This window comes from Pseudomonas sp. UMAB-40 (assembly GCF_900095275.1).
GTDB lineage: Bacteria > Pseudomonadota > Gammaproteobacteria > Pseudomonadales > Pseudomonadaceae > Aquipseudomonas > Aquipseudomonas mandelii_B.
Genome location: NZ_LT607554.1, coordinates 51,788 through 108,189, shown reverse-complemented (window position 1 = coordinate 108,189; position 56,402 = coordinate 51,788). Strand labels below are relative to the sequence as shown.

The 56,402-nt window shown below is 59.5% G+C and carries 54 protein-coding genes and 1 pseudogene; 33 read left to right on the top strand and 22 right to left on the bottom strand.

What is annotated here, in order from left to right:
• Positions 1-42 precede the first annotated feature (42 nt).
• Together ubiA and K0F88_RS06975 are read right to left on the bottom strand one after the other, a co-directional pair.
• Positions 43-933 carry a 4-hydroxybenzoate octaprenyltransferase gene (ubiA, locus tag K0F88_RS06980; protein ID WP_219094659.1) on the bottom strand — a complete coding sequence of 297 codons (891 nt, stop codon included), beginning with the start codon at positions 931-933 and terminating at the stop codon, positions 43-45.
• A complete protein-coding gene (locus K0F88_RS06975; protein WP_219094658.1) occupies positions 933-1,484 on the bottom strand; it encodes a chorismate lyase in 552 nt (183 codons plus the stop codon). The genes ubiA and K0F88_RS06975 overlap by 1 nt, the downstream gene beginning before the upstream one ends.
• A gap of 202 nt (positions 1,485-1,686) precedes the next feature.
• On the opposite strand from K0F88_RS06975, the gene K0F88_RS06970 reads away from it, so the two are divergent.
• The 28 genes from K0F88_RS06970 to K0F88_RS06835 all read left to right on the top strand — a co-directional run bounded on the left by K0F88_RS06970 (position 1,687) and on the right by K0F88_RS06835 (position 33,780).
• Positions 1,687-1,854 carry a rubredoxin gene (locus tag K0F88_RS06970; protein ID WP_007954349.1) on the top strand — a complete coding sequence of 56 codons (168 nt, stop codon included), beginning with the start codon at positions 1,687-1,689 and terminating at the stop codon, positions 1,852-1,854.
• Positions 1,855-1,876: 22 nt separating this feature from the next.
• On the top strand, positions 1,877-3,025 hold the full coding sequence (locus K0F88_RS06965) for an NAD(P)/FAD-dependent oxidoreductase (RefSeq protein ID WP_219094657.1): 1,149 nt from the start codon (positions 1,877-1,879) through the stop codon (positions 3,023-3,025).
• A 192-nt stretch (positions 3,026-3,217) separates the two neighbouring features.
• On the top strand, positions 3,218-3,493 hold the full coding sequence (locus K0F88_RS06960) for an HU family DNA-binding protein (protein WP_003213368.1): 276 nt from the start codon (positions 3,218-3,220) through the stop codon (positions 3,491-3,493).
• A gap of 651 nt (positions 3,494-4,144) precedes the next feature.
• On the top strand, positions 4,145-5,701 hold the full coding sequence (gene tssA, locus K0F88_RS06955) for a type VI secretion system protein TssA (protein ID WP_094469954.1): 1,557 nt from the start codon (positions 4,145-4,147) through the stop codon (positions 5,699-5,701).
• 32 nt (positions 5,702-5,733) lie between these two features.
• On the top strand, positions 5,734-6,237 hold the full coding sequence (gene tssB / locus K0F88_RS06950; protein WP_019650069.1) for a type VI secretion system contractile sheath small subunit: 504 nt from the start codon (positions 5,734-5,736) through the stop codon (positions 6,235-6,237).
• A 28-nt stretch (positions 6,238-6,265) separates the two neighbouring features.
• A complete protein-coding gene (tssC, locus tag K0F88_RS06945; protein WP_094469955.1) occupies positions 6,266-7,741 on the top strand; it encodes a type VI secretion system contractile sheath large subunit in 1,476 nt (491 codons plus the stop codon).
• A 14-nt stretch (positions 7,742-7,755) separates the two neighbouring features.
• The gene (gene tssE, locus K0F88_RS06940; RefSeq protein WP_008150080.1) at positions 7,756-8,163 is read left to right on the top strand and encodes a type VI secretion system baseplate subunit TssE; all 408 of its coding nucleotides are present in this window, start codon (positions 7,756-7,758) and stop codon (positions 8,161-8,163) included.
• A gap of 10 nt (positions 8,164-8,173) precedes the next feature.
• Entirely contained in the window at positions 8,174-8,677 is a 504-nt protein-coding gene (locus K0F88_RS06935) for a PAAR domain-containing protein (protein ID WP_219094656.1), read from the top strand.
• Positions 8,678-8,682: 5 nt separating this feature from the next.
• Complete coding sequence (locus tag K0F88_RS06930; protein ID WP_219094655.1) at positions 8,683-9,546, top strand: hypothetical protein; 864 nt, start codon at positions 8,683-8,685, stop codon at positions 9,544-9,546.
• A 63-nt stretch (positions 9,547-9,609) separates the two neighbouring features.
• Positions 9,610-9,936, top strand: coding sequence for a hypothetical protein (locus K0F88_RS06925; protein ID WP_257605197.1), 327 nt, complete (start codon positions 9,610-9,612; stop codon positions 9,934-9,936).
• Between the two features lie 50 nt (positions 9,937-9,986).
• A complete protein-coding gene (locus tag K0F88_RS06920; protein WP_241824468.1) occupies positions 9,987-10,439 on the top strand; it encodes a hypothetical protein in 453 nt (150 codons plus the stop codon).
• 15 nt (positions 10,440-10,454) lie between these two features.
• Positions 10,455-12,242: a type VI secretion system baseplate subunit TssF gene (tssF, locus tag K0F88_RS06915; protein ID WP_094469957.1), complete on the top strand. Its 1,788-nt coding sequence runs from the start codon at positions 10,455-10,457 to the stop codon at positions 12,240-12,242.
• On the top strand, positions 12,206-13,213 hold the full coding sequence (tssG, locus tag K0F88_RS06910; RefSeq protein WP_010465275.1) for a type VI secretion system baseplate subunit TssG: 1,008 nt from the start codon (positions 12,206-12,208) through the stop codon (positions 13,211-13,213). The genes tssF and tssG overlap by 37 nt, the downstream gene beginning before the upstream one ends.
• A gap of 13 nt (positions 13,214-13,226) precedes the next feature.
• On the top strand, positions 13,227-15,875 hold the full coding sequence (gene tssH, locus K0F88_RS06905; protein WP_094469958.1) for a type VI secretion system ATPase TssH: 2,649 nt from the start codon (positions 13,227-13,229) through the stop codon (positions 15,873-15,875).
• 10 nt (positions 15,876-15,885) lie between these two features.
• Positions 15,886-17,403, top strand: coding sequence for a sigma-54-dependent Fis family transcriptional regulator (locus K0F88_RS06900; RefSeq protein ID WP_094469959.1), 1,518 nt, complete (start codon positions 15,886-15,888; stop codon positions 17,401-17,403).
• Between the two features lie 93 nt (positions 17,404-17,496).
• Positions 17,497-17,637 (top strand): hypothetical protein, encoded by a 141-nt coding sequence (locus tag K0F88_RS06895; RefSeq protein WP_007894589.1) that lies wholly within the window; start codon positions 17,497-17,499, stop codon positions 17,635-17,637.
• A gap of 17 nt (positions 17,638-17,654) precedes the next feature.
• Positions 17,655-18,851, top strand: coding sequence for a type VI secretion system-associated FHA domain protein TagH (gene tagH / locus K0F88_RS06890; protein WP_094469960.1), 1,197 nt, complete (start codon positions 17,655-17,657; stop codon positions 18,849-18,851).
• A gap of 5 nt (positions 18,852-18,856) precedes the next feature.
• On the top strand, positions 18,857-19,357 hold the full coding sequence (gene tssJ / locus K0F88_RS06885; protein ID WP_094469961.1) for a type VI secretion system lipoprotein TssJ: 501 nt from the start codon (positions 18,857-18,859) through the stop codon (positions 19,355-19,357).
• Between the two features lie 2 nt (positions 19,358-19,359).
• The gene (gene tssK, locus K0F88_RS06880) at positions 19,360-20,691 is read left to right on the top strand and encodes a type VI secretion system baseplate subunit TssK (protein ID WP_094469962.1); all 1,332 of its coding nucleotides are present in this window, start codon (positions 19,360-19,362) and stop codon (positions 20,689-20,691) included.
• A 5-nt stretch (positions 20,692-20,696) separates the two neighbouring features.
• The gene (gene icmH / locus K0F88_RS06875) at positions 20,697-21,572 is read left to right on the top strand and encodes a type IVB secretion system protein IcmH/DotU (RefSeq protein WP_010465262.1); all 876 of its coding nucleotides are present in this window, start codon (positions 20,697-20,699) and stop codon (positions 21,570-21,572) included.
• A gap of 13 nt (positions 21,573-21,585) precedes the next feature.
• A complete protein-coding gene (tssM, locus tag K0F88_RS06870) occupies positions 21,586-25,125 on the top strand; it encodes a type VI secretion system membrane subunit TssM (RefSeq protein WP_094469963.1) in 3,540 nt (1,179 codons plus the stop codon).
• Positions 25,125-25,853, top strand: coding sequence for a PP2C family serine/threonine-protein phosphatase (locus K0F88_RS06865; protein ID WP_094469964.1), 729 nt, complete (start codon positions 25,125-25,127; stop codon positions 25,851-25,853). The genes tssM and K0F88_RS06865 overlap by 1 nt, the downstream gene beginning before the upstream one ends.
• Positions 25,850-26,851: a serine/threonine-protein kinase gene (locus tag K0F88_RS06860; protein WP_219094654.1), complete on the top strand. Its 1,002-nt coding sequence runs from the start codon at positions 25,850-25,852 to the stop codon at positions 26,849-26,851. The genes K0F88_RS06865 and K0F88_RS06860 overlap by 4 nt, the downstream gene beginning before the upstream one ends.
• A gap of 28 nt (positions 26,852-26,879) precedes the next feature.
• Entirely contained in the window at positions 26,880-28,946 is a 2,067-nt protein-coding gene (gene tssI, locus K0F88_RS06855) for a type VI secretion system tip protein TssI/VgrG (RefSeq protein ID WP_219094653.1), read from the top strand.
• Positions 28,947-28,957: 11 nt separating this feature from the next.
• Positions 28,958-29,764, top strand: coding sequence for a DUF4123 domain-containing protein (locus K0F88_RS06850; RefSeq protein ID WP_219094652.1), 807 nt, complete (start codon positions 28,958-28,960; stop codon positions 29,762-29,764).
• Positions 29,765-29,841: 77 nt separating this feature from the next.
• Positions 29,842-30,315 (top strand): DUF3304 domain-containing protein, encoded by a 474-nt coding sequence (locus tag K0F88_RS06845; RefSeq protein WP_374039711.1) that lies wholly within the window; start codon positions 29,842-29,844, stop codon positions 30,313-30,315.
• A gap of 226 nt (positions 30,316-30,541) precedes the next feature.
• Positions 30,542-31,171: a DUF3304 domain-containing protein gene (locus K0F88_RS06840; RefSeq protein WP_219094650.1), complete on the top strand. Its 630-nt coding sequence runs from the start codon at positions 30,542-30,544 to the stop codon at positions 31,169-31,171.
• Entirely contained in the window at positions 31,156-33,780 is a 2,625-nt protein-coding gene (locus tag K0F88_RS06835; protein ID WP_219094649.1) for a DUF2235 domain-containing protein, read from the top strand. The genes K0F88_RS06840 and K0F88_RS06835 overlap by 16 nt, the downstream gene beginning before the upstream one ends.
• 50 nt (positions 33,781-33,830) lie before the next feature.
• Here the strand turns inward: K0F88_RS06835 and K0F88_RS06830 are convergent, their stop codons facing one another.
• Positions 33,831-34,214, bottom strand: coding sequence for a DUF6124 family protein (locus K0F88_RS06830; protein ID WP_094469966.1), 384 nt, complete (start codon positions 34,212-34,214; stop codon positions 33,831-33,833).
• A 482-nt stretch (positions 34,215-34,696) separates the two neighbouring features.
• On the opposite strand from K0F88_RS06830, the gene K0F88_RS06825 reads away from it, so the two are divergent.
• Positions 34,697-35,086, top strand: a complete 390-nt coding sequence (locus tag K0F88_RS06825) for a hypothetical protein (RefSeq protein ID WP_008030620.1) — start codon at positions 34,697-34,699, stop codon at positions 35,084-35,086.
• 159 nt (positions 35,087-35,245) lie between these two features.
• Here K0F88_RS06825 and K0F88_RS06820 read toward each other — a convergent pair whose 3' ends face one another.
• From K0F88_RS06820 to exbB, 6 genes are all read right to left on the bottom strand, one after another.
• Positions 35,246-36,646 (bottom strand): aminoacyl-tRNA deacylase and HDOD domain-containing protein, encoded by a 1,401-nt coding sequence (locus K0F88_RS06820; protein ID WP_219094648.1) that lies wholly within the window; start codon positions 36,644-36,646, stop codon positions 35,246-35,248.
• A gap of 78 nt (positions 36,647-36,724) precedes the next feature.
• Positions 36,725-38,800, bottom strand: a complete 2,076-nt coding sequence (gene recG, locus K0F88_RS06815) for an ATP-dependent DNA helicase RecG (protein WP_219094647.1) — start codon at positions 38,798-38,800, stop codon at positions 36,725-36,727.
• A 9-nt stretch (positions 38,801-38,809) separates the two neighbouring features.
• Positions 38,810-39,739: a hydrogen peroxide-inducible genes activator gene (locus K0F88_RS06810; RefSeq protein WP_219094646.1), complete on the bottom strand. Its 930-nt coding sequence runs from the start codon at positions 39,737-39,739 to the stop codon at positions 38,810-38,812.
• 280 nt (positions 39,740-40,019) lie between these two features.
• Positions 40,020-40,769, bottom strand: a complete 750-nt coding sequence (locus tag K0F88_RS06805) for an energy transducer TonB (RefSeq protein ID WP_094469971.1) — start codon at positions 40,767-40,769, stop codon at positions 40,020-40,022.
• Positions 40,766-41,194 carry a TonB system transport protein ExbD gene (exbD, locus tag K0F88_RS06800; RefSeq protein WP_109626740.1) on the bottom strand — a complete coding sequence of 143 codons (429 nt, stop codon included), beginning with the start codon at positions 41,192-41,194 and terminating at the stop codon, positions 40,766-40,768. Before exbD ends, K0F88_RS06805 begins: the two co-directional genes overlap by 4 nt.
• Before the next feature lie 6 nt (positions 41,195-41,200).
• On the bottom strand, positions 41,201-42,175 hold the full coding sequence (gene exbB / locus K0F88_RS06795) for a tonB-system energizer ExbB (RefSeq protein ID WP_219094645.1): 975 nt from the start codon (positions 42,173-42,175) through the stop codon (positions 41,201-41,203).
• 189 nt (positions 42,176-42,364) lie between these two features.
• On the opposite strand from exbB, the gene K0F88_RS06790 reads away from it, so the two are divergent.
• Positions 42,365-43,222, top strand: a complete 858-nt coding sequence (locus K0F88_RS06790) for an SDR family oxidoreductase (RefSeq protein WP_219094644.1) — start codon at positions 42,365-42,367, stop codon at positions 43,220-43,222.
• Between the two features lie 139 nt (positions 43,223-43,361).
• On the opposite strand, the gene K0F88_RS06785 is transcribed toward K0F88_RS06790, so the two are convergent.
• The 6 genes from K0F88_RS06785 to K0F88_RS06760 form a co-directional block, all read right to left on the bottom strand.
• Positions 43,362-44,102, bottom strand: a complete 741-nt coding sequence (locus tag K0F88_RS06785) for a hypothetical protein (protein WP_094469976.1) — start codon at positions 44,100-44,102, stop codon at positions 43,362-43,364.
• Between the two features lie 57 nt (positions 44,103-44,159).
• The gene (locus K0F88_RS06780) at positions 44,160-44,540 is read right to left on the bottom strand and encodes a RidA family protein (protein ID WP_003229509.1); all 381 of its coding nucleotides are present in this window, start codon (positions 44,538-44,540) and stop codon (positions 44,160-44,162) included.
• A 24-nt stretch (positions 44,541-44,564) separates the two neighbouring features.
• Positions 44,565-46,670 (bottom strand): bifunctional GTP diphosphokinase/guanosine-3',5'-bis pyrophosphate 3'-pyrophosphohydrolase, encoded by a 2,106-nt coding sequence (gene spoT, locus K0F88_RS06775; RefSeq protein WP_219094643.1) that lies wholly within the window; start codon positions 46,668-46,670, stop codon positions 44,565-44,567.
• 57 nt (positions 46,671-46,727) lie between these two features.
• The gene (gene rpoZ, locus K0F88_RS06770; protein ID WP_007894670.1) at positions 46,728-46,991 is read right to left on the bottom strand and encodes a DNA-directed RNA polymerase subunit omega; all 264 of its coding nucleotides are present in this window, start codon (positions 46,989-46,991) and stop codon (positions 46,728-46,730) included.
• A gap of 167 nt (positions 46,992-47,158) precedes the next feature.
• Positions 47,159-47,779 (bottom strand): guanylate kinase, encoded by a 621-nt coding sequence (gene gmk, locus K0F88_RS06765; protein ID WP_219094642.1) that lies wholly within the window; start codon positions 47,777-47,779, stop codon positions 47,159-47,161.
• Positions 47,780-47,791: 12 nt separating this feature from the next.
• Complete coding sequence (locus tag K0F88_RS06760; RefSeq protein ID WP_033059347.1) at positions 47,792-48,655, bottom strand: YicC/YloC family endoribonuclease; 864 nt, start codon at positions 48,653-48,655, stop codon at positions 47,792-47,794.
• Positions 48,656-48,935: 280 nt separating this feature from the next.
• Here K0F88_RS06760 and rph point away from each other — a divergent pair, with 280 nt between their 5' ends.
• Together rph and K0F88_RS06750 are read left to right on the top strand one after the other, a co-directional pair.
• Positions 48,936-49,658, top strand: a complete 723-nt coding sequence (gene rph / locus K0F88_RS06755) for a ribonuclease PH (RefSeq protein WP_010465211.1) — start codon at positions 48,936-48,938, stop codon at positions 49,656-49,658.
• Positions 49,659-49,685: 27 nt separating this feature from the next.
• Positions 49,686-50,054 carry a DUF4870 domain-containing protein gene (locus K0F88_RS06750; protein WP_094469980.1) on the top strand — a complete coding sequence of 123 codons (369 nt, stop codon included), beginning with the start codon at positions 49,686-49,688 and terminating at the stop codon, positions 50,052-50,054.
• Between the two features lie 172 nt (positions 50,055-50,226).
• Here the strand turns inward: K0F88_RS06750 and K0F88_RS06745 are convergent, their stop codons facing one another.
• A complete protein-coding gene (locus tag K0F88_RS06745) occupies positions 50,227-51,006 on the bottom strand; it encodes an exodeoxyribonuclease III (protein ID WP_007934608.1) in 780 nt (259 codons plus the stop codon).
• Positions 51,007-51,088: 82 nt separating this feature from the next.
• On the opposite strand from K0F88_RS06745, the gene pyrE reads away from it, so the two are divergent.
• Positions 51,089-51,733, top strand: a complete 645-nt coding sequence (gene pyrE, locus K0F88_RS06740; protein WP_219094641.1) for an orotate phosphoribosyltransferase — start codon at positions 51,089-51,091, stop codon at positions 51,731-51,733.
• A gap of 55 nt (positions 51,734-51,788) precedes the next feature.
• On the opposite strand, the gene K0F88_RS06735 is transcribed toward pyrE, so the two are convergent.
• From K0F88_RS06735 to coaBC, 6 genes and pseudogenes are all read right to left on the bottom strand, one after another.
• Positions 51,789-51,992, bottom strand: coding sequence for a zinc ribbon-containing protein (locus K0F88_RS06735; RefSeq protein ID WP_219094640.1), 204 nt, complete (start codon positions 51,990-51,992; stop codon positions 51,789-51,791).
• A 190-nt stretch (positions 51,993-52,182) separates the two neighbouring features.
• Positions 52,183-53,088, bottom strand: coding sequence for an acetylglutamate kinase (gene argB, locus K0F88_RS06730; RefSeq protein WP_010465204.1), 906 nt, complete (start codon positions 53,086-53,088; stop codon positions 52,183-52,185).
• A 25-nt stretch (positions 53,089-53,113) separates the two neighbouring features.
• Positions 53,114-54,517: pseudogene (locus K0F88_RS06725) on the bottom strand (phosphomannomutase/phosphoglucomutase); the annotation flags it as partial.
• Positions 54,511-54,708 (bottom strand): hypothetical protein, encoded by a 198-nt coding sequence (locus K0F88_RS06720; RefSeq protein WP_094469983.1) that lies wholly within the window; start codon positions 54,706-54,708, stop codon positions 54,511-54,513. The gene K0F88_RS06720 and the pseudogene K0F88_RS06725, both read right to left, overlap by 7 nt.
• Before the next feature lie 111 nt (positions 54,709-54,819).
• Complete coding sequence (gene dut, locus K0F88_RS06715) at positions 54,820-55,275, bottom strand: dUTP diphosphatase (protein WP_059403885.1); 456 nt, start codon at positions 55,273-55,275, stop codon at positions 54,820-54,822.
• 5 nt (positions 55,276-55,280) lie between these two features.
• A partial coding sequence (gene coaBC, locus K0F88_RS06710; protein ID WP_374039709.1) for a bifunctional phosphopantothenoylcysteine decarboxylase/phosphopantothenate--cysteine ligase CoaBC occupies positions 55,281-56,402 on the bottom strand: 1,122 nt, incomplete at its 5' end.

Sequence of the window (56,402 nt, the reverse complement as noted above, 5' to 3'; positions counted from 1 at the left end):
AGCAAAATAGAAGCTGCCGCTGGCTGCGATTCTTCCAATTTATCAGCGCAGCGCGTAATCCAGCACGATCCCGACAAAAATCGCCAACCCGGCCCAGTGGTTGTGCAAAAACGCCTTGAAGCAACGCATCCGGTCCTTGCCGCGGGTGTACCAGAACTCCCACGCGAAACAGCCCGCCGCCGCCAGCAGTCCCAAGTGGAACCAGCCCCCGAGTTCGAATTTCGACCCGGCCAGCAATAGGCAGCCCAGCGCCAGCGCCTGTAAGGTCAGGATGATCGCCCGATCCGCGTCGCCAAAAAGAATCGCCGTGGATTTCACGCCGATCTTCAAGTCGTCGTCACGGTCGGTCATCGCGTAATACGTGTCATAACCCACGGTCCACAGCAGGTTGGCGATCCACAGCAACCATGCCGCTGCCGGCAGTTCACCGGTTTCGGCGGTGAACGCCATCGGCATCCCCCAAGAAAACGCAGCACCCAGCACCACCTGCGGGTAATAGGTGTAGCGCTTCATGAACGGGTAGCTGAAGGCCAGTGCCAAACCGCCGAAGGACAACCAGATCGTGGACGCATTGGTGCACAGCACCAGCAGAAAACTCACGCCCATCAGCAATGCGAAGAACACCAGGGCTTCTTTGGAACTGATCTTGCCGCTGACCAAAGGGCGCTGTTCGGTGCGTTTCACGTGGCCGTCGACCTTGCGATCCGCCCAGTCGTTGATCACGCAGCCACCGGCGCGGGTCAGCACCACACCAAGGACGAAAATCACGATGTTGGCCAGGGAGGGCGACCCTTTGCCGGCAATCCACAGCGCCCACAGCGTCGGCCACAGCAGCAGATAAATGCCGATCGGCTTGTCCATGCGCGTCAGCTGAATGAAGTCCCAGGCCCGAGGGTTCAAGCGGTTCAGGGACTTGAGCAGGCTCTGGTACATCAGCAGTTCTCCGGGTGGGCGCGGGTGGCGAGCCACAAGGTCGGCAGGAAGATCTCGGCCACCAGCACGCTCAGGGCGCCACGGTCGAAACGCGAACGACGGCCCCACAGTTCGGGTGCCCGGCACTCCATCGGCAACCATGTTTGAGGGTAGTGACAAACCTCAATCGCACGACGCTGGAACGCGTGATCGCAAAACAGCAATTCGCCCAGGGAGCGGCTGCCCAATTCGTCCATGTGCAATCCGTCGCCCTGCAAGGCGCTGCGCGCCGCCACGCTGCGGGCAAACACCCACGCTTCGCCATAGCCACGCAAATACACCTCGCGCACCCAGCCTTCACTGCCTTCGTCCAGATCCAATGCAGCACATTCGTCGGCGCGCAGCGGTTGCCAGCCTTCGAACAGCGGCGTGACGCTGAAACCGTCATTCGACAAACGGATCAGGCGTCGGGTCAGGGAGCCTTCGTCGAACAGCCAGTCGAGGGTTGAGGCGTCGGGGAGGGGAGTGAGTTGGCTTTGGGTGAGCCACAGCGGGGATTTTGAGTGCGGCACAGTGAGTCATTATTGGCAGCAAATGAGGCGGCGAGCTTACCATGTCAGCCAGCGATTTTGATTGATCCGGGCCGCCGTTGCGCCGAACACGCTTGCATCTGCCGGGCCCGATCAGTACAAAACGGCCCTGAGCCCGACGGCAGCGCTCCAACCATCGACCGTTCGCGCCGGCAATAAGCCTGAATCCTGAGGAAGTACCTGAATGAAAAAGTGGCAATGTGTGGTCTGCGGCCTGATCTATAACGAAGCCGACGGCTGGCCGGACGATGGCATTGCGCCGGGCACGCTGTGGCAAGACGTACCGGAAGACTGGCTGTGCCCGGACTGCGGCGTCGGCAAGATGGATTTCGAAATGATCGAAATCAACTAACAAAACACCAGAGGAGTAAGGAATGAACGCACCTGTCGTGATCGTCGGCACCGGGCTGGCTGGCTACAACCTGGCCCGGGAGTTTCGCAAGCTCGATGGCGAAACCCCGTTGCTGCTGATTACCGCCGATGACGGACGCTCCTACTCCAAGCCGATGCTCTCCACCGGTTTCGGCAAGAACAAGGACGCCGATGGCCTGAGCATGGCCGAGCCGGGCGCCATGGCCGAGCAATTGAAGGCCGAAGTGCGTACGCATACGCGTATCAGCGGCATCGATCCGGGCCACAAACGCCTGTGGATTGGTGAGGAGACGGTGATTTATCGCGACCTGATCCTGGCCTGGGGGGCGGAAACCGTGCGGGTGCCCATCGAAGGCGACGCAGCGGACGCGGTTTACCCGATCAACGACCTGGAAGATTACGCACGCTTTCGTGCCGCAGCCGCTGGCAAGCGCCGGGTGTTGCTGCTCGGTGCCGGCCTGATCGGTTGCGAGTTCGCCAATGACTTGATCGTCGGCGGCTACGAGGTGCAACTGGTTGCACCGTGCGAGCAAGTCATGCCGACCCTGCTGCACCCGGCCGCTGCCGCTGCGGTTCAGGCCGGGCTGGAAAGCTTGGGCGCGCGTTTCCACCTTGGGCCGGTGCTCAACCGCTTGCAGCGCGTTGCGGACGGTCTGGAAGCGCATCTGTCCGATGGTCAGGTGATTCCGTGCGACGTGGTGGTCTCGGCCATTGGCCTGCGTCCGCGTATCGATCTGGCGGCTGCGGCCGGTGTGCAGGTCAATCGCGGCGTCGTGGTCGATCGTCACCTGAAAACCTCCCATGCCAATATCTATGCGCTGGGCGACTGCGCTGAGGTCGATGGGCTGAATCTGTTGTACGTCATGCCCCTCATGAGCTGTGCGAGAGCGCTGGCTCAGACCCTTGCCGGAAACCCTACGGCGGTGAGTTACGGCCCGATGCCGATCACCGTGAAAACTCCGGTCTGCCCATTGGTGGTTTCACCGCCGCCACGGGGTTTGGAGGGCGTCTGGACGGTCGAAGGGCAGGGCGCGGACATCAAGGCTTTATGCCGCGATGCCAGCGGAAAACTGCTCGGTTATGCCCTGACAGGCGCGGCGGTGATGGAAAAACTGGCCCTCAACAAAGAGCTTCCGGCACTGCTGGCGTAAATACTGGTCGTTCTGTCGGAATCACCCCGCTTTTGCCCCTACAAAGGTCGCGCCGAGACTGGCGCGGCTCTTCGCTGCGTGCCATCCTCACTCCCGTCTGCCGCAGAGTAGAGCACCTGCGGCGCTTTGGGCGCTGTTCCAACGAGAACAGCACGGACATAACAACAAAAAACCGTCAAAGGGGCTTCACTAATGCGTAAACCAGAACTCGCCGCTGCAATCGCTGAAAAAGCAGATCTCACCAAAGAGCAGGCCAACCGCGTTCTCAACGCCGTTCTCGAAGAAATCACCGGCGCTCTGCACCGCAAGGACAGCGTCACGCTGGTGGGCTTCGGTACCTTCCTGCAACGCCATCGCGGTGCCCGCACCGGCAAAAACCCGCAAACCGGTGAGCCTGTCAAAATCAAGGCCAGCAACACCGTTGCGTTCAAGCCAGGCAAATCGTTGAAAGACAGCGTTAATCCATAATTGCGGCGAACTCCCTGAATAACGGGGAGAACCGTATAGAAAAATGGGCACACCGATTGAACCGGGTGCCCATTTTTTATGCACGGCCTTTTGTTTTGTATATGTGTTTCGTGGACTGATTAATACATTCTGGAAAAGAACTGCCCTCATCCAAATGCTCGCGCCCTCGCCCTTAAAATGACCGCATTATATAAAGTGCCATCACGGAGATGGCACTTTCTTAATTCTCCGTTGTCGCTCTTCGTTCCGTTCACAGATGACCGCAATCTTTCGGATAGTTCCTACATTCATTCGCTTTTATTGTTGGCATGCTTCAACCCTGCTGCCATGGAGGTGCCGTTCCCGGTTTGATGAAGGTGCCGGCGACCGCTCTGCCTCAATGCTTTCAGCGCTGTCCAATGAAGGGGTAAATAATTAATTGGTATCAGGGAATCCCCTTGCACATATAGGGAAATCTCCTACACGTAATAAACAACACTTCGTCTTGTTGTTTAATCAGATGCTTGCTAGTGGCCATCATCGTGAGTACGATGCGCCCACTTGAAAGAGCACGAACTCAATTGGATGAGACTCATCGCAGCTCTTTGATACTGTCCCGCGCCGCTGCAACTGCAATTGGCGTTCGACTGTAATCCTAATTAAAGGCCATGGATGTCCTACTCAAGCAAACTTTCTGCTCATTACCTTGATCTCGCAAAAGCCTCTGTTTCCAAAGAGAATTTCGCGGGTGAGGACGTTCGTTTTTCGAGCGAATATGAGGCGCTGGAAAGCGAGCTGGCGAAAGCCTCGTCCATGCACGAAAGCGGTCAGATCGACTGGCTGAAAATCCGTGAAAACAGCGAAAACCTCCTGCGTACCCAGTCCAAGGATTTGCGGGTCGGCGCCTGGCTGACGTGGGCCTTGTACCAGCGCGAATCGTTTCAGGGGCTGTTGGCTGGCCTCGGTTTGTTGCACCACTTGTGCGAGAACCACTGGGCCGACATTCACCCGAGCAAGGCGCGTACCCGCTCCGCTGCGATCAGTTGGCTGGTGCCGCGTCTCGAGCAGGTGCTGACCGAAAATGTCGCGATCAAAGAGCAGTTGCCGATGTTCCGGCGGCTGGTCGAGCACCTTGAAGGGCTCGATGCCGCTTGCACCGAGCACTTGGGCGACGATGCGCCACTGCTGCTGCCGATCTCCCGCCGCCTGAAAAATATGGTGCAACGCGCCGCCGACAACCAGCCGGAACCTGGCGTGGTGGGCGCCGCGGTGGCCCAAGTCAAACAGGCCGCCACGCAGCTGTTCACCCCCGGCGCACCGATCGACAACGAAAAAGAAGCCCACAAGGCCCTGCGCGCTCAGCAGGAAAGCGCCCGTCCGTTGTGTGCCTGGTGGCTCAAGCAGAAAGCCACCGACCTGCGCGCCCTGCGCCTTAACCGTACGCTGCTGTGGCTGCCCATCGACGCGGTGCCTGAGCGCAACGCCGAGCAAATCACCGTGCTGCGCGGCTTGCCCGCCGACAAGCTCAAGGCCTATCAGGACCGTTACGACCAGGCCAAATACGCCGACCTGCTGGTGGAACTGGAGGCGAGCCTGGCGAAGGCGCCGTTCTGGTTCGATGGCCAGCGAATGGTCTGGGAGTGCCTCCAGGGCCTGAATGCCGAGATGGCGATGCGCGAAGTGGAAATCCACTTCGCGCTTTTGATTCAGCGTCTGCCCGGCATCGTCGAATTGCGTTTCCACGACGGCGCGCCCTTCGCCGATCCGGCCACCCGTGCCTGGATCAGCGCCAACGTCATGCCCCACCTGCAAAGCGCCAGTGCGCCACGCAAGGTCGAAGTCGCCGACACCCAGCCAGCCTGGGAAGTGGCCCTCGAAGAAGTCCTGCCGATCCTGCGCAAGGACGGCCTCAAGGCCGCCGTGCAGATCCTCAAGCAGGGCCTGCAGGGCGCCCAAGGCGGGCGGGCGCGATTTTTCTGGCAGTTCGCCTTAGCGCGGCTGTGCTTCATGGCCAAGAAGTACGAACTGGCCAGGACCCAACTCGAAACACTCGACCAAACATTACAGGACTCAGGCCTGAACGCCTGGGAGCCCGATCTTGCGCTGGAAGTGCTGCATTTACTGCATAGCTGCTGCGAGTTGTTGCCGCAGAACCATGCTGTACGTGAACGCAAGGAAGAGATTTATCGCAGGCTGTGCCACCTCGATCTCGAAGTGGTACTCGAATAGGCCCCAGGGCCACAACCGCAAGGAGAAAAGCCATGGCCAAAGAAGGCTCGGTAGCCCCCAAGGAACGCATCAACGTCACCTTCAAACCTGCCACCGGTGGTGCACAGGAAGAGATTGAACTGCCGTTGAAACTACTGGCAATCGGTGACTACACCCACCGCAAGGACGAACGCAAAGTCGAAGATCGCAAGCCGATCAGCATCGACAAGATGACGTTTGACGAAGTGCTGGCCAAGCAAGAGCTGAGCCTGACACTGAGCGTGCCGAACCGTCTGCAGGAAGATGGCGAAGCCGACGAGCTGGCCGTGCAACTGCGCGTCAATTCGATGAAGGACTTCAACCCGGCCTCGCTGGTCGAGCAAGTGCCTGAGCTGAAAAAACTGATGGAACTGCGCGACGCGCTGGTGGCCCTCAAAGGCCCGCTGGGTAACGCGCCTGCGTTCCGCAAAGCCATCGAAGGCGTTCTCGCCGACGACGAATCCCGCGGTCGCGTACTGGGTGAGCTGGGCCTGAACGCCGCAGCCCAGGACGCCTGAGTCTCTATCAGCCAAGGAAGCCAAGACAATGAGCACTAGCGCAGCACAGCAAAAGAGCAAAGAGAACGGCGAATACAGCATTCTCGACAGCATCATCGCCGAAACCCGCCTGACGCCGGACGACGAAGCCTACGACATCGCCAAGCGCGGTGTGTCGGCCTTCATCGAAGAGCTGCTCAAGCCGCAGAACAACGGTGAGCCGGTCAAGAAAGCCATGGTTGACCGCATGATCGCCGAGATCGATGCCAAGCTCAGCCGTCAGATGGACGAAATCCTGCACCACCCGGCCTTCCAGTCCCTGGAATCGTCGTGGCGTGGTCTGCAGTTGCTGGTCGATCGCACCAACTTCCGCGAAAACATCAAGATTGAAATCCTCAACGTCTCCAAAGAAGACCTGCTGGACGATTTCGACGATTCGCCGGAAGTGATGCAGTCGGGCCTGTACAAGCACATCTACACCGCTGAATACGGTCAGTTCGGTGGTCAGCCTGTCGGCGCGATCATCGCCAACTACTTCATGTCCCCAAGCTCGCCGGACGTGAAACTGATGCAGTACGTGTCCAGCGTAGCCTGCATGTCGCACGCACCGTTCATTGCGGCTGCCGGCCCGAAATTCTTCGGCCTGGAAAGCTTCACCGGCCTGCCGGACCTGAAAGATCTGAAAGATCACTTCGAAGGCCCGCAATTCGCCAAATGGCAGAGCTTCCGCCAGTCGGAAGACTCCCGTTACGTTGGCCTGACCGTGCCGCGTTTCCTGCTGCGTAACCCGTACGACCCGGAAGAAAACCCGGTCAAATCGTTCGTGTACAAGGAAACCGTCGCCAACAGCCACGAACACTACCTGTGGGGCAACACCGCCTACGCGTTCGGCACCAAGCTGACCGACAGCTTCGCCAAATTCCGCTGGTGCCCGAACATCATCGGCCCGCAGAGCGGTGGCGCGGTTGAAGACCTGCCGTTGCACCACTTCGAAAGCATGGGCGAAATCGAAACCAAGATTCCTACGGAAGTTCTGGTTAGCGACCGTCGTGAATACGAATTGGCCGAGGAAGGCTTCATCTCCCTGACCATGCGCAAAGGCTCCGACAATGCGGCGTTCTTCTCCGCGAGCTCGGTGCAGAAGCCGAAGTTCTTCGGCATCAGCGCAGAAGGCAAGGCCGCAGAGCTGAACTACAAGCTCGGCACCCAACTGCCATACATGATGATCGTCAACCGCCTGGCTCACTACTTGAAAGTGCTGCAGCGCGAGCAACTCGGTTCGTGGAAAGAACGTACCGACCTCGAGCTGGAACTCAACAAGTGGATCCGCCAGTACGTGGCCGACCAGGAAAACCCGAGCGCCGAAGTCCGTGGCCGTCGTCCACTGCGCGCTGCCCAGATCATCGTCAGCGATGTCGAAGGCGAGCCTGGCTGGTACCGCGTCAGCCTGAACGTGCGCCCGCACTTCAAGTACATGGGTGCCGATTTCACCCTGTCGCTGGTTGGCAAGCTGGACAAAGAGTAAGCGGAGCCTGAGTCATGACTGGATACGGCAGCCTATTCGAACGCCTGGGTGGCGACGCGGACAAACGCGTCGGCTGGAGCCGCGAGGTCTCCGCCATGGCGTCCGTGGCTGCCCATCTGGCCAAGATGCTCAGCACCCGTGCGGGCAGCGTGCAAACGCTGTCCGACTACGGGCTACCCGATCTCAATGACATGCGTCTGAGCCTGCACGACTCCCTGAGTCAGGCCCGTCTGGCCATCGAAAATTTCATCGAAGCCTACGAGCCACGCCTGAGCAATGTGCGTGTCATCTCCCTGCCGCGTGATCACGATCAGCTTCGCTTGTCCTTCAGCATCGAAGGCCTGCTGGAAGTTGATGGTTTCAAGCGCCAGGTCAGTTTCGCCGCGCGCCTGGATGGCAGCGGTCAAGTCAAGGTCAACTAAGGAGAATCGTATGTCCGGCAAACCCGCAGCCCGCGTATCCGACCCCACCGCTTGCCCGCTCCCCGGCCACGGCACCAACCCGATCGCCGCCGGTTCCGGCGACGTCTTCTTCGACGGCCTCGCGGCCGCCCGCCAAGGCGATGCCTCGGCGTGTGGTGGTGCGATGTCGGGCGGGTTGGCGACGACGGTTTTGATTAACGGCAAACCGGCTGCGACGGTGGATTCCGTTGGGACCCATGGCAACAAGGTTACGGCTGGGTCCGGGACGGTGATTATCGGGAACTCGCATTCGCCGGTGCCGTTTGTACCTCCGTTGCCTGTGATTATTCCCGGAATATTCAATCGTGTTTTTGAATTTAAAACTTCCGATGGAAAAGCGGTGAGCGGATTGAACTACACCATTCGTTCTCAGAGTGGGATAGAAAAAATCGGCTCAACATCGTCAGGTATATCAGGTTCCTTTTCGACCGGCAAAGTAGCTGAGCCTGTCACGATTTTGATTTCGGCGGAATAAAAAACGTGGAGACTATTGTTGTTGTAGACGGTGTTCCCTACACCTTTTTGACCTCTGAAGGGAGTACGGCTCTAAAGGTTGAAGCAGAAACAACCGAGAGTAAAGATGTAAAGCCAAAGTCGGTGCCGCTTCCAAGTATCTGGCTAATTACTCGTACAAACGGTACGCCGTTGTTTGGGTTGAAGCCTGATTCTGAGGATAAAACTTTTCGAATCATGACTGCGGAAAAACTATACGCGGAAAAGTATCAATGGTTTGAGCCGCTGGCAGATAATTATAGAAAGCTTATTTGGGTGAATGAGGAGTCCACGCAAGCAGGTTCTGAAGCATATGTCGCGTATAAGCATTTCGAATGGCAGGGGATTATTGATTACGCCAATGTTGACAGGCCATCAATTGCTTATGCCAAGCAATCATATGCTGATTGGAAGGTGAGATCTGCTGGCGGTGATGACTACTTGATGGTGTTTGTCAAAGATAAGCCTTATTGGACTGATGGAATAGGACAGATTCCTTTCGCTGTAGACACGTATCGACTCTATCTAGAGCGGTATCAAGATATTGATACCGCAATCAAGGAAACGATCGTGACTGGTATTCAGTTTGGTGACGGTATGCCAATCGGGGCTAAAGTCGATGAAAAAAATGAATATGATAATTTCATTATTTTAAGAGCAGCGTTGTGGGCTTCCGAAAACTTCAAGCTTATCGTAGAACATCACGCAGCGAGCCCTATTCGAAGTACCGAAAAAGAAATGAATCCTGTCAGCATTCCTTACGTGCCGACATCTAATGTCAGGCTGGAGAACCCAATTTTGCAGGGCGAACTGGATAAATATGGAATTTGGAATAAGCAGGTTGGCGAATAAATGAATAGTCGAATAGTCATAGGGTTCCTGATTCATTTTCTGGCATGTGCACTTTACATTGTCATGAATAATTATGCGGTGCCAATCTACAAAGAGATGGTGGGCGGGTTGACGTCTCGTGGTGTCGCTATCGGGATGGGGATGTATGTGATTTTTTACTTTTTTGTTTTTTGTAACTTCATTATTGTTTTTGTTAAGAGGATGCCAGTCAAAATTGGTATAGCCGTGTTTATGGTCTTGGCTATTTTGTATTACATGCTTCCACAATACCCTGTTCGCGGTATGGCATATGGTGCTCTGTCGGGAAGTTTGACTTTTATTGCAATTGTCATGTCCAGTCTGCTGGTGAGGGTTTGGGCGAAATTTTTCCAAAAACGTGAATCGCTGTGAGCAAGGTAGTGATATAGGTACAAAAAAGCGCTTAATTAATGGAGCTTGATGTGAATTCCAATCCGACACCGATGAGTTGCGCCGTTTCTAATAGTGCCCAGGTCGCGAAAATAACTTTCGGGGCTATTGCTTATTTATTGGTGATCGTTTTGTACGTGTTTGTTCATGATCTTGGAGTTTCTTTTTATAAAGAACGAATGGGCGGTTTCACGGCGAGGGGCGTTGCTATTGGGATAACTGCTGAGCTGATGTTTGGATTTTTTATATTCATCAATGTAGTTGTTTTCGTGCTGCCTAGAATGGCTTTGAAATTTGCAACGATAGTGCTGATGGTCGCGATCGTACTTTTCTATTTTCTTCCTGAGAATCCAGTTCGTGCGATGGCATACAGCATGCTGACAGGAGGTATGAGTGTCATCGCGTTATTCACACGCTCACTAGTTCATCGACTGATTATCCGACGCTGGCTTCGTGCCAGTTCGGTAACTTCACTAAATTCATGATCAGGCAGCTACTCCATGTCCTTTAACCACTACTACCAAAGCGAACTCACCGCACTTCGCCAGTTAGGTCGTCGATTCGCCGAGCGTAGCCCGGCATTGGCGCCTTTCCTTGGCCAGGCCGGGCGAGATCCGGATGTGGAGCGGTTGCTTGAGGGCTTCGCGTTCCTGACCGGCCGCCTGCGCCAGAAGCTCGACGACGAGCTGCCGGAGCTCAGCCATTCCCTGATGCACCTGCTGTGGCCGAACTACATGCGGCCGCTGCCTGCGTTCAGCATTTTGCAGTTCGATCCGTTGAAACGTTCGGGGCCTGCGTTGATGGTCGAGCGCGACACGCCAGTCGAGAGCGTGCCGGTCGATGACGTGCGCTGCCGCTTCCGCACCTGCTATCCGACCGAAGTCTTGCCGCTGGATCTGGCCGCGCTGAATTACTCGGTGAAGGGCGACGGCTCGCTGTTGAGCCTGCGTCTGGAGATGAGCGCTGACGGTCACCTCGGTGAATTGGAGTTGAGCCGTCTGCGTCTGCACTTCGCTGGCGAGCGTTACATCAGTCAGATGCTGTACCTCAGCCTGTTGCGCAATCTGGAAGGCATCGAGCTGATCCCGCTGGACGGCGCCGGCAAGCCGATCAATGGCGTGAACGGCATGCCGATGGCATTCAAGATGCCCGGCGACCGTGTGCAGCCGGTAGGTTTTGCCGAAGAAGAAGCGTTGATCCCGTATCCGCTGAATACCTTCCGTGGCTATCGCTACTTGCAGGAATACTTCGCTTTCCAGGACAAGTTCCTGTTCGTCGACGTCAACGGTCTGGACATGCTCAAGGCATTGCCGGAAGACACGTTGAAGCAAATGCGCGGCCTCGAGTTGCGCTTCGACATTCGCAAGAGCGGCATCATGCGCATGCGCCCGACGCTGGACAACGTGAAGCTCTACTGCACGCCGATCGTCAACCTGTTCAAGCACGACGCGCTGCCGATCCGCCTCGACGGCAAGCAAGACGAATACCTGCTGTTACCCGCCGAATTCGACCTGCAGAACTGCGGCGTGTTCTCGGTGGAAACGGTCACGGGATGGAAGCCCGGTGGCCTCGGGTATCAGGAATACGTGCCGTTCGAATCCTTCGAGCACGACCCGAGTTTCGACGTGCCCAACAGCCGTCCGCATTACAGCATCCGCCAGCGTTCGTCGCTGTTGCACGACGGCCTCGACACGTACCTGAGCTTCGGCATCCGCCACACCGAAGCCCACGAAACCCTGTCGATCGAGCTGATGTGCACCAACCAGAACCTGCCGCGCAAGCTCAAGCTCGGCGACATCAGCCAGGCCTGCGAAGACACGCCGGAGTTCCTGAGTTTCCGCAACATCACCCCGGCCACGCCCAGTTATGCGCCGCCGCTGAACCGCGACTTCCTCTGGAAGCTGATCAGCAACATGTCGCTCAACTATCTGTCGCTGGCCGACGTCAACGCGTTGAAGGTGATTCTGGAAACCTACGACCTGCCGCGCTACTACGACCAACACGCTGAAAAAGTCAGCAAACGCCTGCTCGGCGGGCTCAAGTCGATCAAGCACAAACACGTCGACCGGTTGCACCGAGGGTTACCGGTTCGCGGGTTGCGCACCGAACTGACCATCGACCCGGAAGGGTATATCGGCGAGGGCGACCTGTTCGTTTTCGCCTCGGTTCTTAACGAGTTTTTCGCGCTTTACGCCAGTCTCAATTCGTACCACGAGCTGCGAGTAAAAAGCACACAGGGAGAGGTGTACCAATGGACACCACGTATGGGCCTTCAGCCGCTTCTTTAAGCGGGCTGACCCGAGGAATACGCGAGTACTCGCTGTTTCAGGCCGTGCTGCTGGTGGTTGACCGGCTGCGCGAGGCCCACCCGCACCTGAGCCAGGACGATCTGTACGATCAGCTCGAATTCCAGGCCAACCCGAGCCTGGGTTTCCCTGGCAGCGACGTCGATCGCGTGGAGTTTTTCCACGAGCACGGGCAGATGCGCGCGCGCCTGCGTTTCAACCTGATCGGCCTGGTCGGTTCCGGCTCGCCACTGCCGGCGTTCTACGGTGAACAGGCCCTGGGCGACAGCGAAGACGGCAACCCGACCCGCAACTTCCTCGACCTGTTCCACCATCGCCTGCAACGGCTGATGCTGCCGATCTGGCGCAAGTACCGCTACCGCGCCAGTTTCGAGAGCGGCGCGCTCGATCCGTTTTCTTCCCAGCTGTTTGCGCTGATCGGCCTCGGCGGCGAAGAGATCCGCAAGGCCCAGGAACTGAACTGGAAACGCCTGCTGCCGTATCTCGGCTTGCTCAGCTTGCGGGCGCACTCGGCGGCGCTGATCGAAGCGGTGCTGCGTTACTACTTCAAGCACGCCGAACTGACCATCGAACAGTGCATCGAGCGTCGCGTGGAAATTCTCGACGAGCAGCGCAATCGCCTCGGTCGCGCCAACAGCCTGCTCGGCGAAGACCTGGTGCTGGGCGAACACGTGCGCGACCGCAGCGGCAAGTTCCGCATCCACATCCGCGAACTCGACTGGCAACGTTTCCACGAATTCCTGCCGATCGGTTTCGGCTACCAGCCGTTGTGCGCGCTGGTGCGGTTCACCCTGCGTGACCCGCTCGATTACGACATTCGCCTGGTGTTGCGCCAGGAAGAAATCCGCGAACTGCGCATCGGTGAGCAAAACGCCTGTCGCCTGGGATGGACCAGTTGGCTGGGCCGCGAAAAAGCGGACGGCGTGGTGACCCTGGGCAGCAAAATTCATTAAGGACAGATGACCCATGATCAACGTAGACCTGCAACAACTTATCCAGGCGCTGGACGCCGAAACCCGTCGTGATCTGGAAAGTTCGGCCGAGCGTTGCGTCGCCCGTGGCGGCAGCAAAATCCTCGTCGAAGACTTGCTGCTCGGCCTGCTGGAGCGCCCGCAAGGCTTGCTCGCACGCGCGCTGCAAGACGCCGAAGTGGATGCCGGTGAACTGAGTGCCGCGTTGCAATCGCGGGTCGAGCACAGCGCTTCGCGCAACCCGGTGTTCGCCCCGGAACTGGTGCAGTGGCTGCAAGACGCGTTGCTGGTGGCCAACCTTGAACTGGGCCAGAGCCAGGTCGAGCAGGCCGCGTTGATCCTCGCGCTGCTGCGCAATCCGATGCGCTATGCGGGCAGCCGCTACCAGTCGTTGCTGGCCAAGCTGAACATCGAACGCCTGAAAGAATTCGCCCTGTCGCAGAAAGAGCAACCGGCCACCGGCAAACCGGCTGTGCCCGGCGAATCGCTGTTGGAGCGCTTCACCCACAACCTGACCCAACAGGCCCGCGACGGCAAACTCGACCCGGTGCTGTGCCGCGACGGCGCGATCCGTCAGATGGTCGACATCCTTGCCCGCCGCCGCAAGAACAACCCGATCGTGGTCGGTGAAGCCGGCGTCGGCAAAACCGCCATCGTCGAAGGCCTGGCCTCGCGCATCGCCGCCGGTGAAGTGCCGCAAGTGTTGAAAGGCGTGGAGCTGTTGTCCCTGGACATGGGCCTGTTGCAGGCGGGCGCCAGCGTCAAAGGTGAATTCGAACGCCGCCTCAAAGGCGTTATCGATGAAGTCAAAGCCTCGCCGAAACCGATCATTCTGTTCATTGACGAAGCGCACACGCTGATCGGTGCGGGCGGCAATGCCGGCGGCTCCGACGCGGCCAACCTGCTCAAGCCAGCCCTGGCCCGTGGCGAGTTGCGCACCATCGCCGCCACCACCTGGGCGGAGTACAAGAAATACTTCGAAAAAGACCCGGCGCTGGCCCGTCGCTTCCAGCCGGTGCAACTGCACGAACCGACCGTCAGCGAAGCGGTGACCATCCTCCGTGGCCTGGCTCAGGTGTACGAGAAGAGCCACGGCATCTACTTGCGCGATGACGCAGTGGTCGCGGCGGCCGAGTTGTCCGCTCGTTACCTCGCGGGCCGTCAGCTGCCGGACAAAGCCGTCGACGTGCTCGACACCGCGTGCGCCCGCGTGCGCATCAGCCTCGCCGCTGCCCCGGAAAGCCTTGAGCGCCTGCGTGGCGAACTGGCTGAAGGCGGACGTCAGCGTCAGGCCCTGCGCCGTGATGCCGAAGCCGGTTTGCTGATCGATCACGAAGCGCTGGACGCGTTGGAAGATCGTCTGGCCGCCGCCGAAGACGAAATGGTCGCATTGGAAACCCTGTGGACCGAACAGAAAGAACTGGCTGAACGCCTGCTGGACCTGCGTCAGCAACTGGCCAAGGCTCGCGAAGCCGCAGCCGTCGAGCCGACCATCACGGTCGAAGAAGACGCCGAAGGCACCGTGATCGAAACGCTGCCGGTGGACGAAGCGCACAGCGTCGAAGCCCTGGAAGCCGCGCTTAATGAAACTCACAAAGCCCTGACCGAGCTTCAGGTCAAAGAACGTCTGGTGAGCTTCGAAGTGTGCCCGCGTCTGGTCGCCGAAGTGATCAGCGCCTGGACCGGCGTGCCATTGGCGCAACTGGCTCGCGAACACAACGCCAAGGTCGCGAGTTTCGCCACCGACCTGCGCACGCGCATTCGTGGTCAGGAACAAGCCGTTCACGCCCTGGACCGCTCGATGCGCGCCACCGCTGCCGGCCTGAACAAACCGGATGCGCCGGTTGGCGTGTTCCTGCTGGTCGGCCCGAGCGGCGTCGGCAAGACCGAAACCGCGCTGGCCCTGGCCGACTTGTTATACGGCGGTGATCGTTTCATCACCACCATCAACATGTCCGAGTTCCAGGAGAAGCACACCGTGTCGCGCCTGATCGGTGCGCCACCGGGCTACGTCGGTTACGGCGAAGGCGGCATGCTCACCGAAGCCGTGCGCCAGAAGCCGTACTCGGTCGTGCTGCTCGATGAAGTCGAAAAAGCCGACCCTGACGTGCTGAACCTGTTCTACCAAATCTTCGACAAAGGCGTGGCCAACGACGGCGAAGGGCGCGAGATCGATTTCCGCAACACGTTGATCCTGATGACCTCGAACCTGGGCAGCGACCGCATCAGCGAACTCTGCGAAAACGGCGCACGCCCATCGGCCGAAGTCCTCGAAGAAACCATTCGCCCGGTGCTGAGCAAACACTTCAAACCGGCGTTGCTGGCACGGATGCGCGTGGTGCCTTACTACCCGGTGGGCGGCCCGGTGCTGCGCGAGCTGATCGAAATCAAACTCGGTCGTCTGGGCGAACGCCTGAACCGTCGTCAGCTGGATTTCACCTACTCGCAAGACCTCGTCGATCACCTCGCCGAACGCTGCACCCAAAGCGACAGCGGCGCGCGTTTGATCGACCACTTGCTCGACCTGCACGTGCTGCCGCTGGTGGCCGATCGCTTGCTCGACGCGATGGCCACCGGTGAAAGCCTCAAGCGTGTCCACGCGACGCTCGACGGCAACGCCAGCGTGACGTGCGAGTTCGCCTGAGGTGGGTGTGATGTTCACTCAAGTGCCGCAACCGCTGGTCTATGCCGAAGCCTTGCTGGCGCAGTTCGCCAGCCTGTCGCGCGCGGCGGACGGTGCTGCGCTGCTGGGTGACTTCGTGCGCGGGTTGGCCGAGCTCAGTGGTTGCGAATTGACGCAGCTGTACTTGCTGGACGCGACTCACACATGCCTGGGGATGAACGCCGAGTGCCTCAACGGCATCCTGCAACCCCGGGAAGCGGCGAGCCTGCCGGCGGATTACAACGGTGAACAACTGCTGCAATTCGCCCTGTGCCAGAACCGCGTAGTGAGCCTCAGCGAGTTGAGCGGCAGCCTGCACGAAACCAGTTTCCTGCCGCCGCAGGCCACGCCTTGGCAGTCGCTGTTGTGCGTGCCGCTGGTCAATCAGCAGAAGGCCGTCGAAGGCTTGCTGCTGTGCGCCAGTCGCCGGCACATCGACCTGCAAGGCTTTGCCGATTCCCTCGCTCAATTGGGTTCGTTCGTGCTGGGCCAACTGCATCTGTTGCAGCGTTTGCGCCAGCCGGCGGGTGAGACGAGACCGCTGAAGGCCAGCATTCCGAGCGCCAGCGGTTACGGCCTGATCGGCAAGAGCAAGGCCATGCGCCAGACCTACTCGCTGATCAGCAAAGTCCTGCACAGCCCGTACACCGTGCTGCTGCGCGGCGAAACCGGCACCGGCAAGGAAGTGGTCGCGCGCGCCATCCACGACTGCGGTCCGCGTCGTTCCCAGGCGTTCATCGTGCAGAACTGCGCGGCGTTCCCCGAGAACCTGCTGGAAAGCGAGCTGTTCGGCTACCGCAAAGGCGCGTTCACCGGCGCAGACCGCGACCGTGCCGGGCTGTTCGATGCGGCCAATGGCGGCACCTTGCTGCTCGATGAAATCGGCGACATGCCGTTGTCCCTGCAAGCCAAGCTGTTGCGCGTTTTGCAGGAAGGCGAGATTCGCCCGCTGGGTTCCAACGACACCCACAAGATCGACGTGCGCATCATCGCCGCGACGCACCGGGATTTGTCGGTGCTGGTCAGCGAAGGCAAATTCCGCGAGGACTTGTACTACCGCCTCGCGCAATTCCCGATCGAGTTGCCAGCCCTGCGTCAGCGCGAAGGCGACATCCTCGACCTGGCCCGCCACTTCGCCGACAAGGCGTGCTCGTTCTTGCAGCGCGATGCGGTGCGTTGGTCCGATGCGGCGCTGGATCACCTGTCCGGTTACGCGTTCCCCGGCAACGTGCGCGAACTCAAAGGCCTGGTCGAACGTGCCGTTTTGCTGTGCGAGGGCGGCGAGTTGCTGGCCGAGCATTTCTCCCTGCGCATGGAAGCCATGCCGGAAGACAACAGCCTGAACCTGCGCGAACGCCTGGAGCAGGTCGAGCGCAGCCTGCTGCTCGATTGCCTGCGCAAAAACGACGGCAACCAGACCCTCGCCGCCCGCGAACTCGGCCTGCCGCGCCGCACGCTGCTGTACCGCCTTGGGCGCCTGAATATCAATTTGGGTGACTTCGGTGGGTAGGAATATGACCACCGATTTCACCTCATTCGCTTCTAACAGCGCCGCCCAACCGGGTCGGCGCTTTGTGCTTTGTCTACCCATGGAGACCCTCTGATGCCTGTTCGTCACTGGCAAGCCGTCCTGCTGACCCTCGTCGTTCTATGCGGCCTCGGCGGCTGTAGCGGCAATTACAAATACAACGACAACACCTATCGCCCATTGGGTGATCCGCAGGCGGTCAATCGCGGCAAGTGACCGCAAGGAGTATCACCATGGAACTGGTTTTCGAAATGCTGAACACCAAGCAATTCGTGCCCACGGATTTGTGCCAGAAGACCTTCAAGCAGGCCGGTGGCGTGATTGGCCGGGGTGAGGACTGCGACTGGATCATTCCCGACCGCAAGCGTCATCTGTCCAACCATCACGCGTTGATCAGCTACCGCGAAGGCACGTTTTTCCTGACCGATACCAGCAGCAACGGTATCCAGGACAGCGAAAGCGGCGCGCGCCTGCGCAAAGGCGAAGCGATGCGCATCGAACACGGCAGCGTGTACGTACTGGGTGATTTCGAGATCCGTGCACGGCTGGTGCGCGATCCGGCGACCTTCGACGTCGAAGTCGGCCGTCCGCAAGCGGCCGGCAGCATCATTCCGGACGATGCGTTCCTCGACCTCGACCCGCTGAACGCCCTTGATCAGCAAGAGCGCGTGTATTCGGAAATCGACGAACTGATTTCGCCGAGCACGACCATCGAGGACACCCGTCAGCGCGCTGATTACGCACGCATCGACATGGAAAGCCTGATGGTCCCGGAGCTGATCAACGCCCCGGCAGAGCCAGCCCCCGCGCCACCGCCCAAAGCCGTCGAGCGTCAGAGCGAAGGTTTCTGGGAACACTTCGGCGCGGCACTGGGCGTGGACCTCAAAGGCCTCGACCACGACGCCCGCGAAGCCCTCGCGCTGAATGCTGCGCGCTTGCTCAAGCAGAGCGTCGGCGGTTTGCAGCAGAGCCTGCGCACCCGCAGCGAACTGAAGAACGAACTGCGCCTGGCCCAGACCATCGTTCAAGGCACAAACAAAAACCCGCTGAAATTTGCCGTCGATGCCGGTGAAGCGCTGGGCATTTTGTTGCAGCCGAACAAGCCGGGTCAGTTGCCGGCCGAGCAAGCGATCTCTCGTGCGTTCCGCGATTTGCAGGCGCATCAAGTGGCCTTGCTCACCGCCAGCCGCGCCGCCGTTCGCGGCACGCTGGAACACTTCTCGCCAGAGCAATTGACCCTGCGTTTCGAGCGCGACAACAAGCCGATCATGGCCACGTCCGGCAGTCGCTGGAGAGCCTACGGTCGTTATCACCAGGCCCTGCGCCAGGACGATGACTGGAGCGAGCGCCTGTTGGCCCGCGACTTTGCCCAGGCCTACGAAGAACAGATCCGCCTGATTTCTACCCTTCACACCGACCACCAAGGATGATGCGCATGTCTCGCTGCTCGACCGCTTTTTTCAAGACGCTGACGGCGTTCGCGGCCCTGGTGCTGCTGGCCGGTTGCTCGTCGCTGTCGCCGTATTCCCACGTCACCAAGCTCAATCTGAAGCTCACCGCCAGCGATCAGCTGAACCCGGACCTCAACGGGCGTCCGTCGCCGATCGTCGTGCGCCTGTTCGAGCTCAAGCACCCGGTGACCTTCGAAAATGCTGACTTCTTCAGCCTGTACGAGCGCGCCAAGGAGTCCCTGGCCCCGGACCTGGTGGCCAGCGAAGAACTCGAACTGCGCCCGGGCGAAACCGTCGAGCTCAAGCTCAGCGTGGAGGAGGGCAGTCGCTACGTCGGCATCCTCGCAGCCTACCGTGACCTGCCGGAAACCAAATGGCGCTACACGGTGCAAGTCACCCCGGTGGAAGTCACCGACGCTGATTTGACCCTCGATCAGGCCGGTATTCGCAACAGCAACGAAACGCTCGCCAAGGCGGATGACTGATCATGAATTCCCATAAAGTCATTTGGCAGGAAGGCATGCTGCTGCGTCCGCAGCACTTCCAGCATAACGACCGCTATTACGATCACCAGATGAAGACCCGCACCCAGTTACTGGGCAGTTACACCTGGGGCTTCCTCAATCTGGAAATCGATTTGCAGTTCCTCAACATGGGCAAACTGGTGATCAGCCAGGCCTCGGGGATTCTGCCGGACGGCAGCCTGTTCGAGCTCGGCGGCAACACCGAGCCGTTGGCGCTCGACGTGCCGCCGAACACCGGCAACACGCCGATCTACCTGGCGCTGCCGCTGGTCACGGGCAATCACATCGAGTCCCGCCGCCCGGAGCAATCCGACGTGCTGGCGCGCTACACCGCGTATGAAGCGGAAGTGGCCGACTCCAACGCCGGTGACGATTCCGCGAGCCAGGTCAGCTGCGGCCGCCCGGATTTCAAACTGTTGCTCGGCGAGCAGCAAAGCGACCAGGCCTACGTGAAGCTGAAGATCTGCGAAGTGCTCGATACCACGCCCGACGGCGTGATCAGCCTCGACCCGGATTTCGTGCCGACCTACATTCAGGCGCATGCCTCCAGCTACTTGCTGTCGTGCCTGAAAGAAGTGATCAGCATGCTCGGTCACCGTGGCGACACCATCGCCGAGCGCATCCGTTCCAACGGCAAGGTCGGTGGTGCGGAAGTCGGCGACTTCATGATGCTGCAACTGATCAACCGGACTGAACTGCTGCTGCGCCACTACCTCGGCCTGGAGCAGGTTCACCCGGAAGAGTTGTACCGCACGCTGCTGACCATGCTTGGCGACCTGGCGACCTTCTCCAGCGACAGCAAACGCCCGCGTCTGGACAGCCGTTACCAGCACAGCGACCAGGGCGCGAGCTTCCGCAAACTGATGGAAGCGATTCGTCAGGTGCTGTCGATGGTGCTCGAACAGCACGCCATCGAACTGGTGCTGCAAGCGCGTCAGTACGGGATCATCGTCTCGCCGTTGCACGACCACAAACTGCTGGGCTCGGCTTCGTTCGTGCTCGCCGCCAGTGCCAACTGCGACTCCGAAGAACTGCGCCATCGTTTGCCGGCGCACCTCAAGGTGGGCCCGGTGGAGCGCATCCGCCAACTGGTCAACCTGCATCTGCCGGGCATCAAGGTCAAACCGTTGCCGGTGGCCCCGCGGCAGATCGCGTTCCACTCCAACAAAACCTATTTCATTCTCGAACTCAGTTCCGAAGACCTGGCACAACTCGAGCGCTCCGGCGGCTTCGCGTTCCACGTGTCCGGCGAATTCGCCGAGCTTGAACTGAAATTCTGGGCCATCAGGAACTGACCGACATGATCAAGGACATGGAACATAACCAGGACGATAAAACCGTCCTGCTCGACCGCCAGGGCCACGGCCCTGCTTCGAGTCCGCTGACCGATTTCGCTGCACCGCCGCGTTTTGAACAGCTCGAAGAACGGATGATTTACGCGGCGCGTTTGCGCCCGGCGGAATCCTTCAACATCAGCCTCAATTCGCTGGTGGCCGCCGCGTCCGATCTGTTGTCGGAAGTGGTGCGCCTCAAGCACAGCGACACCCGCGAAGACATGTACGCGCTCAACGAGCGACTGACCGCCGGGTTGAAACTGTTTGAAGTGCGCGCCCTGCACAACGGCGCCGAAAGCAGCCAGGTGATGGCCGCGCGTTACGTGCTCTGCACCGTGGTCGACGAAGCCGTCGTCACCACGCCGTGGGGCAACGAAAGCGAGTGGTCGCAGATGAGCCTGCTCAGCAGCTTCCACAACGAAACCTTCGGCGGCGAGAAGTTCTTCCAGCTGCTGGATCGCCTGTCGAAAAACCCAGTCAAGCACCTGCCTATGCTGGAGCTGATGTACCTGTGCCTGTCGCTGGGCTTCGAAGGCAAGTACCGCGTGCAAGCCCGCGGCATGCTCGAGCTCGAAGGCATCCGCGACGCCTTGTATCGCCAGATCCGTCAGTTGCGCGGCGACGTGCCACGTGAGCTTTCGCCGCACTGGGAAGGCTTGAACGATCAGCGCCGCAGCCTGGTGCGCATCGTGCCGGCGTGGATGGTGGTGCTGTTCACCGTGGTCTGCCTGGTGGTGATGTATTCGGGTTTCGCCTGGGTGTTGGGCGAGCAACGCGAAACCGTTCTGCAACCTTTTCAGCAGCTAGATCCGGCCGCGGTCCAGCCGCAGTCGCAGCCGTAAACAGGGACGTGTGATGAAAAAGTTTTTCAAGAAAGTCGGCGCATTCTTGCGCAAGACCTGGGTCTGGACCTTGCTGGTGGTGCTGTTCCTCGCGCTGCTGGTGTGGTTCGTCGGGCCGCTGCTGGCCGTTGATGACTACAAGTTCTGGGAAGGATCGACCTCCCGTTTGTTGACCATCAGCGTGCTGTTCCTGATCTGGGGCCTGACCATGGTCTTCGTCAGCTGGCGCGCCGGTGTGCGCAAAAAAGCGGTCGAGGACACCGAAGACGGTCAGGATCGTATCCGCCGTGAAGAGCTGATCGACGAAGAACAGAAAGAGCTTCGCGTGCGCTTCAAGGATGCGTTGAAAACCCTGAAGACTTCGAGCCTGTATCGCGGTCGCAGCGAGCGCTGGCGCAGTGATTTGCCGTGGTACTTGCTGATCGGTCCGCAGGGCAGCGGCAAGACCAGCCTGCTGGACTTCTCGGGCCTTGAGTTTCCGATCAACAAGATCGACCGCAAACTGACCCGCGATACCCTCGGCACCCGTCATTGCGACTGGTATTTCGCCGACCACGGTGTGCTGATCGACACCGCCGGGCGTTACCTGACCCAGCCGGATGCCGAAGTCGATGGCAGCGCCTGGAGCACCTTGCTCGACCTGCTGCGCAAGCGTCGCCGCAACCGTCCGTTGAACGGCGTGCTGGTGACCATCCCGGTTGAATTACTGCTGGGCAACACCGAGCAGGACCTCGATACCCTGGCTCGCCAGGTGCGTGCGCGTCTGCAAGACGTGCATCAGAAACTGCACGTCGATGTGCCGGTTTATCTGGTGCTGAGCAAGGCCGACAAGCTGCTCGGTTTCGACGAGTTCTTCGATCAACTGACCCGCGAAGAAAGCGATCAGGTGCTCGGCACCAGCTTCCGCAAAGAGCAGAGCGGCACCGATGTCGCCGTCCTGCGCGCCGAGTTCGAAGAGCTGCTGCGTCGCCTGAACAGCCAGGTCATCATGCGCATGCACCAGGAGCGCGACACCCAGCGCCGAGGCCGCATCCTCGACTTCCCGCATCAGCTGGGGCAGATCGGCGAGCGCCTGTGCCTGTTCGTCGACATGGCGTTCACCGGCAACCGCTACCAGCGTGTCAGCCAATTGCGCGGTTTCTACCTGACCAGCGCGCCGCACCTGACTCAAGAGATGGACCAGACCACCGCCGGCATCGGCGCCAGTCTGGGCATGAGCGCCGGCATGTTGCCGACCTTGCGCAGTGGCCGTTCGCGGTTCATCCACCATTTGCTCAGCCGGGTGATCTTCCCCGAGGCCGATCTGGCCGGTCTGGACAAGCGCGAACGCAGCCGCATCCATTGGGGCCAACGTGCCCTGTACGTGGGCGCATTGGCGGCACTGGCGCTGTTCGGCATGCTGTGGGCGGGCGGGTTCTCCGCCAACTACGAGCGTCTGGAAAACCTGCGCAACCTGGCCACCAACTGGACTCAACAGCGCTCGGCCCTGACCGCGCGTGATGATTCCATGGCCGTGCTCAAGACCCTCGACACCAGCTATGCGGCGACCCAGGTCTTCCCGAAAAAAGGTGACGTGTCGTACCACGAGCGTGGCGGTCTGTACCAAGGTGAAGAGGTCAACCCGGTGGTCAAGGACGCCTACGAGCGTGAGCTCGAAGCGCAATTGCTGCCGAAGGTTGCGACGCTGCTGGAAGGGCAGATCCGCGCCAACATGAAGGACCGCGAACGCTTGCTCAACAGCCTGCGCGCGTACCTGATGCTGAACATGAAGGATCGTCGCGATGCGGCATGGCTCAAGGATTGGGTCGCCACTGACTGGTCCCAGCGTTACGCCGGCAACACCGCGGTGCAGAACGGTCTGAACACGCACTTCGAGCGTTTGCTCAAGCAGCCGTTTATCTACCCGCTGAACGATCAACTGGTGGCGCAGGCGCGTCAGGTATTGCGCAGCGAGTCGCTGGCCAACGTGGTTTACCGGATGCTGCGCGAGCAGGCCCGCAACCTGCCGGAATACCGTTTGAGCCAACACATGGGCCCGCAGGCTTCACTGTTTGTCGGCACCGACTACGTGATCCCGGGGTTCTACACCCAGCAGGGTTATCAGCAGTACTTCTCGGTTCAGGGTTCTGCGCTGGTCACCGACATCCTGCGTGACAACTGGGTACTGGGCGAAGGCTCGGGCATCAGCGGCATGGACTTGCGTCGTCTGATGGTCGAATTGGAGCAACTGTACTTCCGCGACTACGCCAACTTCTGGAGTGAGGCGGTCGGCCAGGTTGCCCTGCCACCGATCAACGATGCGGGCGAGGGCGCCGAGCAACTGGCGGGCCTGACGTCGGCCAATTCTCCGGTGCTGCAACTGCTGGTGGAAGTGCGCGAGAACACCCGGTTCCCGGCAGAAGCCGAACCGGCTGAGCAAGCGGCTGATGCCGCTGGAGCACTGGCCGATCAGAAAGGCAAACTGGGCAAGCTGGGCAAACTGGCGTCTGCCGCAGCAGACCAGGCCGCAGACATGACCGCGATGAAAAACCTGCCGGACACCGCGAAGAAATCCCTGCAACGTCGCTTCGAACCACTGCACCGTCTGCTGGATGACAACAACGGCCCGGCCGCCGATTTGACCCCGGCACTGACGGCGCTCAACGACCTGCAAATGCAACTGGCGAGTCTGGCGCGTGCCAGTTCCCCGGATCAGGCCGCGTTCGAAATGGCCAAGACCCGCATGAGCGGCCAGCGTGATGCGCTGAGCGCCCTGCGCAATGCCTCGAACCGTCTGCCACGTCCGGTCAGCGTGTGGTTCAACGTGTTGGCTGAAGACACCTGGCGTCTGGTGCTGAACGATTCCTACCAGTACCTGAACCAGCGTTATCAGAGCGAGCTGTACAGCTTCTACGGCAAGGCGATCAACAAGCGTTACCCGTTCAGCGCCCACAGCACCAGCGACGTTGCGATCAGCGATTTCCGCGAGTTCTTCAAGGCGCAGGGCATCAACGATCGCTTCTTCGAGACCTACATGCGTCCGTTCGTCAGTGGCGATCCAGGCAACTACCGCCTGCGCACCATCGACGGTCACAGCATGCCGATCTCCAAGGTCTACCTCGACCAGATGGCCGCGGCCCAAGTGATCCGCCAGAGCTTCTTCTCGGTCAACCCGGCCGAGCCGCAAGTGCAGTTCAAACTGGAGCCGTACACCCTCGACCCGGCCGTCAGCCGTTCCGAGTTCAAGTTTGGCGACAAGACCATCGAATACCGCCACGGCCCGATCGTGCCGGTGTCGTTCAAATGGCCGACCGACGCTGAAGACGGACGCACCAGCCTGGTCCTCGACAAAATGGCCGGACGCCCGATCGGTATTGAGAAGAACACTGGCCCATGGTCGCTGTTCCGTCTGTTCGACCTGATGCAGACCGAATACCTGAGCGGTCGCGACGTGCTGGTGCTGAAAGCTGACGTGGGTGGCCTGCGCGCCAATTACCTGCTCAGCAGCCAGCGCACGCCGAACCCGTTCGACATGGGCGTGCTGCGCACCTTCCGTATGCCGGTGCAGCTCTGATGCTGGTTGCCAGTCCCTGGCGCAGCGCTGCGCGTACCGATCCGGGCAAGGTTCGGGCGCGCAACGAAGATGCTTTCCTCGACTGTCCACAGCAGGGGCTGTGGGTGGTCGCGGACGGCATGGGCGGTCATCAGGGTGGCGACATCGCCAGCCAGTTGATCGTCGCCAGCCTGGCGGAATTGCCGGTGCAGGACGACTTCGACGAACGACTCAAAGGCATTCGCCAGTGCCTGCACTGGTTGAATCGCCGCCTGGGTCAGGAGTTGACCGTCACCGCCGGGCGCCATGACAGCATCATGGGCAGCACCGTGGTGGCGCTGCTGGTGGAAGGCAATCGCGCGGCCTGCATCTGGGCCGGCGACAGCCGCTGCTACCTGTGGCGTGGCCAGCGCTTGTATCAGCTGTCCAAGGACCATTCGCTGCAACAGCAACTGATCGACGAGCAAAACATGAGCGTCGAAGACGCCCGTGCGCATCCGTCGGCCCATGCCCTGACCCGTGCGGTCGGGGCCGCCGATGTGTTGACGCTGGACGTGCTCGAGCTCGAGGTTTACCCCGGCGATTCGTTTCTGTTGTGCAGCGACGGTTTGTACCAAGGGCTCAGCAGCGATGCCCTGGGCAATGCCCTGAGCCTGACCGCGCCGCACGTTGCTCTGGAGCGTCTGTTCGACGGCGCTTTGCGTGGCTCGGCCCGGGACAACCTGACTGCCGTGGTGATCCGACAATGACCCAACTCATGCCGCCGCTCGACGACCTGCTGGTGACCGACGAGGAAGCCAATAACCTGACTTACTTTGCGTTCGCAAAGCCGCACAAGGCGGAGCCCGCGCTGGCGCCTACCAAGGCCAGCATCGGCGAAATGCCCGACGTGCTCGCAGGCCGTTACCGCATCGAGCGTCTGCTCGGTGCCGGCGGCATGGGCGCGGTTTACCGCGCACGGGACTTGCTGAGCGAACAGTTCGGCGATCCCGACCCTTACATCGCGCTGAAAATCCTCAGCGAAGAATTTGCCGAATCGCCGGACGCCAGCGCCTTGCTCTACAGCGAGTTCGCCCTGACCCGACGCCTGCGCCACGACAACGTGCTGCGCTTCCACACCTTTGAAGTGGACACCGATTGCCAGCGCGCCTTCATCACCATGGAACTCATGCGTGGGCTAACCCTGGATAAATTACTCTGCGAGCGCCCCCTGGGCCTGCCGTGGAAAGAACTGCGCGACATCGCGCTGCCGCTGCTCGACGCGCTGGCCTACGCCCACGCTCGCGGCGTGCTGCACGGTGACATGAAGCCGAGCAACGTGATGCTCAGCGAAGAAGGCGTGCGCCTGTTCGACTTCGGCCTCGGCCAGGCAGAGGAGGGCATCTTGCCCGGCCTGCCACACCTGAGTCGCGACCGTTTCAACGCCTGGACCCCGGGCTACGCCGCCCCGGAGCTGCTCGAAGGCCAACCGCTGTCGGCCAGTGCCGATGTGTACGGCGTGGCCTGCGTGCTCTACGAACTGGCGGGCGGCAAACACCCGTTCCGCCGCTTGTCGTCAGTCGAGGCCCGCGACGGCCAACTCGACCGCGAGCTGCACGCACCGCGCAATCTACCGAAACACTGCTGGCCAGCCCTGCGAACGGCGCTGGCTTTCGATGCGGCCAAGCGCACCATCACCGCCGCCCAATTGCGTGACGCCCTGGGCGCCACTTCGTCTTTGCTGCAACGCCTGCGACTGCGGGCGTAACGGATGACTACCGAACAGGGAGCAAGCAATGTTCAACCTCGCTAACGAAACACATTTCACTCTGACGGTTGAAGACTACGTCGGCGACCTGCAAGTGCTGTCGTTCACCGGCACCGAAGGCATCAGCCAGCCGTATCGCTTCGACCTCGAACTGGTCAGCGAAAACCCCGACCTGGACCTGGAAAAACTCCTGCACAAACAGGCGTTCCTGGCGTTCGATCCGCAGGGCTCCGGCATCCATGGCCAGATCTACCGTGTCGCCCAAGGCGATGCCGGCAAGCGCCTGACCCGCTACAAAGTCTCCCTGGTGCCGCAACTGCAATACCTGCATCACCGCACCAACCAGCGCATCTACCAGCAGATGTCCGCGCCGAAAATCATCGCGCTGATCCTCGACGAGCACGGCATCAAGGGCAACGCCTACAGCTTCCAGCTCAGCCAGCCCTACCCGGACCGCGACTACTGCGTGCAGTACGACGAAACCGACCTGCACTTCGTCCAGCGCCTGTGCGAAGAAGAAGGCATTCACTACCACTTCCAGCACAGCGCCAAAGGTCATCTGCTGGTCTTCGGCGACGACCAGACCGTGTTCCCGAAACTCGGGCAGCCAACGGCTTATGTGCAAGGCAGCGGCATGGTCGCCGACGAGCCCGTCATCAAAGGCTTCAAACTGCGCCTGGAAACCCGCACCGGCCGCGTCACGCGCCGCGACTACGACTTCGAAAAACCACGCCTGCAACTTGAAGCCGCGTACAAACCCGACGGCGAAAGCACCGAGCCCGACCTCGAAGACTACGACTACCCAGGCCGCTTCCTCGACCGCGCGCGCGGCAAATTCCTCAGCCAACGCGCCCTCGAACGCCACCGCGCCGACTATCAGCAAGCCGAAGGCAAAAGCGATCAGACCACCCTGGTCAGCGGCCACTTCCTGGAAATGTCCGACCACCCACGCACCGAGTGGAACGACCTCTGGCTGCTCACCGAAATCGTCCACGAAGGCAAACAACCGCAAGTCCTCGAAGAGTCGGTGACCAGCGACACCACCGACAACAAAGACGACTTCCACCAGGGCTACCGCAACCGCTTCCTCGCCACCCCATGGAACGTCTTCTACCGCCCTGCGCTGCAACACCCGAAACCGCGCGTGCTCGGCAGCCAAACCGCCATGGTCACCGGCCCCAAAGGCGAAGAAATCCACTGCGACCAATACGGTCGCATCAAAGTGCAATTCCACTGGGACCGCGAAGGGTTGGCGGATGACAAAACCAGCTGCTGGATGCGCGTCTCTTCGAGTTGGGCCGGGGATCGGTATGGCGCGATTGTCATTCCGCGCATCGGCATGGAAGTACTCGTCACCTTCCTCGAAGGCGACCCCGACCAACCGCTGGTGACCGGTTGCCTGTACCACAAGGAAAATCAGGTTCCCTACGAACTGCCGGCCAATAAAACCCGCACCGTGTTCAAAACCCTCAGCTCACCGGGGGGCGGTGGGTTCAATGAGCTGCGGATTGAGGACAAGAAGGGAGCCGAGCAGATCTTTATTCATGCCCAGCGGGATTGGGATGAAAACATTGAGCATGATCAGAAGATTCGTGTGGGCAATGAGCGGCATGACACGGTGGTCAAGAACACCTACACCGAACTCAAGGCTGAAGAGCATCGCACGACGATTGCTGATCGTAAGGTTGAAACGCGGCTGGATGATCACCTGACGATTGGGCAGAACCAGCATGTGAAGCTCGGGACTGCGCAGCTGACGAGTGTCGGGAAAGAGATTCATCTGAAGGCTGGGGCGAAGATTGTTATTGAGGCTAGTTCGGAGCTGACCATCAAGGGTAGTGGCAGCTTCATCAAACTGGATGCCAGTGGTGTGACTGTGGTTGGGCCGGTGGTGAAGATCAATGCCGGCGGTTCGGCGGGCAGTGGCACGGGGATTGGCATCAAGCCACCGCGTCTGCCGGGCGCTGCGGATTCAGACATCGCTGGTGCGGTACCGCCACAGGCGCTCGGCAATGCGCCAATGCCGCCACCGCCAGTCTGCAAGGAATGTCTGGCCCGGGCCAAACGTAACGCTCAAGCTCTGGCCGCGAGATAAAGGACGACTTTATGTACACAAGCAACGTGCACTGGCTCGACGAGTTATGGGTCAACGCCCAGCAACTGCAACACCAGCACCTCGACCTGCTGATCGACGCCACCAGCCTCGACTACCCGCTGCTGCAAGAACTGGCGGAGCAACCCGACGTGGCCAAACTGGCCAAGCTGTTCGAAAACACCCCGGAAGTCGCCATCGCCGATTTCGGCCCGCTGCTGCTGCGCGTAGACAACACCCAACGTCCCTGGCTGAAAACCTTCATCAGCGCCGTCGACTGCAACAAACACGTCGTCGCCCTGTTCAGCCCTTGGTCATTCGAAGCGCTGGCCGATCATCTGCGAGGCTTCCTCCAGGCGCAATGGAATCAAGGCCGCTCCGAAGGCGTTTTGCGTTACTACGACCCGCGCATGCTGCTGCCAGTCGCCGAAACCCTGACCCCCGCGCAAAGCAACGCCTTCCACGCCGCTGTGATTTCCTGGCACTGGCTCGACCGCGACCAACACCCACAAAGCCTGCCCGGCAACTACGTGCGCCACGCACCGACACCGGCCAGCGGCCCCGTCATGTTCGACCACCCGCAAGTGGCCAACCTGCTTGCCTGGACAGAGGCTGATGCTTACCGGGTTGATCGCTGTGCTGTGCCTCAGAACTATGGTTTGAGCCGCAACGAGAGTCTTATTCGTCATTTGTACAGAAGCCAATTGGCGGCGAATCAGAAGGGGTTGAAAGAGCCGGAGGAGCGGGAGCCGTTTATTGAGCAGTGGTTGGTGGAGAACTCGCCGTTTGTGATTGATGAGCCGGTGAGGGCGTTGATTTGATGAGCATCTTGACGGGATTTGCCGGGGAGGCGATCTCTTCCTGGCTGGCCCGTGGGTGGGTGTTAGGGATCGTAGTGATGTTAAGTGGTTGCAGCAGTGCTCCATCGAAGGTGCTGGCGGCACCGGTGACGGGTTACAACCACACATCCTCCAACATTAATAATTTTAGTGTCGACGGCGCCAGTGGCGCAAATATAGGGCCTCATCAAGGTGGCGGTACCGAAGTCTGCTGTGGCATGGTTCCTCGCTATTGGACGTCAGGATTGAAGGCTATTGTCGAATGGGAGGAAGACCCTGACCTTCGCGGAAGTATCAAGCGAGATCATGGGCAGCTCGATACCAAGGACTATGCGCGACATGCAGCTAATTATTCGCGTCATAAGGTAGTGGTGGATATTCCGCAGTACAACGTACCTGGAAGTTTAAAAGTTCACTTTCTTCCATGCGATGAAGTGCGCGTTTCAGTCACTGGAATAACACCCGGATATCCGGGGTATCCCTACAACTATCCTATGAATATGCCGGAGCCAAAAGAATGTCCGAGCCGATAAAAAAAGATAATAAACCACGTCCTAGCTCTGTATCGGTTGCGCCGGCATTTCCTTTGCGTCGGCTTTTGCCTACTGTTCCACGTCCTGTGAGACTTGAGCGAAGTTATGCCTAGGGTAGAAAAGAGAAATTTTGTCATGCAATCAATAAATATACTTGCAGGAAGCATTGCACCCGGCTCTCCGGGTGTTTCATTAACTATTCGATGAGCATGGAGGAGGCGAAGGTATGTTTAAACTCATAAGTACGGGTTTCGAGGTGCGACTTGTCGCGACATTGAAGTCCGCCGGATTTTTCCAAGAAAGGCAAGTGGCGAAAGTGTCTAAAAGCCAAGATTCGTACGGCCTACGTAAATTTTTGCTGCTGGTCGGATTATTTACCTTAAGTGCCTGCCAAGCAGAGTCGAGGATGTTATCCGCGCCAGTGACTGGTTATAACCATACTTCCACAAATATCAACAGCTTTAGTGTCAATGGTGCCGGCGGAGGTAACGTAGGTCCGCATCAGGGCGGTGGCAGTGAAGTATGCTGTGGCGTGGTCCCCCGCAACTGGACTCCGGGATTGAGAGCCATTGTCGAGTGGGAAACGGATCCTGATCCATATGCCTATAAAAAGTGGCCGGAGAAGCCTTACTCTGATGCTTGGCGAAAGCGTATGGCAGAACAAAAACAGCAAAACTCGCGTCATAAAATAGTTGTTGAAATACCTCAGTATGATGTTCCGGGAAGTTTAAAAGTACACTTTCTTCCCTGTGATCAGGTGCGTGTTTCGGCCGCTGGTGTTTCTCCTGGTTACCCTGGTTATCCTTATAACTTTCCAATGAATATGCCGGAGCCAAAAGTATGTCCGAGCCACTAATTTCTCAGGCAAAGCCACGCCCAAGCTCTGCATCAGTTGCTCCGGTCTTCCCGTTAACTAGACTGCTTCCTACCGAGCCAAATCAACTCTCAAAAAACATTAGTCAACAAAAACGAGATGAGGTCGCCTTTGGTAATAAGCAACGTAAGAAAAATGTGGCTAATGGCCAAGCACACAGTGGTATCGAATGTTGCAAAACCTTGCATATAACGTTGGCTTTTGATGGAACTAACAACAACGACAGTGCGGACAGTGCCTCTGTCCCGTCTTCATGTAGCAACATTGCGAGAATCTATCATGCAAGTTTGGGGGGCGTCCCAGACAGCCAGTCAATGGGATTCTATCGCTACTATAGCCCAGGTGTCGGGACCGTCTTCCCGGATGTGCGCGAATTCACACCTGATGGAATGGGGCTAATCGGCGCTAGTGGTGGTGAAAATCGAATCAATTGGGGACTAACTCGATTGATAGACGTACTGAAAAAAGAACTGACACCTGAAACTCCATTACTCTTGCCAGCTACCCAGACTCTTATCGACGGTATGGCAACCTGTTGGTTTGGCAGTGCGATCACTGCTGGCTTGTTAGAAAATGGCGAAAAGAAGCGTGAAGCCGCTCTGCGCCCATACATGGATGATTTGGAAAAACTTCTGAATCAGCGTCGTGATGCTGAAGAGAAACCTCATATTCTGGCTATGCGCTTGTATGTCTATGGATTTTCTCGAGGTGCTGCTCAAGCGAGAACATTTGCTAACTGGTTGCAGGCGCTCACGAAATGCGAAGGGGCTAATGGAAAAGTTGAGTATCGCTTTGCCGGTTTGCCAATCTCCATCGAGTTTTTGGGCGTTTATGACACCGTTGCGGCTGTCGGCCTAGCGGACAGCGCTCCATTCTCTGCAGGACATATGGACTGGGCAAATGGCACCATGCGCCTGCCTGATGAAGCTTTAGGCTGCCTAGATACATCGCTAACAGATGACTGCCATTATTTGAAACGTTGCGTTCATTTGGTGTCCGCTCATGAACAGCGTGCCAGTTTTCCGTTAGATTCGATCCGTCGGCTGCCGAAAACATCGGATGGTCAACGTGATAAAACTAAGCCGTCCTGTTATCGCGAGGGTACAGTTGAATTTTTATATCCCGGTGTGCACTCGGATGTCGGGGGCGGGTACTCGCCAGGTGATCAAGGAAAAGCTTCCTCCGGAACAAGCCACCTTCTATCTCAGATTGCCCTACATCACCTCTACGCAGAAGCATTTATGGCAGGTGCTCCCCTGCAAGTACCGGGGTTAATCGTTCAGGATGGGATTCATGAAGAATGGCGAGCAATGCCTGGCGCCACTTTTGAAGAGTTCGATGTGTCCGATGAACTCATCAAGCGCTTCAACGCTTGGCAAGCTGACGCAGCCGGCCATACAGGCCCGCTTGAAGAGATGATTAAGAAGCAACAAGCGCTGATTACTGCTTGGCGAATTGATCGTTATGCAGGTGGCCTAGCGCAGCGGGACTTCTTTAAAAACAACGTCTCTGCAGATATGCCGCAGGCCAAAATCGATGCATGGAAGGCGCTAGAAAAGCGTCATGTCGCTCAAACGACGGCAGCCGCGGAAGGTAAGCCGGAACCCACGTACAGCGAAGCCGAGGAAAAAGAATATCAACTGAATATTCAAATTGTCGGCAAAGAAAAGTATGAAAAGGCTCGCTGGGAAAAAGCCTTCGAACCTCCTCTTGATCGGCGCCAACTTCTCGGAGCCGCCGCAGAGTTCCGCCATGACTATCTTCAGGAGTGGGGCATGGTGGATGACGGGCTCACGGTCGGTGGTGTGGTTGACATGTTGTTGGGTGGGACTGTTTACCTGATCAATGAGGAGGACGAAGCCGAAGAGTATTCGTATTTGTATAAAGAAGGTACTGCACGCTACAAAGCTATGTTTATCGGGCCAAACAAACCGATATCGGGGCAGGAAAGTATTGTTGCGCTGTTTGATGATCAGGTTCATGACTCTCGTGCATGGTTTATGAATACCTCTGCTATTGGTCCGCGCGAGCCATTTACTGACTACTTCCGTATTCGCTTGGTGCACTTCGACAACGAGTCCAACAAGCAGCTGTCCCTGCTAGCAACTGCCGGTCGAGTTATCGGAGTTGGCATCGCCTTGGCCAGCGTTGGATTGAGTATTAAGAAAAAAGACCCACGTATGCTATTGGGGCTGTTCCTACCATCGTTAGCTCGTCCTGTACTCAGCGGAAAAGTTGGGCTTCCAGAAATCAGTGCCTTCGATCCGATCACCGGTATAGCACTACCGATGCTCAACAACCTCGATTCTCTGAGGACATTCACCAAAGAACCAGGCGACTTGGTGGCCAAAGCCGCTGCCTTGCCACCGCTGAAGCCATTGACTGCAGCCACCGCTAACACCCCGGCTCTGCAGAAAATTCTGGTAGCCCATCAGGCGCTTGAAGCAGTGGAAGCTGCTCGCAAGAAGGATGCTGGTGCTTTGGCCAGTATGGTGGCGAAAGCGGCTAACGATGAGGACAAGCCCGGTGGCTGGCTCGACTTGGTGGCCGATCAGGCCAGCAACTTGAAGTCTTCTGAAAAGAACGTGTAACTGCAAAACGATAAAAGGGCGGCTCTGAAAGAGCCGCCCTTTTTCGTGCGCTACACCTTGGTCCGATGCTCCGCCGGATTCGGCGAATCAATGTGGTCCAGCGCTCGCTCCACCAACAACCGAACCCCATCCGCCAATCTGCTAAGCGCCAAGGCTAGGGAACGTCGTGCACCGTCCACGTCGTCGGCCAGGTTGGCGGCGATGGCGCTGATGGACAGCAGGTCTTCCGAGGCGTTGGCCAGGAGGGCTTCGGTGTCGATGTCGGGGGAGACGGCGAAGAGGTTGCCTTTGCGAGGCTTGGGTTTATCGCCGGGTGGTGGGGCGAAATGGTGGTTGAGGGCGCGTTCGGCGGCTTCGTGGAGTTTCTTCGAATCGAGGGATTCGTAGGGGGATGTGGCTTCGTTTTGTGGTGGATTGGGTGTTGGCTTGATCATAAGTGTTATCCCGTAATTATGGAGCCGACACCGTTTCGCTTGCACTTCGAAAGAGGTGGCAGCTGTGCATAGGTGTGCAAGACCGGCGGGATACCCGGCAGACCCGAAGGTCTCCCATACACAACTGCCATAACGGTTCGCGAGCATAGGAAAATGCTCGATGAATTGCCATAACCATTGTGTATCCCGCCGGACTTGCACGTCCGTGTCACCGATTTTGCGGCGACGAACAAAGCCTATCGATGAAGCCAAACCCTGCCTAGTTCACGAACAGCACCACGTGTTGAAGGAAATATCCGATGGCGTCGAGCGTAGAAACATCAAAATCTTCACGCTTTTAAACACCCTCGTTTCGTCAATGACTTGGTAGTCATCAGCGTCAAAAACCACCGTATCTTCTTCTATCGCTGCACAACAGTGGCGTTCTCGCTTGAAGCCGCTACACTGCGCCGGCCGTTCACTTTTCTCTTGAGGCTGTGCGCATGAAATTTCGTTTTCTACTGTGGATGCTGGGTTTGTTGATGGGTAAGGCCAGTCGGACTAATCCTGCGTTTCAGCAGCAGTTGGGTGACAAGGAATTGGTGTTCCAGCTACAGACCCTGGACGGGAAAGTGGCGCGGCATTTCTTTGTGAAGGATCAGCGCATTACCAGCAAATCGGGCGTGTATGCCGAGCCGGCGTTTGCGATTGCGTTTAAAGATGCGGCGTATGGCTTTGCCACGATGCAGGCGAAGAACAAGCAGTTGGCGTTTATGACGGGGATTCAGGACAAGTCGATTCAGATCAAGGGGAATCCGGCGTTGGTGATCTGGTTTCAGGGGTTGACCAAGTATTTGAAGCCGCGCAAGGCTAAGGCTAAAGCCAAGGTATGAAGTCTTTTAGGTAGACCGGGTTGGATTCATCACGAGCAGGCTCGCTCCCACAAGGGGTTGTGGTGATTCAGGTGGATCGGCGGGGGATTCTTCGCGGGCAAGCCCGCTCCCTCAGGGATTGCGTAGATCCTGTGGGAGCGTGGCTTGCCCGCGATGCTTTTAGGCCTGGCTGAATTGCGACGCGAGTTCGCGCAGCAGGACTTCGGCTTCAAGCACTTTGGTGACCACGTCGTTGGCTTTGTCGCGGCTCAGGCCGACGCGCTCCAGCAGGGCTTCGGGGATGTCTTCATCCGGGCCGGAACCGATGCCGCGTCCACGCAGCAAACGCACGGCCAGGCAGACGAGGTTCGGGTATTCCGCGTAGTCGCCGTCGTAGTGCGGGTCGTGCTGGAAGCGCAGCGCGGTGGCCAGTTCGTCGGGCATGTCCCAATAGCGCATCAGCCACGAACCAATTTGTTCGCGGCTGATGCCGAGCAGGTGTTGCTCGACGTAGCTGTGGCACAGGTGCTGGTTGACTTCCAGGTGACGGCAGATCAGCGAGAAGTGCGGCGGGAAGACGTGGGCCAGCAGCAGGTAGCCGAAGTTGTGCAGCAGGCCGGCGAGGTAGGTCAGGCCGGCTTCCGGGCGCTGGGCGCGCGGCATGGCGCGGGTCAGGCCTTCGATGACGGCGGCGGTGTAGATCGATTGCTGCCAGTACGGCGTGGCGTGTTGCGGGTGGTCTTTGGGCAGGCTCAGGGTTTTGCCCAAGGCCAGGCCCAGTGCGAGGTTGATCACCAGGTCGAAACCCAGGACCCGCACAATCGCGTCTTCTACTGAACGAATCTTGCCCGGCGAGGCATAGTACGGCGACGCGGCCCAGCTCACGACTTGCGCGGCCAGCGCCGGGTCGGTTTCGACGACGCCGGTGATGTCGTCGATGGTGGCGTTGGGGTCGACGCGCAGTTTGATGATTTTCTGCGCGGTCTCGGCCAGCGGCGGAATCTCGATGGTCTCTTCCAGGCGTTGCTGGATGCGCCGCGCGGTGAACGCCCGGACGGCCTGGGTGATTTCCTTGCGGTCATCGTCGGGGCGGTCAAGGTTCGGGCGGATGCTGGTCAGGTTCTCGCCGAAGTTGGCGGCGCTGGCCTTTGTCAGCATGCTCTTGAAATCTTCGCTGGTGATTTCCAGCAGCAGGCCCGGCTCGCCCGAGTTGATCAGCAACTTCGGTTCGCGCAGCAGGCTTTCTTCGTACAGGCACGGCGAACTGGTCAGCGCCGGCAGGCCGGGCAACAGGCTCAAGCTGTGCTTACCAAGCATTTTCACCAGGCGTTCGGTGGGCACGGCGGTGAGGCGGCGGCCGGTCAGTTCGGCGAGGCGATTGAGGTCGAGCAACTGGCTTTGCGGGAACAGCACCATCAAGGCGCCGACCGCGTCGTCCACCAGCACCGCCTGCACTTTGCGCGAGGCGTTGAGGCCGTGGTGATCGAGCATTTCTTCGTAGGCAATGCCCAATTTGCCCAGCAGCAGCCGAATAACAGACGGAGCGTGCAGGGGTTCCGGGGCGAGGGCAGCTTCAGTCATGGTCTGTATCCGTATTCAAACAATTGCAGGAGTATAACCAGCTTGTTTAAAAGCATCGTCCACAAACTGCGACGGTGCTCACACTTGGCCGTATTGCTGCCCATGGCGCAGCCAGCGGTCTAGCAGTGGGCTGACATGATCCGGCCAGCGCTCCAGCAACGCCTGGGCGGCGTCGCGCACGGCGGGTAAAAGATCGGCGTCGCGCATCAGGTCGGCGACCTTGAATTGCAGCAGGCCGGTCTGGCGCGTGCCGAGCATTTCACCGGGTCCGCGCAGCTCGAGGTCTTTTTCGGCGATGACAAAACCGTCGTTGGTTTCACGCATGATGCCCAGGCGCTGACGGCCAATCTGTGACAGCGGCGGATGGTAGAGCAGCACGCAATGACTGGCGGCGCTGCCTCGACCGACACGGCCGCGCAATTGGTGCAACTGCGCGAGACCGAGGCGCTCGGGGTTTTCGATGATCATCAGGCTGGCGTTCGGCACGTCGACGCCGACTTCGATCACGGTGGTCGCAACCAGCAGTTGCAGGTTACCGGCCTTGAATTCGGCCATGACGGCGGCCTTTTCGGCGGGCTTCATGCGGCCGTGGATCAGGCCAACCTTCAACTCGCCGAGCGCGGCGGTGAGGTCTTCGTAAGTGGTTTCGGCGGCCTGGCAGGTCAGCTCTTCCGATTCTTCGATCAGCGTGCACACCCAATAGGCCTGGCGCCCTTCGGCGCAGGCGCCGCGCACCCGCTCGATGACTTCCACGCGCCGGGTGTCGGTGACCAGCACCGTGTTGACCGGGGTTCGGCCGGGCGGCAATTCGTCGAGGATCGAAGTGTCGAGGTCGGCGTAGGCGCTCATGGCCAGCGTCCGCGGAATCGGTGTGGCGGTCATGATCAGCTGATGCGGACACATCCGCCCGCCGACGCCTTTCTGCCGCAACGCCAGACGCTGCTGCACGCCGAAGCGGTGTTGTTCGTCGATGATCGCCAGCGCGAGGTTCTTGAACTGCACTTCGTCCTGGAACAGCGCGTGCGTGCCGACCACCATCGGTGCGCCGTTGGCGATTTGTTCCAGCGCGGCCACCCGATTCTTGCCCTTGAGCTTGCCAGCCAGCCACGCGACTTCGATGCCCAGCGGTTCGAGCCAGCGCTTGAAGGTGATGAAGTGCTGTTCGGCGAGGATTTCGGTGGGCGCCATCAGGGCAACCTGATAACCGGCCTCCAGCGCTTGCAGTGCGGCGAGGGCGGCGACCACGGTTTTGCCTGCGCCGACGTCGCCCTGAATCAGTCGCAGCATCGGTTCGTGCTGACTGAGGTCGTAGGCGATTTCGTTGCCGACCCGTTGCTGTGCGCCGGTTGGCGTAAAGCCCAGATTGGCCAGGTATTGGGCCGGCAGTCGGGTGGCTTTCGGCATCGCTGGCGCGCGCAGGGAACGCATGCTTTCGCGCAGGCGCTGCTGAGACAGTTGATGGGTCAGCAGTTCTTCAAAGGCCAAACGGTGCTGCGCCCAGTGATGGCCGAGGGCAAGTTCGTCGACGTCGGCATCAGCGGGTGGGTGATGCAGGTAGCGGATCGCGTCGGCGAGCGGCGCGAGTTGATAGTCGCGCGCCAGTTCGGTTGGCAGCCAGTCGGGCAGGCTGGTCGGGCCGAGCATGGTCAGGGTTTGCATGCACAACTGGCGCAAGCGCTGTTGGGTCAGGCCTTCGGTGAGCGGGTAGACCGGGGTCAGGGTTTCATCCACCGGAGGCGGCTCGTCGCCGGTGATGGCGCGGTATTCCGGGTGGTAGATTTCCAGCCCCGAGGCGCCGGGCCGGGCTTCGCCGTAGCAGCGAATCCGTGTGCCGCGTTTGAGGCCTTCTTTCTGGGCGTTGCTGAAATGGTAAAAGCGCAGGCTGAGCCCGCCGGTGCCGTCCTGCAGACGCACGACGAGGCTGCGGCGACGCCCCATGACCACGTCGGCGCCGCTGACGGTGCCTTCGATCACGGCGTCTTGCCCAGGTCGCAAATGGCCGATCGGGACCACGCGAGTGCGGTCCTGATAACGCAGCGGCAGGTGGAACAGCACGTCCTGGAGATTCTCCAGGCCGACCTTGGCCAGTTTCTCGGCCATGGCCTCGCCGACACCCTTGAGTGCCGTGACCGACACTTGCGACAACTCGGTCATGACAGCAACTTACGCTGCAACCACCGGCACCGGCGGCTTGGCCACCGAGCACAGGCGAATGGAGTCGGCGAGGATTTCAATCGCCTTCGGCCGCGGGAAGCTTGCGCGCCAGGCGATGGCCACGGTACGGAACGGTATCGGCGGCGTCAGTGGGCGCACTTCGATGATGCCGGGGGCGTAGTGATGGCTGTCCACTGCCGAGAGCGGCAGGATCGAGATGCCGAGGCCGGACGCGACCATGTGGCGAATGGTTTCCAGGGAGCTGGATTCCACCGTGGTGTGCTTGGCGCCGTCGTTGCCTTTGGCCAGGGTCGGGCAGGCTTCCAGCACTTGATCGCGGAAGCAGTGGCCTTCGCCGAGCAGCAGCAGGCTCTTGTCGTTGAGCAGGCTGGCGTCGATGGATTCTTTTTGCGTCCACGGATGCTGGGCCGGCATCAGGACGTAGAACGGCTCGTCGTAGAGTTGCAGGGTCAGGACGTCGGCTTCGTTGAACGGCAGGGCGATGATGATCGCGTCGAGTTCGCCGTTGCGCAGTTTGTCGCGCAGCACGTGGGTGAAGTTTTCTTCGATGTACAACGGCATCTGCGGGGCGACCCGGTGCAGTTGCGGAATCAGGTGCGGGAACAGGTACGGGCCGACGGTGTAGATCGCGCCGACTTTCAGCGGAGCGGTCAGCTGGTTTTTGCCAGCCTGGGCCAGTTCACGAATGCCTTGGGCCTGCTCCAGCACTTTCTGCGCCTGGGCAACGATGCCTTCGCCGACCGGGGTCAGGCGCACGGCACTCTTGCTGCGCTCGAAAATCAGCACACCGAGTTCGTCTTCAAGCTTTTTCACGCCCACCGACAGGGTCGGCTGGCTGACATGGCAACGCTCGGCCGCGTGGCCGAAATGCTGCTCTTGGGCGAGGGTAACGATGTAGCGTAATTCTGTGAGAGTCATAGCAAGCGTCCATGAAGTTGCGCGCCAAGCATACCGGCTGCAATCGATAGACGCACGTTATCAGACTGAGTGTGCTGAGTGACACTGGGTAATGCCGGTTTGCCGCTGGCGGATATGCAAAAGGCACCTTTCGGTGCCTTTATGGCTGGAGTCTTCCGGCTGGTGGATAACCTTGTGGGAGCGGGCTTGCTCGCGAATAGGGTGTGTCAGTCAAAGTTGATGGCGACTGTCACACCGCTTTCGCGAGCAAGCTCGCTCCCACATTGGGTTTGCGTTGTGTTTAGCGGCGGCGTTTTTCCAGTGAGTAGAGGAACGGCGCCGTGATTTCAATCGTGCCATTGGTCAGCATGTCGGCCGGTGGCTTGGGCAGCGGTTGGGCGAGGCGGATCATTTCCAGGGTGGCCCGGTCCAGATCGGCAACGCCTGAACGGCCCACCAGTTCGTACGACAACACATTACCTTCGCCATCAACGATGAAGCGCAGGCGGTTGGTGCCTTGCTTGCCCCGATTCTGTGCGCTCGCCGGGTACTTTTTGTACTTGCCCAAGTGCGCAAGCAAAGTGCCTTCCCAGCTGGCCTTGGCCGCCTGTTGCGCCGGCGATGGACCCGGTGCCGGTTGCGCGGACTTCTCCGTCGGTGCCTGGGTCGGTTGCGCGTCGCTAGGCTTCTCCTCGGACGGCTTCTCCTTCGGCGGCTCCGGTTTTTTCTCCACAGGCTTGGGCGGTTGCGGCTTCGGCTTGGGTTTGACCGGCTTCGGCACAACGATCTCGGCCTTCGGCACTTCGGCCAGTTTCGGGATCGGCAGTTCTTCTACCGGGGCCGGTGGCTGTGGCGGCGTTATCACCTTCGGCGGTGCTGGCGGTGGCGGGGCCGGAACCGGTGCCAACTCGACCATCATCGCCTGCGGAGGCAGCTCGATCGGTGGGCGCGACGTCCAGTTCAGCGCCAGCGCAATGGCCAGTGCATGGACGCCCAGCACCACGGCCAGGCTCGCGCTATAACGCGTCAGCTTATGGCGCGTCGTGATCATTTCTTGACTGCCGTCTCGAGCCCGACCAGACCTACCTTCAGGTAACCGGCGGAGCGCAGGTTATCCATCACGCTCATCAGGTCGCCGTAATCCACGCCTTTATCGGCCTGGAAGAAGATCGTTGTGTCTTTCTTGCCTTGGGTCCTGGCGTCGAGGGTGGCGCCGAGTGCTTCGGCCTTCACTTCTTCTTCGCCGAGGTACAGGCGCTGGTCAGCCTTGACGCTGAGGAACACCGGTTTCTCCGGCCGCGGCGCCGGCTTGGCGCTGGAGGCCGGCAGGTCGACCTTGATGTCCACGGTGGCCAATGGAGCGGCCACCATGAAAATGATCAACAGCACCAGCATCACGTCGATGAACGGCGTGACGTTGATTTCGTGGTTCTCGGCCAGATCGTCGTCTGCGCCTTCTTTCAAATGCAAGCCCATGGCTGATTACCCTACTTTGACCACGTGGGGTTGCGCAGAGCGCTCGGCGGTCGGCAGGTGATCGAGGTCACGGCTGACCAGCAGCAGGACTTCAGCCGAGGCATCGGAGACTTGCGCCTTGTAGCCAGCGATGGAGCGAGCGAAGACGTTGTAGATCACCACGGCCGGAATCGCCGCAACCAGACCCAGCGCGGTGGCCAGCAGGGCTTCAGCGATGCCCGGCGCTACGACGGCGAGGTTGGTGGTCTGGGTTTTGGCGATTCCGATGAAGCTGTTCATGATGCCCCACACGGTGCCGAACAGGCCCACGAACGGCGCGGTGGAACCGATGGTGGCGAGCACGCCGGTGCCGCTGCTCATGTTGCGACCGCAGGCTGCAACCAAGCGCTCAAGACGGAAGGCCACACGTTCCTTGATGCCTTCTTTCTCGCGGCTGTTAACCGACAAACGCATCTCTTCCAGGGCGTCATGCACCAGCAGGTTGGCGAGGGTGCCTTGCTGGGTGGCGGTCGCGCTGGCTTCTCTAAGGGTCGTGGCTTTTTTCAGGTGGACGATTTCAGTGCGCAGGCGACGCTTGGCGCCCATCAGCTCGAAGCCCTTGGCGATCCAGATGGTCCAGGTGATGATCGAGGCGATGGCCAGGCCGATCATCACGATTTTCACGATAATATCGGCGTTCTGGTACATGCCCCAAGGTGACAGGTCGTGGGCCATGCCCAAGGTGTTGTCGGCTTCGAGGACTTCAGGAACGTCTTCGGCGTCTACTGCCTGGGCCGGGTCGGTTGCGCCTGGCGCTACGGCGGGGGCGGCATGGTCAGCCGGGGCTGGAGCAGCGGCGGCCGGAGTAGCCGGAGTGGCTGGCGCCTGTGCGTCAGCGAAAGCAGCGGTCGGTGCCAGCATCAGGCTGAGCAGCAGGGCAGCCACTGCGCTCCAGGCGCGAGGTCGTTTGGTTGGCGAAGCGGGGAATTGATTGCGTGTCATGCTGGCCGGACCTGAGAGAAAAATAGGGAGAATGTTCTTCCAGGCCTCGTAAGGCCGAGAACAAAAGTGGCGTGCATTATTGCAAGTAATTCTTGTTAACAAAAGTAATAGAGTATCTTTTTTTCCTTCATTGCTAGCCGCTCGTCCATTGTCGGCGCTAGTCTTTGCCTTTCTGATGGGAGTTTTCTGATGTCTGCGCCTTCTGTTTTGATCGCCGGCTGTGGTGATGTCGGCAGTCGTCTGGCCACGCAATTGGTGGCTTCCGGGTGGGAAGTTCATGGCCTGAGGCGTGACGTTTCACGCCTGCCCGAGGGGGTAATCGGCGTTGCCGGCGACTTGTTCAATAAGGACTGTCCTGAGACGTGGCCCATCGGTGCGGTGGATTACCTCGTGTATTGCGCGGCCGCTACCGATCACGATGAAGCCGGTTATCGCGCCGCTTATGTGCAGGGCTTGCAGCATGTGCTGGAGTGGCTGAACGACTACGGGCAGGTGCCGAACCGCCTGCTGTTTGTTTCCAGCAGCAGTGTTTATGGCCAGCAGAGTGGCGAGTGGGTCGACGAGACTTCGCCGACCATTGCCGAAGGTTATTCGGGCCGATTGATGCTGGAGGCCGAGCAAGTGGCGCTGCAGAGCGGCATCCCGGCGAGCATCGTGCGCTTGACCGGCATTTACGGCCCCGGCCGCGAATGGCTGCTGACTCAGGTGCGTCGCGGCTATCGCGTGGCCGTTGACCCGCCGCTTTACGGCAACCGCATCCACGCCGACGACGCGGCTGGGTTGATGGCGTTTTTGCTTGAAGCGGATCGACGCGGGTTGGCGTTGGATGACATCTACATTGGTGTTGACGATGCACCTGCGCCCTTGGCCGAAGTAGTGGCCTGGTTGCGTGAGTATTTGGGCGTGACCGAGTGGGCTGACGACGCGAGCGTGCGGCGTACTGGTAGCAAGCAATGCAGCAATGCCAGGGCGAAGGCCCTAGGCTGGACGCCGAAGTACCCAAGCTATCGCGAAGGCTACGCCGCGATTCTCGAAGGCCGTTGCTGACTTCCATACTCCCTAAAACAACTGTGGGAGCGGGCTTGCCCGCGATGAGGCCATAACATTCAACATCCTGGTTGACTGTTACACCGCCATCGCGGGCAAGCCCGCTCCCACAGGGTTATCTGTTGGCTCTAGGGCCGGGTTACTGCTTTTCCAGTAACCACTTGCGATCACCCGGCGTGAACTGAGGCATTTCATCCGCCTGAGCCGTGTTCACCGCCTGCACAATCTCCAGTTCCTTGCCCTTGCGCGCAAAGATCCAGGTATTGCCCTGGCCGTTCACTTGCAGCCACATATTGTCATTGCCGCCGCTCATCGACGCGCAATCGCCCGCCAGGCACAGGGCATAACGATCGGCCCCCGGCAAACCGGCAACCTGGCCATCGGCCTGGAATTGCACGGTATTGCCTTCGCCCGGACCGCTGACAATTTTCCAGCTGCCGCCCATGTAGGCGGTGTACAGCGCGCGTTCGAAGCTCGCGCCAATCGGTGCGCCATCCGGCACCGGAATCAGCGCACGGTCAAAGACCTGCTCCGGCTCGTTTTCGCTGGCAGCCTGGCTCAGTTGCTTGCCGTCACGCTTCAGTTCGCTGGCGGAGCTGCCATAAAAGTCGACTTTCCAGGCGCCGGACTCTTCGCCCAGCAACTTGCCGTCGACGTTTTCAAAACCATTGGTGTAGCGGGCCTGGGCGGCCTTCGTGTTGACGTCCCATTCCAGGTTCGGGCCATAAGCCTGGAGCGCTTCACGCAGGGGGCCGCCTTTGGACGCAGCGTCGATCGCCACCTGATTGATCCAGGTGCCGCTGATGTCACGATCGGCAGGGTTGCTGGCACAACCGCCCAAGAGTAGGGCGACCAGCGAGAGAGCTAGCGCATGGCGCATGGTGGAATCCTTTCAGAAACGAAGTCGGCGCAACCTTGAAAGGCTGCGCCGGATGTATTACTCGATGACCAGAATGGCATCCATTTCAACCTGCGAACCCTTTGGCAGGGCAGCGACGCCGATGGCGGCACGGGCAGGGTATGGCTGGTCAAAGTACTTGCCCATGATCTCGTTGACCTTGGCGAAGTGGCTCAGATCGGTGAGGAAGATGTTCAGTTTGACGATGTCCTTGAACGAACCGCCAGCGGCTTCGGCCACGGCTTTGAGGTTCTCGAACACTTGGACGGTCTGGGCTTCGAAGCCTTCAACCAGTTCCATGGTTTTTGGGTCCAGAGGAATCTGGCCCGACATGTAGACGGTGTTGCCAGCCTTGATCGCCTGGGAGTAAGTACCGATGGCGGCCGGGGCCTTGTCGCTGGTGATAACAGTCTTGGTCATGAATGACTCCTTGTAATAGTGGGCTTAGGCGCGCATGCGGGTGATGCGAATCACCCCGGTCAACGCACGCAGTTTCTTGATCACGCGGGCCAGGTGCACGCGGTCGTGCACGCTGACCACCAGTTGGACCACGCTGATGCGACCATCGCGTTCGTCCATGCTGATTTTCTCGATATTGCCGTCGGCCGCGTTGACGCTGCTGGCCAGCAGAGCGATCAGGCCGCGCTGATGTTCCAGTTCTACGCGCAGCTCGACGTTGAATTCGCCGGTGACATCCTTGGCCCACGAGAGCTGGATGCATTTTTCCGGGTTGTGACGGATTTCGCTGATGTTGCGGCAGTTGTCCAGGTGCACGACCATGCCTTTGCCGGCGGACAAGTGACCGACAATCGGGTCGCCCGGGATCGGTGTGCAGCACTTGGCGTAGCTGAGCACCAGACCTTCGGTGCCGCGGATCGCCAGCGGGCCTTCCGGACTTGGCAGCTGTTCGCCTTCGCCAAGCAGACGGCGGGCGACCACGTAGGCCATGCGATTGCCCAGGCCGATGTCTTCCAGCAAGTCTTCGATCAGTTCGAGACGGTATTCGGCGAGCATCGCCTTGAGGCGATCGGCGGCTACTTTTTCCAGCGAGCTGTCGAAACCGTTGAGCACTTTGTTCAGCAGGCGTTCGCCGAGGCTGATGGACTCGGAACGGCGTTGCAGTTTCAGCGCATGACGGATGTGGGTCCGCGCCTTGCCGGTGACCACGAAGTTGAGCCACGCCGGGTTTGGCCGCGCGCCGGGAGCACTGACGATTTCGACCGTGGAGCCGCTTTGCAGCGGTTCGGACAGCGGTGCGAGACGACGATTGATCCGGCAGGCGATGCAGCTGTTGCCCACGTCGGTGTGCACTGCGTAAGCGAAGTCGACCGCCGTGGAGCCTTTTGGCAGCTCCATGATCCGGCCTTTGGGCGTGAACACGTAGACCTCGTCCGGGAACAGGTCGATCTTCACGCTCTCGATGAATTCCAGCGAGTTGCCGGCCCGTTGCTGCATTTCCAGCACGCCTTTGACCCACTGCCGGGCGCGGGCGTGAGTGCCTTTTGGCTGCTCGTCGCCGCTGGATTTGTACAGCCAATGGGCGGCGATGCCGTTGTTGGCCATCTCTTCCATTTCACGGGTGCGGATCTGAATCTCGATCGGTACACCGTGCATGCCGAACAGCGTGGTGTGCAGCGACTGATAGCCGTTGGCCTTGGGGATCGCGATGTAATCCTTGAAGCGTCCCGGCAACGGTTTGTACAAATTATGCACAGCACCTAGCACGCGGTAGCAGGTGTCGACCTTGTCGACGATGATCCGGAACGCATAGACGTCCATGATCTCGTTGAAGGCCCGACGCTTGCCGCGCATTTTCTTGTAGATGCCGTAGAGGTGTTTCTGACGACCGCTGACCTCGCCCTGAATGCCGTCGATGGCCAGACAGTGGCTGAGGGATTCTTCGATCTTGTTGACGATTTCCTTGCGGTTGCCCCGGGCGCGTTTGACCGCCTGGTTGATCCGCGCGGAACGCATCGGGTGCATGGCCTTGAAGCCGAGGTCTTCGAATTCTATGCGGATGGCGTGCATGCCCAGCCGGTTGGCGATGGGCGCATAGATTTCCAGGGTTTCCTTGGCGATCCGCCGGCGCTTTTCACCGGACAGGACTTCCAGCGTGCGCATGTTGTGCAGGCGGTCGGCGAGCTTGACCAGGATCACGCGAATGTCGCGCGCCATGGCCATGGCCATTTTCTGGAAGTTTTCGGCTTGGGCTTCGGCCTTGGTCTCGAAGTTCATCTGGGTCAGTTTGCTGACCCCGTCGACCAGTTCGGCCACGGTTTCGCCGAACTGCGCTTGCAGCGCTTCCTTGGCAATACCGGTGTCTTCGATTACGTCATGCAGCATCGCAGCCATCAGGCTCTGATGGTCCATGTGCATGTCGGCAAGAATATTCGCCACCGCAAGAGGATGCGTGACATACGCCTCACCGCTACGGCGGCGTTGCCCGTCGTGGGCTTGTTCGGCGTAGAAATACGCTCGGCGGACCAGGTTGACCTGGTCCTTGCCGAGGTAGGTCGATAAGCGATCGGCGAGGGCGTCTATGCTCGGCATGATGACTCCTGCCGTTCGCTGTGACCCCGCGCCGTGCTACGTCGACCAGGCATAGGCTTAGACGGCCTCGTTGGACTCGTCCTCGAACGCTGCGAACAGCGGTTCGTCTTCGACGATTTCAGCATTGGCGATGAACTCGTAGCTCATCAGGCCTTCAGCGATTTCACGCAAGGCTACAACGGTAGGCTTGTCGTTTTCCCACTGTACCAGTGGCTCTTTGCCGCCGGTGGCCAGTTGACGGGCACGCTTGGTGGACAGCATGACCAGTTCAAAACGGTTTTCCACGTGGTTCAGGCAGTCTTCAACGGTTACGCGGGCCATGGTATTCCTCGGAGCGAATGCAATATGCGCGCTGCCCGGGTGGGCGAGCGGACTGAACAGTTTAAAAAATCACCAGCGATTAGGGAAGCGCTGATTTTTTGACCAAGCCCTTCAACGCGCTGCAAGTGCCAATGTAAAGCCCTTGCAGCGGTTTTGGGAAGGGCTGTTTAGCCGAGCAATTCAGCCAAAAGTTTTCCGTTACGCTGCTGCTGACGCTTCTGATGCAGCTGATTGGCACGGAAAATCGCCTGCAAATCCTTCAGCGCATGGGCGAAATCGTCATTGATGATCAGGTAGTCGTAGTCGACGTAGTGGCTCATTTCGCTGACAGCTTCGCGCATCCGCCCCTCAATGACCTCGTCACTGTCCTGGCCGCGATTGTTCAGGCGCTGATGCAAGGCTTGGAGAGAGGGCGGCAGAATGAAGATCGAACGGGCCTGGGGCATCAACTTGCGCACTTGCTCGGCACCCTGCCAGTCGATTTCCAGAATCAGGTCGTGGCCTTCGTCCAAGGTCTGCTGCAGGTGGCTTTGCGAAGTGCCGTAGAGGTTGCTGAACACTTCGGCGCGCTCAAGGAAATCCCCGTGCTCGATCATCTTCACGAACTCGCCGCGTTCGACGAAGTGATAGTTCACGCCGTTCACTTCGCCGGGGCGCATGGCGCGGGTGGTGTGAGAGACCGAGACGCGGATCTCCTGATCAGCGTCGGTCAGGGCCTTGACCAGGCTGCTCTTGCCCGCGCCCGAAGGGGCGGAAATGATGTAAAGGGTGCCGGTGCTGTGGGTCATGTCAGGGTTGCCTTACTCAATATTCTGCACTTGTTCGCGCATCTGCTCGATCAACACTTTGAGGTTGACCGCCGCCTGGGTGCTGCGCGGGTCGAAGGCTTTGGAGCCCAGTGTATTGGCTTCGCGGTTGAGCTCCTGCATCAGGAAGTCCAGGCGCCGACCGGCAGCGCCGCCGGATTTGAGCACCCGGCGAACTTCAATGATGTGCGTGCTCAGGCGATCCAGTTCTTCGGCCACATCGCTCTTTTGCGCGAGCATGACCATTTCCTGTTCCAGGCGCTGCGGGTCCATCTCGGCTTTCATGTCGGCGAAGCGGTCGAGGACTTTCTGGCGCTGGGTGGCGAGCATCTGCGGGACGAGTTCACGCAGGGTCACCACATCTTCTTCAATGGAGGTCAGGCGATCGTTGATCAAGCGGGCCAGCTCCGCGCCTTCGCGCTCGCGGCCGGCCTTGAGTTCTTTCAGGCCTTCGTTGAACAGCGCCAGGGCTTCGGCATTCAAGGCTTGCGGGTCGGTGGCGTCGCCCACCAGCACGCCGGGCCAGGCCAGGACTTCCAGTGGATTGAGCGCGGCCGGATTCTTGATCAGGCTGGCGATGGTCTCGGCGGCGGCGACCAATTGCGCGGCGCGCTCGCGGTCCACTTGCAGGGGTTTGTCGGTGTTTTCTTCGGTGAAGCGCAGAGTGCATTCGAGTTTGCCCCGGGAGATGCCCTGGCGCAGCGCTTCGCGGACCGCACCTTCGAGGTCGCGAAACGACTCCGGCAGGCGCAGATGGGGTTCCAGGTAGCGGCTGTTGACCGAGCGCAGTTCCCAGCTCAGGGTGCCTTGGGCGCCGGCTTTTTCAACGCGGGCGAAGGCGGTCATGCTGTGCACCATGGAGGTACCTCGCAATTCAGGTTTGCGTTACCAAAGGTTTCGCGAGACCCGATATCTGTGAATTAAAGCCGACAGGCAGCAAAGGCGCAGGATTGTAGCGCAGTGGGGTGGATGCGCCCAAACATACGGTGTGACAAAGGGCGGCAGGCCGTCGGTAAAGCGCTGTTCTACGCTCTAGTCAGCGCCTTCAATCGTCGGACGGATTTTTTAGAAGTGCCCAGTCTTGGCGCGCGGCTCTATAATGCTCGGCAGTTTTCCGTCCTCCGTACAGGTATTCCCTATGAAACGTCCAAGTGGTCGCGCTGCCGATCAGCTCCGCTCGATCCGCATTACCCGCAACTACACCAAACACGCCGAGGGATCTGTACTGGTCGAGTTCGGTGATACCAAAGTCATCTGCACCGTCAGTGTTGAAAACGGCGTACCACGTTTTCTCAAGGGCCAGGGCCAAGGCTGGTTGACCGCCGAATATGGCATGCTGCCGCGCGCCACCGGCGAGCGTAACCAGCGTGAAGCGAGCCGTGGCAAGCAAGGCGGCCGCACCCTGGAAATCCAGAGACTGATCGGTCGCTCCCTGCGTGCTTCGCTGGACATGTCCAAGCTGGGCGACGTCACCCTGTACGTCGACTGCGACGTGATCCAGGCCGACGGTGGCACCCGCACCGCGTCCATCACCGGCGCCATGGTTGCGCTGGTCGATGCCTTGAAAGTGATCAAGAAGCGCGGCGGCCTGAAAGGCGGCGACCCGCTCAAGCAAATGATCGCTGCTGTTTCCGTTGGCATGTACCAGGGCGAGCCTGTGCTCGACCTCGACTACCTGGAAGACTCGGCTGCCGAGACTGACCTGAACGTGGTGATGACCAGCACTGGCGGCTTCATCGAAGTCCAGGGCACAGCCGAAGGCGCGCCGTTCCAGCCGGAAGAGCTGAACGCTATGCTTGAACTGGCGAAGAAAGGCATGACCGAGATCTTCGAACTGCAAAAGGCCGCACTGGCCGACTGATCGGATGTTCCACGCAAGGAGGACACCATGAGTGACGAGCAGCAGCTACTTCCCATCCCGAGCAAAGAGGTTCGGCAGTGGGCAATGTTTTGTCACTTGTCCGCCTTGCTGGGGATATGGATTCCGTTCGGTACGCTGATCGGCCCGCTGATCCTCTGGCAGATGAAGCGCGAGATGGACCCGTTTGTCGATGCCCAGGGCAAGGAGGCGCTGAACTTTCAGATCACCGTCGCTATTGCCTCCGCCATCTGCTTCCTGTTGATGGTGGTGATCGTCGGGTTCTTTCTGTTGGGTCTGGTGGCGATTGGTGCGTTGGTGTTGACGATCATCGGTGGTGTGAAAGCCAATGAGGGGGTGCCGTATCGGTATCCGTTCACCTGGCGGTTGATCAAATAACGATCGATGAGAATCCCTGTGGGAGCGAGCTTGCTCGCGATAGCGGTCTGACAGTCACTGCATCAGTGCCAGTTCGACCGCTATCGCGAGCAAGCTCGCTCCCACAGTAAAAATCAGCGCGCACAAAAAAGCCGACACTGCTGTCGGCTTTTTTGTGTCTGCGAAACGACGCTTAGATGGTCAGCGTCCAGTCGTAGTCCACGATCAGTGGTGCGTGTTGCGAGAACCGTGGCTGGCGTGGCAGGCGTGCGCTGCGAACAAAACGGCGCAGGCCAGGGGTCAGCAACTGGTAGTCGAAACGCCAACCGAGGTTGAGCATTTCCGCCTGTTCGTTGTCCGGCCACCAGCTGTACTGGTCGCCTTCACGGCTGACTTCACGCAGGGCATCAACATAGCCCATGTTGCCGACAATCTCGTCCATCCAGGCACGTTCAGGTGCCAGGAAGCCCGGGGATTGCTGGCTGTCGCGCCAGTTCTTGATATCCAGCTTCTGTTGCGCCACGTACAGCGAGCCACAATAAATGTACTCGCGACGTTTGCGTCGCTGTTTATCCAGGTAACGGGCGAAGTCGTCCATTAGCTTGAACTTCTGGTTCAAGTCTTCATCGCCGTTCTGCCCCGAAGGGAGCAGCAAGGTCGCGATGCTGACCTTGTCGAAATCGGCTTGCAGGTAGCGCCCGTAGCGGTCGGCCGTCTCGAAGCCGAGACCGCTGATGACTGCCTTCGGTTGCAACCGCGAATACAAAGCCACGCCACCCTGGGCGGGAACTTCGGCTTCGCAGGCATAAAGGAAGTAGCCATCCAGTTGGAAGGCTGGATCGTCCAGTTCAAAGGCGGAGGCGCGGGTGTCCTGCAGGCAGATGACGTCGGCATTCTGTGCTTGCAGCCAACTGAGCAAACCTCGCTCCACTGCAGCCTGAATACCATTGACGTTCACACTGATGATCCGCATAAATGGCCCCAAAAATCGCGTGCGTGTATGATACACGGCGTCAACCTAATTAGCTAAATCCGTGGTATTTGGGGTTTTTTTCATGCAAGCGTATCAGCGCGATTTCATTCGTTTTGCCATCGATCGCGGCGTTTTGCGCTTCGGCGAGTTCACCCTGAAGTCCGGGCGCACCAGTCCTTACTTCTTCAATGCCGGCCTGTTCAACTCGGGTTCTGCCCTTGCGCAGCTGGGTCGTTTTTACGCGGCAGCCATCGTCGAGAGCGGCATTTCGTTCGATGTATTGTTTGGCCCGGCGTACAAAGGCATCCCGTTGGCGGCGACCACCGCAGTGGCGCTGGCCGAACATCATGGCCGTGACCTGCCATGGTGCTTCAACCGCAAAGAAGCCAAGGCCCACGGCGAAGGCGGCAGTCTCGTTGGCGCGCCCTTGACCGGCGAAGTGCTGATCATCGACGACGTGATCACCGCTGGCACCGCCATCCGCGAAGTGATGCAGATCATCGCTTCCCAGGACGGCGCCAAGGCCAAGGGCGTGCTCATCGCCCTGAACCGCCAGGAGCGTGGCAACGGCGAGTTGTCGGCGATCCAGGAAGTGGAGCGTGATTTTGGTATTCCGGTGATCAGCATCGTGTCGCTGAACCAGGTGCTGGAATTCCTCGCGGACGATCCGCAGCTCAAGCAGCATTTGCCAGCCGTTGAAGCCTATAGGGCTCAGTTCGGCGTCTAAAGAAAAGGCCCTGTGAGAACAGGGCCTTTTTGTATCGGGAAAAAAACGACTGTGCTTATCTGTTTGGATACGGATCTTTCACCGCGTCGCCCTGGCCGGTCAGAACTTTCCAGCCATTAAGCAGGTGCACCGATTTCTGGCGCTGAGGGCACGGCGGAATCGAGGTTTTGGCCTGATTCGAATACCGATGTCCGCAGTCCACGCATTCAAAGGTGCCTGCTGAAACATCGCTGCCGTAAGGGACGTAGTCTTTTTGCATGAGGTCATTCTCCTGTGGATACAGGGAAGATCCTATGCGGACTGTTGCAGGCAGGATGTCGGACGTTTCGCTGAGTCAGGTCGGATGTTTCCGGCACGCATAAAAAAGATCGCAGACTTCGTCAGCGCCTACGGAATATTCGTACATTCGTAGGTGCTGCCGAGGGCTGCGATCTTTTGCCGTTCTTGACTCAGTGACGCTTGCGATTGCTGATCAACGTACCCACACCGGTGTCGGTGAAGATCTCCAGCAGAATCGCATTCGGCACCCGGCCATCAATGATCAACGAGCTGCCGACGCCGCCCTGAACCGCTTCCAGCGCACAACGGATCTTCGGCAGCATGCCGCCGTAGATGGTGCCGTCGGCGATCAGCTCGTCGACTTGCTGGGTGGTCAGGCCGGTGAGGACCGTGCCCGACTTGTCCATCAGGCCGGCGATGTTGGTCAGCAGCATCAGCTTTTCGGCTTTCAGCGCTTCAGCGACTTTGCCGGCCACCAGGTCAGCGTTGATGTTGTACGACTCGCCGTTGGCGCCAACGCCAATCGGCGCGATGACCGGGATGAAATCACCTTTGACCAGCAGGTTCAGCAGGTCGGTGTTGATGCCGACCACTTCGCCCACTTGCCCGATGTCGATGATTTCCGGCTGGGTCATCTCCGGCGTCTGGCGGGTCACGGTGAGCTTCTTCGCACGAATCAGCTCGGCGTCTTTACCGGTCAGGCCGATGGCGCTGCCGCCATGACGGTTGATCAGGTTGACGATGTCCTTGTTCACCTGGCCGCCGAGGACCATTTCCACTACATCCATGGTCTGCGCGTCAGTCACGCGCATGCCATCGATGAAGTGGCTCTCGATCGACAGACGCTTGAGCAGGTCGCCGATTTGCGGGCCGCCGCCGTGAACCACCACCGGGTTGATGCCGACAGCTTTCATCAGCACGATGTCGCGGGCGAAGCCGGTTTTCAGCTCCTCGCTTTCCATCGCGTTACCGCCGTATTTGATCACCAGCGTCTTGCCAACATAGCGGCGAATGTAAGGCAACGCTTCGGACAGGACCTTGGCGGTGTTGGCGGCGGCTTCGCGTTCGAGGGTCATTCAGGGCTCCGGGTGCTTCAGAAGATCAAAACGGTAATTGGAGATCAGGTGCAACACGCTTCAGCTGGACTTTGAATACGTCCTTGATGCGCTGCAATTCCGCCTCGTCATCGGCCTCGAAACGCAGCACCAGCACCGGTGTGGTGTTGGACGCGCGAACCAGGCCCCAGCCTTTGGCGTAGTCGACTCGCACGCCGTCGATGGTGGTCAGGTCGGCGCCTTCGCCCCACTTCGCGTCGTGCAATGCATCAATGATGCTGAATTTGCTCTCTTCGGTCACATGGATATTGATTTCCGGCGTAGAAATATCGTTCGGGAAGGTCGCAAACAGCTCTTCCGCGGTGGATTTTTCCTTGCTGAGGATCTCCAGCAGACGCGCGGCGCTGTAAATGCCGTCGTCGAAACCGAACCAGCGTTCCTTGAAGAAGATGTGCCCGCTCATTTCGCCGGCCAACAGCGCGCCGGTTTGTTTCATTTTCTTTTTGATCAACGAGTGACCGGTCTTCCACATTAGCGGACGACCGCCGTATTCCTTGATCAGCGGCGTCAGGCGGCGGGTGCATTTGACGTCGAAGATGATTTCCGCGTCCGGATTGCGTTCCAGCACGTCACGAGCGAACAGCATCAGCAGGCGGTCCGGGTAGACGATGCTGCCGGTGTTGGTCACCACACCGACGCGGTCGCCGTCGCCGTCGAAGGCTAGGCCCAGGTCAGCGTTGGTTTCCTTGACCTTGGCGATCAGGTCGACGAGGTTTTCAGGCTTGCCCGGGTCCGGGTGGTGGTTCGGGAAGTTGCCGTCGACGTCGCAGAACAGCGGGATGACTTCGCAGTTCAACGCTTCGATCAATTGCGGGGCGATCACGCCGGCCGCGCCGTTGCCGCAGTCGACCACGACTTTGAGGCGGCGAGCCAGTTTGATGTCCTGGACGATTTCGGTGTTGTAGCGGTCGAGGATCTCGACCTGGGTGACGCTGCCCTTGCCGCTGCTCAGGTTGTTGGTCTTGAGGCGGTCGTGCAGGGCCTGGATCTGTTCGTTGGCCAGGGTGTCGCCGGCGATCACGATCTTGAAGCCGTTGTAGTTCGACGGGTTGTGGCTACCGGTCAGCATCACGCCGGATTTGCCGGCCAGGACGTTGGCGGCGTAGTACAGGGCCGGGGTTGGCACCAGGCCGACGTCGCTGACGTGGCAACCGCTGTCGGCCAGGCCTTTGATCAACTGTTCAACGAGTTCCGGGCCGGAAAGACGACCGTCGCGGCCAACGGAAACGTTCGGTTCGTCCTGGGCCAGGCTTTGGGCACCGATGGCGCGGCCGAGCCAATAAGCGGTCTCAGCGTTCAGGAGTTCCGGGACGGTGCCGCGAATGTCGTAGGCGCGGAAGATGCTGTCCGGGAACTTGGGTGCGACTGTGGCTGGGCTGCTCATTACTGGAAATGCTCCATCTCGAAGGTGGCTGGACCTGTCTGCGAAGAACTCGTCAGCAGGCGCAAACTGAAGGGTATGACGGCGTTTTCCACTGAGAGTTCGTGGTACGAAAAGGCCATGACACCGGTTTCACTGAGCATCTGGACGGCCAATGCCTTGATTTCCAGTGTTAAACCTTGCAGATGACGTTCGTGCAATTTTCAGTGCGAAACCTGTGGGAGCGAGCTTGCTCGCGACTCCGTTGTCGAATGTGCAACCGTCATCGCGAGCAAGCGCGCTCCCACAATGAATTCCTTAACTCTTTTGGATCAGTGGCTGCCGGAATGCCCAAAACCGCCAGCACCGCGCTCGGTTTCAACGAACTCTTCGACCATCTCGAAGTGCGCTTGAACCACCGGCACCAGAACCAGCTGCGCCAGGCGCTCACCGACCACCATGTTGAAGTCGGTCTGGCCACGGTTCCAGCACGAAACCATCAGCGGGCCCTGGTAATCGGAGTCGATCAAACCGACCAGGTTGCCCAGCACGATGCCGTGCTTATGCCCCAGGCCGGAGCGCGGCAGGATCAGCGCAGCCAAACCTGGATCGCCAATGTAGACGGACAGGCCGGTCGGGATCAGCACGGTTTCACCCGGCTTGATGACGGTGTCTTTTTCCAGCATCGCGCGCAGGTCGAGGCCGGCGGAGCCTGGCGTGGCGTATTGCGGCAGCGGGAATTCGGTACCGATGCGAGGGTCGAGGATCTTGGCTTGCAAAGCGTGCATGTAAATTAAACCTGGTTCAGACGTTCGGCGATAAAAGTGATCAGCTGGCGAGCGATTTTGCTCTTGCTGGTCTGGGCGAAAAGTGTGGCGTGCAGTTCACGGTCGATCACGCTGCAGGCGTTTTCTTCGCTGTTGAAGCCAATGCTCGGGTTGGCGACGTCGTTGGCGACGATCAAATCGAGGTTCTTGTCTTTCAACTTGCGGGCAGCGTAGTCGAGCAGGTGTTCGGTTTCAGCGGCGAAACCGACACTGAACGGACGGTCAGGGCGCGTGGCGATGGTGGCCAGGATGTCCGGGTTGCGCACCATCTGTAGCAACAAGCCGTCGCCGTTCGTAGGGTCTTTCTTGAGTTTCTGTGGGGCGACGACTTCCGGGCGGTAATCCGCGACCGCTGCCGAGGCGATAAACAGATCGCAAGGGATCGCGGCTTCACAGGCGGCGAGCATGTCGCGAGCGCTGACCACGTCGATGCGCGTGACGCGATCCGGGGTCGGCAGGTGCACCGGGCCGGTAATCAGCGTGACTCGGGCGCCGGCTTCTACCGCGGCTTCGGCCAGGGCAAAGCCCATTTTGCCGGAGCTGTGGTTGGTGATGTAGCGCACCGGGTCGATGTTTTCCTGGGTCGGGCCGGCGGTGATCAGCACGTGTTTGCCAGTCAATGCCTGGCGCTTGAAGCAGTCCGCCGCGCATTGGGCGAGCTCGACGGCTTCGAGCATGCGGCCCAGGCCGACGTCACCGCAGGCCTGGCTCCCGGAGGCCGGGCCGAAGGCTTTGATGTCGCGGCTTTCGAGGGTTTGCAGGTTGGCCTGGGTCGCCGGGTCGCGCCACATGGCCTGGTTCATCGCCGGGGCAACGGCGACCACGGCATCGGTGGCCAGCACCAGCGTAGTCAGCAGATCGTCGGCAATACCTTGTGCCAGTCGGGCGATCAGGTCCGCCGTAGCGGGGGCGATCAGCACCATATCGGCCCACTTGGCCAGCTCGATGTGCCCCATGGCAGCTTCAGCCGCCGGGTCCAGCAGGTCGAGATGAACCGGGTGGCCGGACAAGGCCTGCATGGTCAACGGGGTGATGAACTCGCTGCCGCCACGGGTCATGACCACGCGCACTTCGGCACCCTGGTCGAT

Bases quoted from the DNA above. Each gene is read 5' to 3' on its own strand.
- exbB (WP_219094645.1), bottom strand. From the start codon at position 42,175: ATGACACGCAATCAATTCCCCGCTTCGCCAACCAAACGACCTCGCGCC.
- K0F88_RS06810 (WP_219094646.1), bottom strand. From the start codon at position 39,739: ATGACTCTCACAGAATTACGCTACATCGTTACCCTCGCCCAAGAGCAG.
- tssH (WP_094469958.1), top strand. From the start codon at position 13,227: ATGATCAACGTAGACCTGCAACAACTTATCCAGGCGCTGGACGCCGAA.
- K0F88_RS06785 (WP_094469976.1), bottom strand. From the start codon at position 44,102: ATGCGCCATGCGCTAGCTCTCTCGCTGGTCGCCCTACTCTTGGGCGGT.
- K0F88_RS06850 (WP_219094652.1), top strand. From the start codon at position 28,958: ATGTACACAAGCAACGTGCACTGGCTCGACGAGTTATGGGTCAACGCC.
- tssM (WP_094469963.1), top strand. From the start codon at position 21,586: ATGAAAAAGTTTTTCAAGAAAGTCGGCGCATTCTTGCGCAAGACCTGG.
- K0F88_RS06830 (WP_094469966.1), bottom strand. From the start codon at position 34,214: ATGATCAAGCCAACACCCAATCCACCACAAAACGAAGCCACATCCCCC.
- tssC (WP_094469955.1), top strand. From the start codon at position 6,266: ATGAGCACTAGCGCAGCACAGCAAAAGAGCAAAGAGAACGGCGAATAC.
- tssF (WP_094469957.1), top strand. From the start codon at position 10,455: ATGTCCTTTAACCACTACTACCAAAGCGAACTCACCGCACTTCGCCAG.
- K0F88_RS06865 (WP_094469964.1), top strand. From the start codon at position 25,125: ATGCTGGTTGCCAGTCCCTGGCGCAGCGCTGCGCGTACCGATCCGGGC.
- tssB (WP_019650069.1), top strand. From the start codon at position 5,734: ATGGCCAAAGAAGGCTCGGTAGCCCCCAAGGAACGCATCAACGTCACC.
- exbD (WP_109626740.1), bottom strand. From the start codon at position 41,194: ATGGGCTTGCATTTGAAAGAAGGCGCAGACGACGATCTGGCCGAGAAC.
- K0F88_RS06790 (WP_219094644.1), top strand. From the start codon at position 42,365: ATGTCTGCGCCTTCTGTTTTGATCGCCGGCTGTGGTGATGTCGGCAGT.
- K0F88_RS06965 (WP_219094657.1), top strand. From the start codon at position 1,877: ATGAACGCACCTGTCGTGATCGTCGGCACCGGGCTGGCTGGCTACAAC.
- K0F88_RS06860 (WP_219094654.1), top strand. From the start codon at position 25,850: ATGACCCAACTCATGCCGCCGCTCGACGACCTGCTGGTGACCGACGAG.
- argB (WP_010465204.1), bottom strand. From the start codon at position 53,088: ATGACCCTCGAACGCGAAGCCGCCGCCAACACCGCCAAGGTCCTGTCC.
- K0F88_RS06780 (WP_003229509.1), bottom strand. From the start codon at position 44,540: ATGACCAAGACTGTTATCACCAGCGACAAGGCCCCGGCCGCCATCGGT.
- recG (WP_219094647.1), bottom strand. From the start codon at position 38,800: ATGACCGAGTTGTCGCAAGTGTCGGTCACGGCACTCAAGGGTGTCGGC.
- K0F88_RS06925 (WP_257605197.1), top strand. From the start codon at position 9,610: ATGAATAATTATGCGGTGCCAATCTACAAAGAGATGGTGGGCGGGTTG.
- spoT (WP_219094643.1), bottom strand. From the start codon at position 46,670: ATGCCGAGCATAGACGCCCTCGCCGATCGCTTATCGACCTACCTCGGC.
- icmH (WP_010465262.1), top strand. From the start codon at position 20,697: ATGATCAAGGACATGGAACATAACCAGGACGATAAAACCGTCCTGCTC.
- K0F88_RS06825 (WP_008030620.1), top strand. From the start codon at position 34,697: ATGAAATTTCGTTTTCTACTGTGGATGCTGGGTTTGTTGATGGGTAAG.
- pyrE (WP_219094641.1), top strand. From the start codon at position 51,089: ATGCAAGCGTATCAGCGCGATTTCATTCGTTTTGCCATCGATCGCGGC.
- K0F88_RS06845 (WP_374039711.1), top strand. From the start codon at position 29,842: ATGTTAAGTGGTTGCAGCAGTGCTCCATCGAAGGTGCTGGCGGCACCG.
- gmk (WP_219094642.1), bottom strand. From the start codon at position 47,779: ATGACCCACAGCACCGGCACCCTTTACATCATTTCCGCCCCTTCGGGC.
- K0F88_RS06935 (WP_219094656.1), top strand. From the start codon at position 8,174: ATGTCCGGCAAACCCGCAGCCCGCGTATCCGACCCCACCGCTTGCCCG.
- tssK (WP_094469962.1), top strand. From the start codon at position 19,360: ATGAATTCCCATAAAGTCATTTGGCAGGAAGGCATGCTGCTGCGTCCG.
- tssA (WP_094469954.1), top strand. From the start codon at position 4,145: ATGTCCTACTCAAGCAAACTTTCTGCTCATTACCTTGATCTCGCAAAA.
- tagH (WP_094469960.1), top strand. From the start codon at position 17,655: ATGGAACTGGTTTTCGAAATGCTGAACACCAAGCAATTCGTGCCCACG.
- K0F88_RS06745 (WP_007934608.1), bottom strand. From the start codon at position 51,006: ATGCGGATCATCAGTGTGAACGTCAATGGTATTCAGGCTGCAGTGGAG.
- K0F88_RS06735 (WP_219094640.1), bottom strand. From the start codon at position 51,992: ATGCAAAAAGACTACGTCCCTTACGGCAGCGATGTTTCAGCAGGCACC.
- K0F88_RS06970 (WP_007954349.1), top strand. From the start codon at position 1,687: ATGAAAAAGTGGCAATGTGTGGTCTGCGGCCTGATCTATAACGAAGCC.
- dut (WP_059403885.1), bottom strand. From the start codon at position 55,275: ATGCACGCTTTGCAAGCCAAGATCCTCGACCCTCGCATCGGTACCGAA.
- K0F88_RS06805 (WP_094469971.1), bottom strand. From the start codon at position 40,769: ATGATCACGACGCGCCATAAGCTGACGCGTTATAGCGCGAGCCTGGCC.
- tssE (WP_008150080.1), top strand. From the start codon at position 7,756: ATGACTGGATACGGCAGCCTATTCGAACGCCTGGGTGGCGACGCGGAC.
- rph (WP_010465211.1), top strand. From the start codon at position 48,936: ATGAAACGTCCAAGTGGTCGCGCTGCCGATCAGCTCCGCTCGATCCGC.
- K0F88_RS06835 (WP_219094649.1), top strand. From the start codon at position 31,156: ATGTCCGAGCCACTAATTTCTCAGGCAAAGCCACGCCCAAGCTCTGCA.
- rpoZ (WP_007894670.1), bottom strand. From the start codon at position 46,991: ATGGCCCGCGTAACCGTTGAAGACTGCCTGAACCACGTGGAAAACCGT.
- K0F88_RS06900 (WP_094469959.1), top strand. From the start codon at position 15,886: ATGTTCACTCAAGTGCCGCAACCGCTGGTCTATGCCGAAGCCTTGCTG.
- K0F88_RS06895 (WP_007894589.1), top strand. From the start codon at position 17,497: ATGCCTGTTCGTCACTGGCAAGCCGTCCTGCTGACCCTCGTCGTTCTA.
- K0F88_RS06840 (WP_219094650.1), top strand. From the start codon at position 30,542: ATGTTTAAACTCATAAGTACGGGTTTCGAGGTGCGACTTGTCGCGACA.
- K0F88_RS06960 (WP_003213368.1), top strand. From the start codon at position 3,218: ATGCGTAAACCAGAACTCGCCGCTGCAATCGCTGAAAAAGCAGATCTC.
- tssJ (WP_094469961.1), top strand. From the start codon at position 18,857: ATGTCTCGCTGCTCGACCGCTTTTTTCAAGACGCTGACGGCGTTCGCG.
- K0F88_RS06750 (WP_094469980.1), top strand. From the start codon at position 49,686: ATGAGTGACGAGCAGCAGCTACTTCCCATCCCGAGCAAAGAGGTTCGG.
- K0F88_RS06760 (WP_033059347.1), bottom strand. From the start codon at position 48,655: ATGGTGCACAGCATGACCGCCTTCGCCCGCGTTGAAAAAGCCGGCGCC.
- tssG (WP_010465275.1), top strand. From the start codon at position 12,206: ATGGACACCACGTATGGGCCTTCAGCCGCTTCTTTAAGCGGGCTGACC.
- tssI (WP_219094653.1), top strand. From the start codon at position 26,880: ATGTTCAACCTCGCTAACGAAACACATTTCACTCTGACGGTTGAAGAC.
- ubiA (WP_219094659.1), bottom strand. From the start codon at position 933: ATGTACCAGAGCCTGCTCAAGTCCCTGAACCGCTTGAACCCTCGGGCC.
- K0F88_RS06820 (WP_219094648.1), bottom strand. From the start codon at position 36,646: ATGACTGAAGCTGCCCTCGCCCCGGAACCCCTGCACGCTCCGTCTGTT.